Origin of the sequence: Saccharomonospora glauca K62 (genome assembly GCF_000243395.2) — a bacterium.
Classification (GTDB): Bacteria; Actinomycetota; Actinomycetes; order Mycobacteriales; family Pseudonocardiaceae; genus Saccharomonospora; species Saccharomonospora glauca.
Window position 1 is genome coordinate 167,797 of the sequence record NZ_CM001484.1, and the last position, 54,138, is coordinate 221,934.

56 protein-coding genes, 3 tRNA genes, 1 pseudogene and 1 riboswitch (2 of these 61 cut by a window edge) are annotated in these 54,138 nt (G+C 68.2%); of the genes and pseudogenes, 32 read left to right on the top strand and 28 right to left on the bottom strand.

What is annotated here, in order from left to right:
* On the bottom strand, positions 1-181 hold the start of the coding sequence (locus SACGLDRAFT_RS00815) for a WXG100 family type VII secretion target (RefSeq protein WP_005460951.1). The gene continues 1,298 nt to the left of window position 1, outside the view; only the first 181 of its 1,479 coding nucleotides appear in the window; the start codon lies at positions 179-181; the stop codon falls past the left edge of the window.
* A 51-nt stretch (positions 182-232) separates the two neighbouring features.
* On the bottom strand, positions 233-781 hold the full coding sequence (locus SACGLDRAFT_RS00820; protein WP_005460952.1) for a YbaB/EbfC family nucleoid-associated protein: 549 nt from the start codon (positions 779-781) through the stop codon (positions 233-235).
* A gap of 151 nt (positions 782-932) precedes the next feature.
* On the opposite strand from SACGLDRAFT_RS00820, the gene SACGLDRAFT_RS00825 reads away from it, so the two are divergent.
* Positions 933-3,110 (top strand): MATE family efflux transporter, encoded by a 2,178-nt coding sequence (locus SACGLDRAFT_RS00825; protein ID WP_005460954.1) that lies wholly within the window; start codon positions 933-935, stop codon positions 3,108-3,110.
* A 7-nt stretch (positions 3,111-3,117) separates the two neighbouring features.
* Here the strand turns inward: SACGLDRAFT_RS00825 and SACGLDRAFT_RS00830 are convergent, their stop codons facing one another.
* Both SACGLDRAFT_RS00830 and SACGLDRAFT_RS00835 read right to left on the bottom strand, forming a co-directional pair.
* Positions 3,118-3,873: a decaprenylphospho-beta-D-erythro-pentofuranosid-2-ulose 2-reductase gene (locus SACGLDRAFT_RS00830; RefSeq protein ID WP_005460956.1), complete on the bottom strand. Its 756-nt coding sequence runs from the start codon at positions 3,871-3,873 to the stop codon at positions 3,118-3,120.
* Positions 3,870-5,231, bottom strand: coding sequence for an FAD-binding oxidoreductase (locus SACGLDRAFT_RS00835; RefSeq protein ID WP_005460957.1), 1,362 nt, complete (start codon positions 5,229-5,231; stop codon positions 3,870-3,872). The genes SACGLDRAFT_RS00830 and SACGLDRAFT_RS00835 overlap by 4 nt, the downstream gene beginning before the upstream one ends.
* A gap of 69 nt (positions 5,232-5,300) precedes the next feature.
* Here SACGLDRAFT_RS00835 and SACGLDRAFT_RS00840 point away from each other — a divergent pair, with 69 nt between their 5' ends.
* Positions 5,301-5,753 (top strand): GtrA family protein, encoded by a 453-nt coding sequence (locus tag SACGLDRAFT_RS00840; RefSeq protein WP_005460958.1) that lies wholly within the window; start codon positions 5,301-5,303, stop codon positions 5,751-5,753.
* 87 nt (positions 5,754-5,840) lie between these two features.
* Complete coding sequence (locus tag SACGLDRAFT_RS00845; protein ID WP_005460959.1) at positions 5,841-7,787, top strand: glycosyltransferase; 1,947 nt, start codon at positions 5,841-5,843, stop codon at positions 7,785-7,787.
* A gap of 66 nt (positions 7,788-7,853) precedes the next feature.
* Here the strand turns inward: SACGLDRAFT_RS00845 and SACGLDRAFT_RS00850 are convergent, their stop codons facing one another.
* Positions 7,854-8,096 (bottom strand): hypothetical protein, encoded by a 243-nt coding sequence (locus tag SACGLDRAFT_RS00850; RefSeq protein ID WP_005460960.1) that lies wholly within the window; start codon positions 8,094-8,096, stop codon positions 7,854-7,856.
* A gap of 153 nt (positions 8,097-8,249) precedes the next feature.
* Between SACGLDRAFT_RS00850 and SACGLDRAFT_RS00855 the strand changes: the two genes are divergently transcribed.
* The 5 genes from SACGLDRAFT_RS00855 (at position 8,250) to SACGLDRAFT_RS00865 (ending at position 12,281) form a co-directional block, all read left to right on the top strand.
* The gene (locus tag SACGLDRAFT_RS00855) at positions 8,250-9,026 is read left to right on the top strand and encodes an ESX secretion-associated protein EspG (RefSeq protein ID WP_005460962.1); all 777 of its coding nucleotides are present in this window, start codon (positions 8,250-8,252) and stop codon (positions 9,024-9,026) included.
* A gap of 164 nt (positions 9,027-9,190) precedes the next feature.
* Positions 9,191-9,592 carry a hypothetical protein gene (locus SACGLDRAFT_RS21660; RefSeq protein WP_232284032.1) on the top strand — a complete coding sequence of 134 codons (402 nt, stop codon included), beginning with the start codon at positions 9,191-9,193 and terminating at the stop codon, positions 9,590-9,592.
* A 2-nt stretch (positions 9,593-9,594) separates the two neighbouring features.
* On the top strand, positions 9,595-10,176 hold the full coding sequence (locus SACGLDRAFT_RS21665) for a DUF3558 family protein (protein WP_083852918.1): 582 nt from the start codon (positions 9,595-9,597) through the stop codon (positions 10,174-10,176).
* Between the two features lie 23 nt (positions 10,177-10,199).
* Positions 10,200-11,705 carry a hypothetical protein gene (locus SACGLDRAFT_RS22895; RefSeq protein ID WP_005460966.1) on the top strand — a complete coding sequence of 502 codons (1,506 nt, stop codon included), beginning with the start codon at positions 10,200-10,202 and terminating at the stop codon, positions 11,703-11,705.
* A gap of 144 nt (positions 11,706-11,849) precedes the next feature.
* Positions 11,850-12,281 carry a DUF3558 family protein gene (locus tag SACGLDRAFT_RS00865; RefSeq protein ID WP_051036159.1) on the top strand — a complete coding sequence of 144 codons (432 nt, stop codon included), beginning with the start codon at positions 11,850-11,852 and terminating at the stop codon, positions 12,279-12,281.
* 48 nt (positions 12,282-12,329) lie between these two features.
* Here the strand turns inward: SACGLDRAFT_RS00865 and glfT1 are convergent, their stop codons facing one another.
* From glfT1 to wzm, 3 genes are read right to left on the bottom strand one after another with little or no spacing between them, the layout of a single operon-like run.
* Positions 12,330-13,232: a galactofuranosyltransferase GlfT1 gene (gene glfT1 / locus SACGLDRAFT_RS00870; RefSeq protein WP_005460971.1), complete on the bottom strand. Its 903-nt coding sequence runs from the start codon at positions 13,230-13,232 to the stop codon at positions 12,330-12,332.
* A gap of 1 nt (position 13,233) precedes the next feature.
* Positions 13,234-14,040 carry a galactan export ABC transporter ATP-binding subunit Wzt/RfbE gene (gene wzt, locus SACGLDRAFT_RS00875; RefSeq protein WP_005460973.1) on the bottom strand — a complete coding sequence of 269 codons (807 nt, stop codon included), beginning with the start codon at positions 14,038-14,040 and terminating at the stop codon, positions 13,234-13,236.
* 6 nt (positions 14,041-14,046) lie between these two features.
* Positions 14,047-14,937, bottom strand: coding sequence for a galactan export ABC transporter permease subunit Wzm/RfbD (gene wzm / locus SACGLDRAFT_RS00880; protein ID WP_005460975.1), 891 nt, complete (start codon positions 14,935-14,937; stop codon positions 14,047-14,049).
* Positions 14,938-15,236: 299 nt separating this feature from the next.
* On the opposite strand from wzm, the gene SACGLDRAFT_RS00885 reads away from it, so the two are divergent.
* Genes SACGLDRAFT_RS00885 through pseI form a run of 4 tightly spaced genes read left to right on the top strand, consistent with a single transcriptional unit; the run spans position 15,237 to position 17,934 of the window.
* Entirely contained in the window at positions 15,237-15,866 is a 630-nt protein-coding gene (locus SACGLDRAFT_RS00885) for a glycosyltransferase family 29 protein (RefSeq protein WP_005460977.1), read from the top strand.
* Positions 15,867-15,907: 41 nt separating this feature from the next.
* Complete coding sequence (locus tag SACGLDRAFT_RS00890) at positions 15,908-16,378, top strand: hypothetical protein (protein WP_005460979.1); 471 nt, start codon at positions 15,908-15,910, stop codon at positions 16,376-16,378.
* 1 nt (position 16,379) lies between these two features.
* Positions 16,380-16,892, top strand: a complete 513-nt coding sequence (locus tag SACGLDRAFT_RS00895; RefSeq protein ID WP_005460981.1) for a GNAT family N-acetyltransferase — start codon at positions 16,380-16,382, stop codon at positions 16,890-16,892.
* Positions 16,885-17,934: a pseudaminic acid synthase gene (pseI, locus tag SACGLDRAFT_RS00900; protein ID WP_005460983.1), complete on the top strand. Its 1,050-nt coding sequence runs from the start codon at positions 16,885-16,887 to the stop codon at positions 17,932-17,934. The genes SACGLDRAFT_RS00895 and pseI overlap by 8 nt, the downstream gene beginning before the upstream one ends.
* Before the next feature lie 6 nt (positions 17,935-17,940).
* On the opposite strand, the gene SACGLDRAFT_RS00905 is transcribed toward pseI, so the two are convergent.
* Together SACGLDRAFT_RS00905 and pseB are read right to left on the bottom strand one after the other, a co-directional pair.
* Positions 17,941-19,077 (bottom strand): DegT/DnrJ/EryC1/StrS family aminotransferase, encoded by a 1,137-nt coding sequence (locus SACGLDRAFT_RS00905; RefSeq protein ID WP_005460985.1) that lies wholly within the window; start codon positions 19,075-19,077, stop codon positions 17,941-17,943.
* Positions 19,070-20,053: a UDP-N-acetylglucosamine 4,6-dehydratase (inverting) gene (pseB, locus tag SACGLDRAFT_RS00910; RefSeq protein WP_005460987.1), complete on the bottom strand. Its 984-nt coding sequence runs from the start codon at positions 20,051-20,053 to the stop codon at positions 19,070-19,072. Before pseB ends, SACGLDRAFT_RS00905 begins: the two co-directional genes overlap by 8 nt.
* A gap of 39 nt (positions 20,054-20,092) precedes the next feature.
* Here pseB and SACGLDRAFT_RS00915 point away from each other — a divergent pair, with 39 nt between their 5' ends.
* Genes SACGLDRAFT_RS00915 through SACGLDRAFT_RS00925 form a run of 3 tightly spaced genes read left to right on the top strand, consistent with a single transcriptional unit; the run spans position 20,093 to position 23,444 of the window.
* Positions 20,093-20,851, top strand: coding sequence for a cytidylyltransferase domain-containing protein (locus SACGLDRAFT_RS00915; RefSeq protein ID WP_005460989.1), 759 nt, complete (start codon positions 20,093-20,095; stop codon positions 20,849-20,851).
* Positions 20,848-21,861 (top strand): hypothetical protein, encoded by a 1,014-nt coding sequence (locus SACGLDRAFT_RS00920; protein WP_005460990.1) that lies wholly within the window; start codon positions 20,848-20,850, stop codon positions 21,859-21,861. Before SACGLDRAFT_RS00915 ends, SACGLDRAFT_RS00920 begins: the two co-directional genes overlap by 4 nt.
* A complete protein-coding gene (locus SACGLDRAFT_RS00925) occupies positions 21,858-23,444 on the top strand; it encodes a hypothetical protein (protein ID WP_005460992.1) in 1,587 nt (528 codons plus the stop codon). Before SACGLDRAFT_RS00920 ends, SACGLDRAFT_RS00925 begins: the two co-directional genes overlap by 4 nt.
* A gap of 38 nt (positions 23,445-23,482) precedes the next feature.
* On the opposite strand, the gene SACGLDRAFT_RS00930 is transcribed toward SACGLDRAFT_RS00925, so the two are convergent.
* Positions 23,483-24,031, bottom strand: coding sequence for a bacterial proteasome activator family protein (locus SACGLDRAFT_RS00930; RefSeq protein WP_005460994.1), 549 nt, complete (start codon positions 24,029-24,031; stop codon positions 23,483-23,485).
* Positions 24,032-24,160: 129 nt separating this feature from the next.
* Between SACGLDRAFT_RS00930 and SACGLDRAFT_RS00935 the strand changes: the two genes are divergently transcribed.
* Positions 24,161-25,360 carry a cysteine desulfurase-like protein gene (locus tag SACGLDRAFT_RS00935; RefSeq protein WP_005460997.1) on the top strand — a complete coding sequence of 400 codons (1,200 nt, stop codon included), beginning with the start codon at positions 24,161-24,163 and terminating at the stop codon, positions 25,358-25,360.
* Here the strand turns inward: SACGLDRAFT_RS00935 and SACGLDRAFT_RS00940 are convergent.
* A complete protein-coding gene (locus tag SACGLDRAFT_RS00940; RefSeq protein ID WP_005461000.1) occupies positions 25,357-26,331 on the bottom strand; it encodes an NAD(P)H-quinone oxidoreductase in 975 nt (324 codons plus the stop codon). The two genes, SACGLDRAFT_RS00935 and SACGLDRAFT_RS00940, sit on opposite strands and share 4 nt — an antisense overlap.
* Before the next feature lie 118 nt (positions 26,332-26,449).
* Here SACGLDRAFT_RS00940 and SACGLDRAFT_RS00945 point away from each other — a divergent pair, with 118 nt between their 5' ends.
* The 3 genes from SACGLDRAFT_RS00945 (at position 26,450) to SACGLDRAFT_RS00955 (ending at position 29,060) form a co-directional block, all read left to right on the top strand.
* Positions 26,450-27,979, top strand: a complete 1,530-nt coding sequence (locus SACGLDRAFT_RS00945) for a M28 family metallopeptidase (protein ID WP_005461002.1) — start codon at positions 26,450-26,452, stop codon at positions 27,977-27,979.
* Positions 27,980-28,476: 497 nt separating this feature from the next.
* Positions 28,477-28,953 (top strand): MarR family winged helix-turn-helix transcriptional regulator, encoded by a 477-nt coding sequence (locus SACGLDRAFT_RS00950; RefSeq protein WP_005461004.1) that lies wholly within the window; start codon positions 28,477-28,479, stop codon positions 28,951-28,953.
* A gap of 22 nt (positions 28,954-28,975) precedes the next feature.
* Positions 28,976-29,060, top strand: a tRNA-Ser gene (locus tag SACGLDRAFT_RS00955).
* Positions 29,061-29,325: 265 nt separating this feature from the next.
* On the opposite strand, the pseudogene SACGLDRAFT_RS22985 reads toward SACGLDRAFT_RS00955, so the two are convergent.
* Both SACGLDRAFT_RS22985 and SACGLDRAFT_RS00965 read right to left on the bottom strand, forming a co-directional pair.
* A pseudogene (locus SACGLDRAFT_RS22985) lies at positions 29,326-29,436 on the bottom strand (SMR family transporter); the annotation flags it as partial.
* A 6-nt stretch (positions 29,437-29,442) separates the two neighbouring features.
* Positions 29,443-29,509: riboswitch (guanidine-III (ykkC-III) riboswitch) on the bottom strand.
* Between the two features lie 68 nt (positions 29,510-29,577).
* On the bottom strand, positions 29,578-32,124 hold the full coding sequence (locus tag SACGLDRAFT_RS00965) for a LuxR C-terminal-related transcriptional regulator (RefSeq protein WP_232284036.1): 2,547 nt from the start codon (positions 32,122-32,124) through the stop codon (positions 29,578-29,580).
* A gap of 226 nt (positions 32,125-32,350) precedes the next feature.
* On the opposite strand from SACGLDRAFT_RS00965, the gene SACGLDRAFT_RS00970 reads away from it, so the two are divergent.
* Positions 32,351-32,878: a DUF7144 family membrane protein gene (locus SACGLDRAFT_RS00970; protein WP_005461008.1), complete on the top strand. Its 528-nt coding sequence runs from the start codon at positions 32,351-32,353 to the stop codon at positions 32,876-32,878.
* Between the two features lie 74 nt (positions 32,879-32,952).
* On the opposite strand, the gene SACGLDRAFT_RS00975 is transcribed toward SACGLDRAFT_RS00970, so the two are convergent.
* Together SACGLDRAFT_RS00975 and SACGLDRAFT_RS00980 are read right to left on the bottom strand one after the other, a co-directional pair.
* On the bottom strand, positions 32,953-33,552 hold the full coding sequence (locus tag SACGLDRAFT_RS00975) for an ImmA/IrrE family metallo-endopeptidase (protein WP_005461010.1): 600 nt from the start codon (positions 33,550-33,552) through the stop codon (positions 32,953-32,955).
* 1 nt (position 33,553) lies between these two features.
* Positions 33,554-33,925 carry a helix-turn-helix domain-containing protein gene (locus SACGLDRAFT_RS00980; protein WP_005461012.1) on the bottom strand — a complete coding sequence of 124 codons (372 nt, stop codon included), beginning with the start codon at positions 33,923-33,925 and terminating at the stop codon, positions 33,554-33,556.
* Between the two features lie 128 nt (positions 33,926-34,053).
* On the opposite strand from SACGLDRAFT_RS00980, the gene SACGLDRAFT_RS00985 reads away from it, so the two are divergent.
* Both SACGLDRAFT_RS00985 and SACGLDRAFT_RS00990 read left to right on the top strand, forming a co-directional pair.
* A complete protein-coding gene (locus tag SACGLDRAFT_RS00985) occupies positions 34,054-34,320 on the top strand; it encodes a DUF2188 domain-containing protein (protein WP_005461014.1) in 267 nt (88 codons plus the stop codon).
* Entirely contained in the window at positions 34,320-35,474 is a 1,155-nt protein-coding gene (locus tag SACGLDRAFT_RS00990) for a glycoside hydrolase family 3 N-terminal domain-containing protein (RefSeq protein WP_005461016.1), read from the top strand. The genes SACGLDRAFT_RS00985 and SACGLDRAFT_RS00990 overlap by 1 nt, the downstream gene beginning before the upstream one ends.
* Before the next feature lie 12 nt (positions 35,475-35,486).
* On the opposite strand, the gene SACGLDRAFT_RS00995 is transcribed toward SACGLDRAFT_RS00990, so the two are convergent.
* The gene (locus SACGLDRAFT_RS00995) at positions 35,487-35,900 is read right to left on the bottom strand and encodes an SsgA family sporulation/cell division regulator (RefSeq protein WP_005461018.1); all 414 of its coding nucleotides are present in this window, start codon (positions 35,898-35,900) and stop codon (positions 35,487-35,489) included.
* 384 nt (positions 35,901-36,284) lie between these two features.
* Between SACGLDRAFT_RS00995 and SACGLDRAFT_RS01000 the strand changes: the two genes are divergently transcribed.
* Both SACGLDRAFT_RS01000 and SACGLDRAFT_RS01005 read left to right on the top strand, forming a co-directional pair.
* Entirely contained in the window at positions 36,285-36,896 is a 612-nt protein-coding gene (locus tag SACGLDRAFT_RS01000) for a hypothetical protein (RefSeq protein ID WP_051036161.1), read from the top strand.
* 255 nt (positions 36,897-37,151) lie between these two features.
* Complete coding sequence (locus tag SACGLDRAFT_RS01005; protein ID WP_005461022.1) at positions 37,152-38,174, top strand: beta-ketoacyl-ACP synthase III; 1,023 nt, start codon at positions 37,152-37,154, stop codon at positions 38,172-38,174.
* A gap of 3 nt (positions 38,175-38,177) precedes the next feature.
* On the opposite strand, the gene SACGLDRAFT_RS01010 is transcribed toward SACGLDRAFT_RS01005, so the two are convergent.
* The 6 genes from SACGLDRAFT_RS01010 to SACGLDRAFT_RS01035 all read right to left on the bottom strand — a co-directional run bounded on the left by SACGLDRAFT_RS01010 (position 38,178) and on the right by SACGLDRAFT_RS01035 (position 43,983).
* Positions 38,178-39,623 (bottom strand): adenylate/guanylate cyclase domain-containing protein, encoded by a 1,446-nt coding sequence (locus SACGLDRAFT_RS01010; protein WP_005461024.1) that lies wholly within the window; start codon positions 39,621-39,623, stop codon positions 38,178-38,180.
* A 106-nt stretch (positions 39,624-39,729) separates the two neighbouring features.
* Positions 39,730-40,740 carry a non-homologous end joining protein Ku gene (gene ku, locus SACGLDRAFT_RS01015; protein ID WP_005461025.1) on the bottom strand — a complete coding sequence of 337 codons (1,011 nt, stop codon included), beginning with the start codon at positions 40,738-40,740 and terminating at the stop codon, positions 39,730-39,732.
* 79 nt (positions 40,741-40,819) lie between these two features.
* Positions 40,820-41,308, bottom strand: coding sequence for a DNA polymerase ligase N-terminal domain-containing protein (locus SACGLDRAFT_RS01020; protein ID WP_005461027.1), 489 nt, complete (start codon positions 41,306-41,308; stop codon positions 40,820-40,822).
* A gap of 263 nt (positions 41,309-41,571) precedes the next feature.
* The gene (locus SACGLDRAFT_RS01025) at positions 41,572-42,375 is read right to left on the bottom strand and encodes a SigB/SigF/SigG family RNA polymerase sigma factor (RefSeq protein WP_005461030.1); all 804 of its coding nucleotides are present in this window, start codon (positions 42,373-42,375) and stop codon (positions 41,572-41,574) included.
* Entirely contained in the window at positions 42,372-42,803 is a 432-nt protein-coding gene (locus SACGLDRAFT_RS01030; RefSeq protein WP_005461032.1) for an ATP-binding protein, read from the bottom strand. Before SACGLDRAFT_RS01030 ends, SACGLDRAFT_RS01025 begins: the two co-directional genes overlap by 4 nt.
* Before the next feature lie 79 nt (positions 42,804-42,882).
* Complete coding sequence (locus tag SACGLDRAFT_RS01035) at positions 42,883-43,983, bottom strand: Rv2629 family ribosome hibernation factor (RefSeq protein ID WP_005461035.1); 1,101 nt, start codon at positions 43,981-43,983, stop codon at positions 42,883-42,885.
* 171 nt (positions 43,984-44,154) lie between these two features.
* On the opposite strand from SACGLDRAFT_RS01035, the gene SACGLDRAFT_RS01040 reads away from it, so the two are divergent.
* Positions 44,155-44,940 carry a sulfite exporter TauE/SafE family protein gene (locus tag SACGLDRAFT_RS01040; RefSeq protein WP_005461038.1) on the top strand — a complete coding sequence of 262 codons (786 nt, stop codon included), beginning with the start codon at positions 44,155-44,157 and terminating at the stop codon, positions 44,938-44,940.
* Positions 44,941-44,986: 46 nt separating this feature from the next.
* On the opposite strand, the gene hisC is transcribed toward SACGLDRAFT_RS01040, so the two are convergent.
* Positions 44,987-46,042 carry a histidinol-phosphate transaminase gene (hisC, locus tag SACGLDRAFT_RS01045; RefSeq protein ID WP_005461039.1) on the bottom strand — a complete coding sequence of 352 codons (1,056 nt, stop codon included), beginning with the start codon at positions 46,040-46,042 and terminating at the stop codon, positions 44,987-44,989.
* Between the two features lie 114 nt (positions 46,043-46,156).
* Between hisC and SACGLDRAFT_RS01050 the strand changes: the two genes are divergently transcribed.
* From SACGLDRAFT_RS01050 to SACGLDRAFT_RS01065, 4 genes are all read left to right on the top strand, one after another.
* A complete protein-coding gene (locus SACGLDRAFT_RS01050; RefSeq protein WP_005461041.1) occupies positions 46,157-46,816 on the top strand; it encodes a dienelactone hydrolase family protein in 660 nt (219 codons plus the stop codon).
* A 95-nt stretch (positions 46,817-46,911) separates the two neighbouring features.
* Positions 46,912-48,915, top strand: coding sequence for an acetoacetate--CoA ligase (locus SACGLDRAFT_RS01055; protein WP_005461043.1), 2,004 nt, complete (start codon positions 46,912-46,914; stop codon positions 48,913-48,915).
* Positions 48,916-48,996: 81 nt separating this feature from the next.
* Positions 48,997-49,085 (top strand) — tRNA-Ser (locus tag SACGLDRAFT_RS01060).
* A gap of 60 nt (positions 49,086-49,145) precedes the next feature.
* Positions 49,146-49,221 (top strand) — tRNA-Arg (locus tag SACGLDRAFT_RS01065).
* A gap of 105 nt (positions 49,222-49,326) precedes the next feature.
* Here the strand turns inward: SACGLDRAFT_RS01065 and SACGLDRAFT_RS01070 are convergent.
* The 4 genes from SACGLDRAFT_RS01070 to SACGLDRAFT_RS01080 form a co-directional block, all read right to left on the bottom strand.
* Positions 49,327-50,238: a site-specific integrase gene (locus SACGLDRAFT_RS01070; protein WP_232284182.1), complete on the bottom strand. Its 912-nt coding sequence runs from the start codon at positions 50,236-50,238 to the stop codon at positions 49,327-49,329.
* Complete coding sequence (locus SACGLDRAFT_RS22600) at positions 50,124-50,549, bottom strand: Arm DNA-binding domain-containing protein (RefSeq protein WP_232284039.1); 426 nt, start codon at positions 50,547-50,549, stop codon at positions 50,124-50,126. Before SACGLDRAFT_RS22600 ends, SACGLDRAFT_RS01070 begins: the two co-directional genes overlap by 115 nt.
* Before the next feature lie 217 nt (positions 50,550-50,766).
* Entirely contained in the window at positions 50,767-51,492 is a 726-nt protein-coding gene (locus SACGLDRAFT_RS01075) for a 5-formyltetrahydrofolate cyclo-ligase (protein ID WP_005461045.1), read from the bottom strand.
* 12 nt (positions 51,493-51,504) lie between these two features.
* On the bottom strand, positions 51,505-52,668 hold the full coding sequence (locus SACGLDRAFT_RS01080; RefSeq protein WP_005461047.1) for a helix-turn-helix domain-containing protein: 1,164 nt from the start codon (positions 52,666-52,668) through the stop codon (positions 51,505-51,507).
* 170 nt (positions 52,669-52,838) lie between these two features.
* Here SACGLDRAFT_RS01080 and SACGLDRAFT_RS01085 point away from each other — a divergent pair, with 170 nt between their 5' ends.
* From SACGLDRAFT_RS01085 to SACGLDRAFT_RS01095, 3 genes are all read left to right on the top strand, one after another.
* Positions 52,839-53,036: a hypothetical protein gene (locus SACGLDRAFT_RS01085; protein WP_005461048.1), complete on the top strand. Its 198-nt coding sequence runs from the start codon at positions 52,839-52,841 to the stop codon at positions 53,034-53,036.
* Between the two features lie 278 nt (positions 53,037-53,314).
* The gene (locus SACGLDRAFT_RS22605) at positions 53,315-53,776 is read left to right on the top strand and encodes a hypothetical protein (RefSeq protein WP_232284041.1); all 462 of its coding nucleotides are present in this window, start codon (positions 53,315-53,317) and stop codon (positions 53,774-53,776) included.
* A gap of 83 nt (positions 53,777-53,859) precedes the next feature.
* A protein-coding gene (locus SACGLDRAFT_RS01095) for a Gfo/Idh/MocA family protein (RefSeq protein WP_005461051.1) crosses the window boundary here: on the top strand, positions 53,860-54,138 show its beginning. 768 nt of this gene lie beyond the right edge of the window; the window shows 279 of its 1,047 coding nt (coding positions 1-279); its start codon is at positions 53,860-53,862; its stop codon lies off the right edge, out of view.

Below are 54,138 nucleotides of genomic sequence, written 5' to 3' on the forward strand. Positions count from 1 at the left end.
GGCACTCCTCCAGGTTGTTGAAGTAGGTGCGCACCAGGAACTCACCGAGTGGGCCGAAGCAGTCGTCGCTGACCCGTGCCTGTTCGAGCAGTCTCTCCAGACTCGCGAAGTTCTCGGAGGCGGCCTGCGAGCCCTTGCTGTGTTCGAGGAGAGCCTCGGCATGTACTTCGTAGCCGGTCACGATGTCCTCACTTTTCGTTGCGGAGCGGGGCGTTGACGAGAGCCGACGGACTCAGCGCAGGATCGGGCCGTTGAAGTCGTCGTCGTCCAGCTCCTCCACGGGGCGCCGAGTACGAGGAGTCGACCTGATGGGGCGCTGGACCGGCTGCTGGGTGGGCGGCGGGCCCGCCTGCTGGCCCGGCTGTTGGGTGGAGGGCTGGCCCGGCTGCTGACCCGGCAGGGGCAACGAGGACGCGGGCGGCGGTGTGCTCGGGCCGAGCGGAGTCACGCTCTGCGCCCGGAACGCCTCCTTGAACTGTTGCATCTTGTCGCCGAGGATCGGTTCCACCGTGGCCTGCATCGCCGCCGCGGCCTGCTGAGTGGCCTGTCGGATGGTGGCCAGGATCTCCTGTTGCAGCTGGGTGTGGCTGCGGCGCATGGCCATGGGCGAGAGCTGAAGTCCCAGCACCGCGCCCGACGGCGCCACCGTCACCGTCACCGAGCCGTCGGAGTTTCGGGCGTGTCCTTTCAGCTCGGCGAGCTTCTCCTTGAGCTCGGCCGCTTTCTTGGCCTGCTCCTGGAAGGAGCGCAGAGCCTGCTCCAGCCGTTCCTCGCTACCCACGACACTCCTTATGGATTTTTGGGGTTTCAGCCTGTTCGGACGCGTGGGGAGGGACATCGGTTCCGGTCACGCCGGCTGATCTCGCCCCAGGTACCTCCCGGCCCGCGGCGATGGGTAGCTTACGGAAAAGAGCCCGACGAGACAGGCGGTCATGACATCGGAGACTGACAGAGAGACCACCGAGCGCCCAGCGGGCGGTGACGCGACGGCGGACGGTGTGAGGGCCGAGCCGTCGCCCGGTAGTGCCTCACCGGCATCGAGGCCGTCCTCTTCGAAGCGGAGTGATCGCGGCACGTGGCTCGTCGGGGCGTTGGCGCTGCTGGTCGGCTGTGTCTTCGTCGCCGTGGACCTGGCCTTCAACCAGGGCAAGCTCATCGCGCCGATCGACGACGCCTACATCCACCTCCAGTACGCCAGTCAGCTGGGCTCGGGGCATCCGTTCGAGTACAACACCGGCGATCCCGTCTCGACGGGCGCGAGCAGTCTGCTGTACGCCTTCGTGCTCGCCGCCGCCCACGCCGTCGGGTTCACGGGCACCGCGTTGTTGGCGTTCGCCGTGGCATTCGGGGTCGTGTGCTTCGCCCTCACCACGGTGCTCGTGGCCAAGCTGGGCACGGCCCTCGTCGGCCGGGCGGTGGGGCTTTGGGCCGGTGTGCTCACGGCCGTGAGCGGCCCGCTGCTGTGGGGCGCGGCCAGCGGCATGGAGGTCGGACTGACGTCGGTGCTGGCCACCGGCGCCGTGTTGGCCTTCGTCCGTGAGCGGGACGCGGCGCGATTCCGCCTGACGCCCGCGCTCGCCGCGTTGCTGGCCCTCGTGCGGCCGGAGGGCCTGTTCTTCGCCGTCGCGCTGTGCGCCGCGATGGTGTGGACTTCCCTGCGTGCTCACGGCCCGCGGCTCGGCCGCCTCGTGGCGTGCTGCGCGCCCCTGCTCGTGGGGGCGGCACAGTACGCGTTCTACCGGATCGCCACGGGCACCTTCAGCGCCAACGGGGTGCAGTCGAAGTCCCACCTCTACGACCGGCCGATCTTCTACTTCGGCGAGTTCGTCGACCGCACGTTCGCCAACGTCCGCGTGGTGGTCGACCACTTCAACGGTCTCAACAACACCGACTTCGCCTTTCCGTTCGCGCTGGTGTTCTTCCTCGTGGGCATCGGCTACCTGCTGGTGACGCGCCCCGAGTGGCGGCCGCTCGGGACCGCCATGGTCGCCGGATTCGCGCTGGTCGTGCTGTCGGCGTCGACGCTGAGCACCGCGCTCGTGCACGAGCTGCGGTACTTCCAGCCGTTCCTGCCGCTGTTTTTCGTGTTCGCCGCGATCGGCGGTTACGCGCTCACCCGGCTCGTCCCGCGCGAACGCGAGCGCAGGTTCACGCTGTACGCCGTGCTGCTCGTAATGGTGCTGTTCACGGTGGTGGCCACCCCCACGTGGGCGGTCCGCCTCGGGCGGCAGGCGGCCACCATCCGCGACACCGACGTGTCGGTGGGCGCGTGGATCAGCGGCAACCTGCCGCCCGACGCCGTCGTGGGGGTCAAGGACGTCGGGGCCATCGCCTACTTCGGTGAGCGTCGGGTGGTCGACACCATCGGCCTCGCCACCAACGGCTTCGCCGAGGCCAGCAACAACGGCCCCGGAAGCCTGTACGAGAAGTTGCGGTCCCTGCCGCCCGAGCAGCGGCCCACCCACTTCGCCGTGTACGAGCCGTGGCCGGGCGCCTCGATGCAGTCGTTCGTGGACACGGGGGTGTTCGCCTCACCGCCGTTGATCACTTTTCCGGTGCGTACCCCGCCGGATCTGAACAACCGCCGCATCGTGCCGTTCACCGAGACGAGCGTGTACCGCGCGGACTGGACGTTGGCCGGTAGCGGGGACCGGGCCCCCGTCAGCGGCCGGGTCAGGGACTACCTCAACGTCGGTTCCCTGGAAAGCGAGCAACGGCACGACTACGAGGTGCGTGCCCAGCAGCCCGGTTGGCAGCCCTACACGGTGCTGCGCAGGCAGGGCGACGTCATTGACAGCGGACGAACCGTCGTGGGCGGGGAGAGCTTCACGGTGACCGGCCTCACTCCCGGCCAGCCGTTGCGGATCGCCACGCGCGTGCTGTCGGCCGCGGCGAACCCGGAGAACCGCGAGGTGAAGGTGCGGGTCGACGGTCGTGACGCGGGAGTGTGGCGGTTGCCCGACTCCCCCGAGGCGTGGATGACCACCGAGTTCACGGTGGCCGGTGATTTGATCACCTCACCGGAGGTCACCGTCGAACTGGGGCCCGTCCGTCCGCTGCTGTCGCCCTACCCCGAGTACACGTCCTTCGGGTACTGGTTCGTGCAGTGACGGACCTTTAGATCGGCAGCTTGCGGAAGATCGGGCGCGGCACGTGCCGCAGCACCGACATGACGAAGCGGAACGCCCCCGGCGCCCACACCAGGTCCTTGCCCTCGCGGGCGGCCTTCACGGCGATCTCGGCCACCTGCGGAGCGGTCTGCTCCAGCGGGGCCTTGGCCATGCCCTCGGTCATCTTCGTCCGCACCTGGCCGGGCCGGACCACGGTCACCGACACGCCGTAGGGGCGCAGCGCCTCGCCGAGTCCGAGGTAGAAGCCGTCGAAACCGGCCTTCGTGGAGCCGTACACGAAGTTCGAGCGGCGCACTCGCTCGCCGGCCACCGAGGACAGCGCGATGATCTTGCCGTGCCCCTGCTTCCGCAGCTGCTGTGCCAGCGGCACGCCGACCGACACGGCGGCGGTGTAGTTCACGGTGGCGAGCCGCACCGCCGTGGCGTGGTCCTGCCACGCCTGCTCCGCGTCACCGAGCAGGCCGAACGCCACCACGGTGATGTCGATGTCGCCGTCGGCGAACGCCCGGTCGAGCACGGCGGGGTGGGAGTCGGTGTCGAGCGCGTCGAAGTCGATGCTCGTCACCTCGGCGCCCGCGGCCTTCAACCGCGAGACCGCCTCGTCGCGACGCGGCGACGGGCGGGCGGCGAGCACGATCCGCAGCGGCCGCGCGGCGAGGTACTTCTCCGCGATCGCGAGCGCGATGTCCGAGGTGCCACCGAGCAGCAGCAACGACTGAGGGTTGCCCACGGCGTCGATCACAGTCCGAGCCTCCTGGCCATGTCGGAGATGAAGATGCGGTCGGGGTCGACGGACTGCCGGATCTTGCGCCACTCGTCCAGCCTCGGATACATGCGCTGGAACGTCTCGGCCGAGGTCCGCGAGTCCTTCGCCGTGTAGAGGCGTCCGCCCGCGGCCAGTACCTCGGCGTCGAGCTCGTCGCAGAACTCGGCGAGACCGCGCTTCACCGGAAAGTCCACACTGAGCATCCAGCCCGGCGACGGCCACGACAACGGCGCGGGGTTCGCCTCACCCATCCGCTTGATGACGTTGAGGAAGGAGTAGTGCCCCGAGTTCGCGATCCGGCGGCAGAGCTCCTTGAGCGCGTCCTCGCGCCCGAACGGCACCGAGAACTGGTACTGGAGGAAGCCTCGCGGGCCGTACCCGCGGTTCCATTCCCGCAGCATGTCGAGCGGGTGGTAGAACTGCGTCAGGTTCTGGATCTTGCCGCGGGTGCCCTTCTTCGGCACCGTGCGATGCCACAGCTCGCCGAGCGCCGTCGCGGTCAGGCGGTTCACCATTCCGTTGGGGAAGATGTCCGGAACGGTCATCAGCACGGGCGCGTCGAACTTGAGCGGATCGGCCTTCAGCTTGTCGGGAAGCTGGTCCACCGTGGCCAGCGAGCCGCGCGAGAACGTCGCCCTGCCGAGTCGACCGTCGCGCGAGATCAGGTCCGGCACGGCCATCGAGTAGTCGTAGTTGAGGTCGGAGCCGTTGGTGAACAGCTCCAGCGTCTCGTCGAGGTCGGCCGTGCGGTCGGCGTCCACCACGAAGTACGCCGTCTCGGTGCGCTTCATCCGGATGGTGGCGCGGACGATGATGCCGGTGAGTCCGATCCCGCCGACGGTGGCCCAGAACAGGTCCTGCTCCGGACCTTCCGGGGTCAGGGTGCGGATCGAGCCGTCGGCGGTGAGCAGGTCCATCGAGACGACGTGGTTGCCGAAACTGCCCGCGCTGTGGTGGTTCTTGCCGTGGATGTCGTTGGCGATCGCGCCACCGATCGTCACCTGGCGGGTGCCCGGTAGCACCGGGACCCACAGCCCGTACGGCAACGCGGCGCGCATCAACGCGTCGAGGCTCACGCCCGCGTCGAGGTCGACCAGCGCCGTGTCCGGGTCGATCGAGTGAATGCGGTCGAGCGCCGTCATGTCGACGACCAGCCCGCCGGCGTTCTGCGCCGGGTCACCGTAGGACCGACCCAGCCCTCTGGCGATCACGCCGCGCTCACCGGCCTCGGTGACGGCACGGGCGATGACGTCCACGTCTGGCGTGCTCAGGACATCGGCCGTGGTCGGCGCCGTACGGCCCCATCCGGTCAGTGTCCGCCGTTCGGTGCTCACCCGAACCAGAGTAGCGACGCTGTGATGCCTAGACTCGGACGGGACGACCGACTGCCGACGAGGTAACGCATGGTGGCTACGGATTCGCGGGCGAGTGGCACCAAAAGCGAGGTGCCCACGGCATCGCCCGGTCTGCTGACGCAGCTCTTGCGGTTCGTCCTCATCGGCGGCTTCTGCGCGCTCGTGGACTCCGGCCTGTACTGGCTGCTTCTTCAGGCGGGCGCCTGGGTGCATCTCGCCAAGGGCCTGAGTTTCATCGCCGGCACTACCACGGCCTATTTTCTTAACAGGCGTTTTACGTTTACGGCGGCACAAAAGGGCGGAGCCGGGCAGCTCGGCGGTTTTGTGCTGCTCTACACGGTGACGTTCTTCGTCAATGTGGGTACAAATGCGTTGGCCCTGCACCTGCTGCCCGACCTGCGGTGGCGGGTGGCGATCGCCTGGATCGTCGCGCAGGGCACGGCCACCAGCATTAATTTCATCATGTTGAAGTGGGTTGTGTTCAGGGAACCGCGCTCTTGACGGGCAGGCGTCGGGATCAATCGATCGGCCTGTACCTTACTGGGCGACTCCCGCGTGATTGCAATTCATTTGGAGGACTGAGGTCTCATGCCCGGTAAAGCGGCACCGGCCACCGCACCAGAGCAGGCCAAAACCGGCAAGTCGGCCGCAAGCAAGGCCGCCAGCTCAGAGAAGGCCCTGTTCTCCGAACATGCCGGCACCGGCAGGTTGCTCGCGCAGCGCGGCTTGTTCGCGGGCCCGGCCGAAGTGGTGAGCAAGGATCTCTACGCGGAGGTCGTCGGAGGGGTGGCCACCCGCGAGCGGGAGACGGTCTCGTTGGAACCGTCCGCGCGGGTCACCGGCAACACGTACTTCGGTCGTTTCCCGGCCAGCTACTGGCAGCGCTGGACCACCGCGAAGTCCGTCTCCGTCGAGGCCGACGTCACCGGGACGGGGCAGCTCGCGGTCCGTGCCTCCGACATGGAGGGCGAGCCGAGGACCGTCGTCGTCCGCACCGTGACCGACGCGAAGAACGAGCACGTGGTGCTCGAAGCTCCGTTGGACAAGTTCCTCGACGGCGGCGCGCTGTGGCTGGATTTGGAGACCGAGGCGGGGCGGCTCACGGTCACGAATGTCCGGTGGACCGTCGAGTCCCCGGAGAAGATCCGTCCCACCGCGGTCACGATCTGCACGATGAACCGCGCGGACGACTGCCTGAAGAACCTGTACGCGCTCGCCGACTCGCTGCCCGCGCTCGACACGCTCGACGCCATCTACGTCGCCGACCAGGGCACCGACACGGTCGACTCGCGCGAGGGCTTCGCGGAGGTCGCCAAGCGCCTCGGTGACAAGCTGCACTACATCAAGCAGCCGAACCTCGGCGGGGCGGGCGGCTTCACCCGAGGGCTGTACGAGGTCGCGGGCAACACCGAGACCGAGCACGCGAACGTGCTGTTCATGGACGACGACGTGCTCCTCGAACCGGACCTGATCATCCGCCTGACGGCGTTCTCCAACCGGGCCGCCAGCCCGATGATCGTCGGTGGGCAGATGCTCAACCTGCTGCACCCGAACCAGCTCCACGTCGGCGCGGAGTACGCCCGCCTCAACACGTTGGAGCCGGGGCAGCCCGTCCCGCACAGCCTCTCCACCGCGGACCTGCTCGGCGTCGACCCGGAGACCGGCAAGCCGAACCGGCAGGAGCGCAGGCTCGACGCGGGCTACAACGGTTGGTGGTCGTGCCTGATCCCCTACGAGGTGGTCAAGGCGATCGGCTACCCGATGCCGTTCTTCTTCCAGTGGGACGACGCCGAGTACAGCTACCGGGCTCGCGCGCACGGCTTCCCGACCGTGACCCTGCCCGGCGCGGGTGTGTGGCACGCCGACTTCCACTGGAAGGACTGGGACGAGTGGCACCGCTACTTCAACCTGCGTAACTCGATCATCACCGCGGCGCTGCACAGCCCGTTCGATTTGAACCTGCTCTCGCGGGTGTTGCTGGCGCAGCTCGTGCGCTACCTGCTGAGCATGCAGTACGGCCTGTCGGCGACGCTGATCACCGCGGTGGAGGACTTCCTCAAGGGCCCGGAGGTCCTGCACGACGGCGGTGTCGCCGCGATGAAGCGCATCCGGGAGATCCGTGCGCAGTACCCGGAGACCAAGCGGTACAAGCCCACCGAGGTTCCGGGCATCGCGTCCAACGACATCGGCATCATCAACACCGCGCCGAGGCCGAGCCTGCAGCGCCTCGTGCTGCTCAAGCGGATCATCTACCGGCTCCTCGGCAAGCACCGCTTCGAGCTGGGCGCCATCCCGAGCGATGAGGCCCACTGGTGGCACGTGTCGCAGTTCGAGACGGCGATCGTCACCGACGCATCCCAGGAGGGCGTGCGGGTGCGCCGCTACGACCGGCAGCGCATGTTCGAGCTCGCCAAGCGGGGTGTGCAGGTGATCAGCAGGCTGCGCAAGGAAGGCAAGCTCGTGCAGGAGGAGTACAAGCGAGCCCTGCCGCAGCTCACCAGCCGTGAGAACTGGAAGCGCCTCTACCAGCTCTGACGTGTTCGGCCGACGGGGTCGTGAGCGACGTGCTCGCGGCCCCGTCGTCGTGTTCGGGGCACGGGGTCAGCGCACCCCGAACACCTTGCCCTGGCGGTGGAGGTCGTCGATGTAGGCGGCGATCACATGGGCGAAGTTGACGTTCACCTCCCGGTCCTCGGCGGTGCGGATGGTCTCCACGGAGCCGTGTTCGAGGTGCAGGTGCAGTTGTTTGCGCAGCTCGGCCACGTCGTCGGGACGGATCGTGAAGACGAGGGGATCACCGCCGCTGACGAGGTGGAGCACGAGCGCGGGTCGCTGTTCGGCCATGTACTCAGACCAGCAGGCGAGGCCGGTGGCCGCAACGGAGTTCGCTGAGAGCGTGTCCGGTTCCTCCCCAGGAGGAGGTGAACACCTGAGTGGGTGTCATCCGACTGCTACCGTTCCTGTGCGGTAAGTGAAATTTCAATGGGGGAGTTGGGAATGGTGCAGTCGTTCTCGTTGTCGATGGCCGCGGTGGACATCCTGTTCGAGCAGCTCAAGCTCGGGCACGCGCCGTTCCCGTTCGAGGTGCCGCACCTGGGCACCACGCACACCGAGCGCGCGCAGATCAGGGAGGCGGTCTTCCGGGACCTGGAGAGTCGGGACCTGATGCGGCGCGGCAGGCTCGACGCCGACGTGGAGGCGGCGCTGGTGACGTTCGTGCGGGGCCGGATCGCGGTGTCGGCGGCGGCGAAGCTGGAAAGCGGCGAGAAGCTGTTCGCGCGCTCGGCCAGTGAGCAGCAGTTCGCGGTGTTGGGCAAGCGGGACGGCAACTTCATCGTCTTCGACCTGATCCGTCCCGAGGGGCTGGTGCCCGAGATCGTCAACCTCATCCCACCGGCTCGCCCGGCGCCCGGTCAGTCGGTGACCTTGGCGAAACCGGAACCGAAGCCGCAGACACCGCGTCACGCCGAACCCGACTCCTACGACCCGTTCGCGGGGGTGTCGGGACCGTCGTCGCGGGCGTCGGCGCAGGAGCGGGCGGTGCAGCGCATGTTCGAGAAACCGCCGAAGCAGTTGGGGCAGTTCATGGTGTTCATGCAAGGACGACGCGAGCAGCGGCGCCTCGATCCGCTGGTGTGGTTCGACACCGAGAACGGTCGCATGTTCAACACCAGCCGCAAGGCGGACGACGGTCAGACGTGGTTGACGTACGCGCCCGCCGACAACGCCCGCATCATCCAGCAACTGATGTCACAGATTCAACCGTATCTGTAGTGGCCACGGGCGCCGAGGGCTAGGTAGGAGTACCCAATCTGGCCGAAAGCGCCCGAGCGCGAAGTTTCCGGCCGGTAGACTGCGCACGGCCGTAGCCGTCGAGCGGGGGCGAGGATATGCCGATTTTTGGTGAGCCGGCGAAGACAGGTGCTCAGGGTGAGGGAGTGTTCGCTGCGCTGCTCAACACCAAGAACGTCAACGAGATGGCGTCCGAAGCCAGAGCAATGCTCGATTCGGCGAATTCCGGTGGTTTCCGAGTGAGCGGCGACGCAGCGGAGCCGATTCGAAAGGTGCCCCGTGAGATCGCCGAGGATGTCGAGAAGATGTCGGCGCGCTTACGTAGGCTGGCTCAGAAAGAGCCAGCTCTCGGTGATCACCCGTACGGTAAGCAGATAGCCGAATTTCAACGTCGTGCTACCGCGGTTGAGTCGGACTCGCCTGCTCAAGTCCTCGAGGAGTTGCGGGGAGTTCTACTTGGCGCTGATAAGGCTCTTGAAGTGGCGGTAAATAAGTATCGAGAAGCAGAAGAGTCGGCAGCGTCCTCCATCAAGGTTGAGCAGGTTTGAATATGATGAGCTTTTCCCGTAAAGGTCTTTCTTTTTTATTTCCTTTGACGCTTGCCGGGGTGGTAGCTGCGGGATGTGGCCAAGAGGAGTCGGGTTCAGCTTCGGTGGCGACGGAAGATTCGTTTCCCGTGTCTTCGCCCCAGGGATCGACATCGAACAAAGAAGTAAATTCCCCTGTCGATCCTTGCGCACTGCTGTCTGCGAGCGAGATCGCGCAATATGGTGATTTCAATAGTCCCGAAAAGAGTAAACTGGACGGAGATCCAGTTTGTTCTTGGTCTGTTTCGAAAAGTTCCGTAGAAGATGTCGAGGCTCCGATTGTGGACCTGACTTACATCGCGGATCTTGATGTAGATGACGTTGTCGATCTGGGCAATGGGGTCGAATCTGCAAGCATGGAAAACGGGCGAGAGGTTGTCCGGATGTACGGCTTTAATTCCGTCATAGGGACTCCGGACTGCCTTATCGCAATGGAGATTAGAAACGGTTCTCGGCTTGATGTGATGGTGAGTAGAACTGCCGATCCGTGCGGGCTTGCCGAGAAGGTCGTTGAATTAGTTGATCCCAAGCTTCCTCGGGGGTGACGACAGTGGCGGAAGAGCCGCAGATGAGCGCGGAAGAATTCATCAACCTTCCCGCGCAGGAGATCCGGGACTACCTCAGCTCGGGCAAAGTCCCTCCGGCACTCACTCCGGAGCAGATAGCACAACTTCCTCCGGGGACCGAGATGACCTACGCGATGCAGAGGTCCTTGGCGGAAGGGATGCTGATCGTTCCGACTGTGAACGCCAAGAACTTCGGGGCGGCCCAGATCGCGGAGAAGGAACGGCAGAGCGAACTTGCACGCTACGACGTCGAGTACCGCGACGGAGTGCCGGCCTCCGACTCGGACTACCGGGGCTACGACCATGCGGTTCTGAAGTCTTATGTCGAGTCCATCAGGGGCGAGGACATCACCGTCTACGCGGACACCTATCACGATCTCCACAACCTGTTCCAGCGGCTGTCCGACGAGCTGCGGCAGGCGGTCGGCAAGTCGAAGGCGGGTTGGGAAGGTGAGGCCGCCGACGGAGCCCACAACTACTTCACGAGTCTTTCGGACTGGTCCGAGGGGAACTCCCAGAACGCGCGCATGGCCTCCGAGATCATCGCTGCCGAGAGCGAGGCCGCCGTCCGGGCACGCAACGCTATGCCCGACCCCGTCCCGTTCGACCTGGAACGGGAGATGGACAACTTGGGCAGTAACGGGCTCAGCTTGATCGAGGACTTCCTGCGGATCCAGCAGAAGCAGGAGGAGAGTCGGAGCAAGCACGACGAGGCCGTGCAGGTCATGACTCAGTACGACTTCGATCTTCAGGAGGCCGGCAACAAGCAGCCCGTGTTCGCCGAGCCTCCGAAGTTCGAGGGAGCTTCCGGGTCCGGCGGCACCAACGCCAGCGGGGTCATCACGATCGGCGACCCGAGCACGAGTGCCTCCGGCTTCTCGGGTGGGGTGACGGGTTCTTCCGGTGGTTCCGTGAACGTCCCGTCCGGTGGGCCCGGCACCGGGCCTTCCGGTGGCAGCGGCGGTTCCTTCACGCCGGTCGCGCCGGGGGTGAGCACCGGCGCGGGTCCGCGTCCCGGAACGACGCGCCCGTCGGGGCTCCAGCCGAATGGCTTGCGGCCGTCGTTCCCCGGCGGACGTAACAACAACCGGAGCACGTTCGGGCCGGGCGGTGGCGGCGGTTTCGGGCCGATGCCGATGGGGCCGGGCGGTGGATTCGGTCCCGGAGGCGGTCCCGGCGGCGGTGGCTACGGCGGTGGCCGGATGTCCGCGGGCGGGTTCGGGCCGGGCGGTGGCGCGGCCGGTCCCGGTGCCGGGCCGGGTGCCGGGGCGGCCACCGGTGCGAAGCCGATGGGTGGCCCCGTGGCGGGTCCCGGAGGGGCCGCGCCCGGTGCGGCGGCAGCCGCTCGCGGTGCCGGTATGGCAGGTGGCCCGATGGGCGCGGGCGGTGCCAAGGGCAAAGGTGACGAGGACAGCGAGCACCAGCGCCCCACCTACCTCGTGGAAGCCGACCCCGACGAAGTCTTCGGCACCAGCCAACGCACGGCGCCGCCCGTGATCGGCGCCTGAGCGACAACCTCCACCGGCGGACACGCAGTGGAAGGCGTGTCCGCCGGTTCGTGTCTCCACGTTCCGTCAATCGCAGAAGAAAGGTCAGTTTTGACGAACCGCCGGCGCGGAGGCAGGACGATCGCTTTGGTCCTCGCTTCCGGCATGCTGATCACCGGATGCTCACTCTTCCAGTCCAGCCGCAGTATCGAGCCGTGTGACCTGCTGAGCTCCTCGGAACTTTCGTCCTTTGGCAACTACGGGAGCCCGGAGAGAACGAGCAGGAGCAACTACAAGGAGTGCACCTGGCGCAACTCCACCACGGAACCGTTTTTGAACACGGTGATGCCGCAGGTGGGTGTCCGGGTCTCTCCCGACACGAGATTCCAGTCCCAGGTGACGGGACAGACCGCCGACGGGCGGCCCCTCAAGGAACGGCAGACCGACGCCACCTGCACGGTGACGCTGTCCGTGTTCAAAAAGCCCACGCGGAAGAAGAAGGGCATCGTCGAGATTTCCGTGGCGATGCCCGACCCCAAGGACAACTGCGTGACGGCTCACAAGCTCGCCGACATCGTCTCCCCGAAGCTGTACTGAAAAAACGGCGGTGGCGTGGTCCGTCCCACGCCACCGCCGGATGTCGCCTCAGTATCGGAAGAAACGTTCTCTACGCCCCTGGCGCACCAGCTTCAGCCACTCGACGAACGACTTCGGGTCCCGTTTGACGCCCACGAAGTACAGGCCGAAGCGCAGCAGCTCCAACGCGCCGAGCTTGCGCATGCCCGGCTGCGACAGCAGGAAGCCGCGGTTGCGATAGGTGTAATACCGCTTGACCGCGTTCTCCGGGTCCTGCGCGTGGAAGCGGCCGCCGAGCATGGGCTTGAACTCGTCCGAGCCGTTCGGGTGCAGGTACGCGGTGCGCAGCGAGGTCCCGAACGGCAGCCCGGAACGCACCAGCCTGCGATGCATTTCCACTTCGTCGCCCCGGACGAACAGCCGCAGGTCCGGCACGCCGGTCACGTCGAGGGTCGAGGCACGGAAGAGCGCACCGTTCATGAGCGACGCGATGCCGGGCAGGAAGTCGGTGCCGAGTTCCGCTGTCGAACGCTTCCACGTGAGGCCGCGTCGCAGTGGGAACGCGAGTTTCTCCGGAGCGTCGATGCTGGTCACCATCGGGGAGACCTCGGCGAGGCTGCGCCGTTCCGCCTCCTCCAGCAGCACCTGCAGCACGTTCTCGTCGGCGGGCCTGCCGTCGTCGTCGGCGAGCCACACCCAGTCGGCTCCCATCGCGAGGGCGTGCAGCATTCCCAACGCGAATCCGCCCGCACCGCCCAGGTTGTGGTGCGAGGGCAGGTAGGTGAACGGCACCCCGCAGTTGGCCACGACGTCCCGTGCGGGCTGGTCGGGGCCGTTGTCCACCACCACGAGGTGGTCCACCGGCCGGGTCTGGGCGGCGAGGACCTTGAGTGACTCCGCGAGCAGGTCACGGCGATGCCGGGTGACCACCACGGCCACCACCGCACCCGCCGGCAAGGGCTTCGACTCCACGTCAGGCACCGCTCGTCGCCGAGGCTTGTTCGAGCCGGTCGAGAGTCTCCTGGCTGACGTTCTCGAACGGGTCCTTGCCCTTGTAAGCGGTGAGGACCTCCCGCAGCGAGCCCTGCATCTTCATCCGGCCCTCCTCCATCCAGATGGCCGACGTGCACAGCTCCAGCAGCAGGTCGTCCTGGTGGGACGCGAACACCAGCAGACCCGAACGCTTGACGAGGTCGACGAGCCGGTCGCGGGCCTTGTTGAGGAACGCCGCGTCAACCGCGCCGATGCCTTCGTCGAGCAGCAGGATCTCCGGATCGATGGAGGTCACGACGCCGAGCGCGAGACGCACCCGCATACCCGTGGAGTAGGTGCGCAGCGGCATCGACAGGTAGTCGCCGAGCTCGGTGAACTCGGCGATGTCGTCGATGCGCTTTTCCATCTCCTTGCGCGACATGCCCAGGTACAGGCCGCGGATCAGGATGTTCTCGTAACCCGAGATCTCCTGGTCCATGCCGACGCCCAGGTCGAACACGGGGGCCACGCGGCCCCGCACCCTGGCGGCACCACGGGTGGGTTCGTAGATACCGGAGAGCAGGCGCAGCAGCGTGGACTTGCCCGCGCCGTTGTGGCCGACGAGCGCCACGCGGTCACCGCTTTTGAGCGACAGGTTGATGTCGTGCAACGCCTCGATGATCGGCACTCGGCTCTCGGTGCCGATCTTGCCTCCGACCTTGCCGAGGACCCGCTTCTTCAGTGACCGCGTCTTGGCGTCGAAGATCGGGAAGTCGACGTAGGCGTTACGAACGTCAATGCTGATCATGAATTGTCACACCCAATACGAGACGCGGGCACGGTAGTTGCGCATGACCACGAGCGCGAGCAGCCAGCCGACGACGGTGATGCCGCCGACGATGGCGTAGTGGTGCCAGCTCACGCTGTTGCCGATGAGAGGCGCTCGGACCACCTGGATGAAGTGGTAGAGCGGGTTCAGCTCGGCAACCCAGTCGCGCCAGTCGGCGCTGCTTCCGAACTTGTCCTTCAGGATGTCGGTCGTCCAGACGATCGGCGTCATGAAGAACAGCAGGTTGATCAGGCTCGACACGACCTGCGGGATGTCGCGGAAGCGGGTGGAGGCGATGCCGAACAGCAGCACCACCCAGCCCGCGTTGAGGGCGAGCAGCGCGAAGCCCGGGATGGCGAGCAGGACGTCCCAGTTCAGGCCCGGGTGCGACATGCCGTCCTCGGTCATCGTGTAGTTCGGCGTCGTGATGTCGCTCCAGAAGATGGCGACCACGATGAAGTAGATGACCATGTTGTGGGCGAACATGATGCTCTGCCGCCACACGGTGCGCAGCGCGTACACCGACAACGGTGCGGGCAGGTGCTTGATCAGGCCCTCGTTGGCGATGAACGTGTCGGTGCCCTCGGTGAGGCAACCGAGGATGAAGTTCCAGACGATGAAGCCCGTGGTGATGTAGGGCAGGAAGGTGCCGACGGCGGCGCCGAAGAGCTGCGAGTACAGCAGACCGAGCCCCAGCGCGGTGACCCCCATGCTGATGGTGATCCACAGCGGACCGAGCACGGACCGGCGATAGCGCTGTTTGATGTCTTGCCAGGCCAGGTGGCCCCAGAGCTCGGGTTGCTTGAAGCCGTTTTTGATGTCCGACAGCGCGCGGCCGAAGGTCCGGCTGTCCGAGGTGGGAGGTGCCGACGTCATCGATGTCGTCTCTGTGGGGTCGACGGTGCTTGTGGCGTGCACGGCATATGAGGGTACTTGCGTCCGTGGACGGCGATCGCGCGGTCCGCCCGAACGTCGGTTCGGACCCTTTTCGTGGATGTTATCGCAGGTAGTGAGCTTGGAAAGATGAAGTGAGATCGGCGTGAAGAAAGCGAGAGCTTTTTGGGAAGCTTGCCGACGTTGACACTTTGTGTTGATCCAGGGTGTACGTGGAGCACACGGGTGGGAGCCCTGATAACTTCCGCCGCATGACTTCTGGTGTCCTCACGCCCAGCCTGATGGTGAGCCTGCTTCAGGCGTACGCGGAACGTCCGGACCCTCGGTCCGTTGCCGTGGTGGGGAACCAGCCGCTCGCTCCGGACCCCGAGCGCGCCAAGGCCATCGACTCGTGCGACTTGGTGATCCGGGTCAACGGGTTCGTGTGCGACGAGCCGGACGCGCCCCCGGCCGTGGGTTCGAAGACGCATGTCGTGGTCTTCAACCGTGCGTTGCGCGCGACGAAGTGGGTGTTCACGAACTACCGTTCCCGGCTGTATCTCATGGTGGAACCCGGCAGGCTGCACTGGGAGCCCGAGGACATTCCCGAGTGGTGGCCGGCGGACCTGGGCTTCGTGCCGGTGTCGAACACCGAGGTGACCCTGCCGTTGTCGGAGGCACTGGGCCTGTCCAGTCGTGAGGAGGCGGCCTGGGCCACCACGGGCACGATGGCGGCGTGGATCGCGCGGTCGTCGTTCCCGGACGCCGACCTCGTGTTGGCGGGTTTTTCGTTCGTGGACGACCCTCACCAGACGTCGTGGCAGCACGCCGCGGGCGATTCCTGCATCGTCGGGCCGGAACACCGCATCGCGCTGGAAGGCGCGCTCATGCAGTCGTGGATCGACGCGGGTTCGGCCCGGCTGCTTCGCTGACCTTTCCCCGGATTCCACTCCACGTACCGAAGGACGAACTGATGACCTCGACGAACGCGCTCGCCATGCTCCGTGCCCGCCTGGGCAACAGACTCGCCCGTTTCGTGGACTTCCGCATCGGGGAACTCACCCGCGGGCGGTTGGACAACCACGAGGAGCGGATCACCGAGCAGGAACACTGCACGGTCGACCACCGCCGCAGGCTCGACGCGCTGGAGGCCGGGCTCGACCGGGTCCGTGGTGATCTGTTGTGGACCACGGGTGAGGTGAAGCGGCTCATACCGCACGTCGCCGCACAGGAGGCACGGTTGGAGGATCTGCGGGAGCGGATCTCCCTGACCCCGGTGAGCGACGACAAGCAGGCGGCGGAGGCGCGCACGCTGATCGAGGAGATCCAGCGGCAGCACGCACAGATCCGGGTGCGGCTCTCGGGCATCGCCCGCTACGAGGACCGCCTCCGGGTGTTGGAGGAGAAGATGGCGAAGGACCGAGCCACGGAGACGGCGGACTGACATGTTGCGTCCCGCGACCGATGCCGACGTCGAGGTCATCCGGCGCTGGCGTAACCACCCGAAGGTCCGCCGCGCCAGTTTCACGACCCACGAGATCGGGCCGGAGGAGCACCGGGCCTGGTGGGAGCGTGTCAGCGCGGACCCGACCCGGCGGGTGCTGATCTTCGAGCGGGAGGGCAGGCCCGCCGGGGTGGTGTTGTTCACGGGCGTCGGTTCCGAGCTCGTCGAGTGGAGCAAGTACGTCGACGTGGACGGCCTCGGCTCGGATCGGTCGGCCGCGTGGGAGCAACTGGAGTACGAGGCGATCGACTACGCCTTCGACGTCCTCGGCGCTCGACGGATCGGCGCGGCGACGTTGGCGACGAACAAGCCCGTGCTGAGCCTGCACGCCAGGACGGGATTCACCGAGGTCCGCCGCTACACCCGCGAGGTCGACGGCGAGGCCAGGCAGGTGGTCTGGAACGAGCTGTCCGCGGAGTCGTGGCGGGCCCGGAGGGAGAACTCGGATGCGTGAGATACGGATCGGCGACCACGTGATCGGCGACGATCACCCGCCTTTCGTGATCGCCGAGATGTCCGGCAACCACAACGGGGACCTCGATCGTGCGCTGGCGATCGTCGACGCGGTCGCCGACAGCGGGGCGCACGCGCTCAAGCTGCAGACCTACCGCGCCGACACGATCACGATCGACGTCGACCGGCCGGAGTTCCGTATCGACAACGACAGGTCGCTGTGGAACGGCGAGAACCTGTACCGCCTCTACGAGCGTGCGCACACGCCGTGGGAATGGCACGAGAAGTTGTTCGCGCGGGCCGGGGAGCGGGGGTTGGAGGTGTTCTCCAGCCCCTTCGATCCGACGGCGGTGGAGTTGCTGGAATCCCTCGACGCGCCCGCGTACAAGATCGCGTCGTCGGAGATCGTGGACCTGCCGCTGATCGAGTTGTGTGCTCGCACGGGCAAGCCGTTGGTGATCTCCACCGGCAAGGCGACGATCGCCGAGATCGACGCCGCCGTGCGGACGGCGAGGGAAGCGGGCAACGACCAGATCCTGCTGCTGGGCTGCACCGCGTCCTACCCGGCTCCCGCGAGTGACAGCAACCTGCGGGCTCTGCCGGTGCTGCGGCAGGCGTTCGGGGTGCCGGTCGGGCTGTCCGACCACACGATGGGCATCGGTGTCCCCGTCGCCGCCGTCGCTCTCGGGGCTCGTGCGATCGAGAAGCACGTCACGCTGGCTCGCGACGACGGCGGCGTGGACTCCGCGTTCTCGCTGGAGCCCGCCGAGTTGGCGGCGCTGGTCACCGAGAGCCGGCGGGCCTGGGAGGCGTTGGGGACGTCCACGGTGGGGCCGAAGGAGAGCGAGCGGGGCGGCCTGCGTATCCGCCGCTCCCTCTACGTCGTGGAGGACGTGAAGGCGGGTGAGCCGGTGACCGAGCGCAACGTGCGGTCGATCCGGCCCGCCGGTGGCCTGCCGCCCGCGGAGCTTCCCACCGTGCTGGGGCGGACCTTCCGCGTCGACGCGGCCAAGGGCACCCCGCTGACGTGGGATCTGATCTAGCCCCGATCAGGCGCCGAAGAAGGAGCGCACGGCGTCGATCACGCGGTCGACGTCGGAGTCGGTGAGGTCGGCGAACAGCGGCAGCGAGATCTCCTGGGAGTAGTACGTCTCGGCGTTGGGGCACAGGCCCCGCCGGTAGCCGAGGTCCTCGAACACCGGATGCCAGTAGGCGGGAATGTAGTTGACCTGCACCCCGATGCCCTGCGCGCGGAGGTGGTCGAACAACTCCCTGCGCCTGCCCTCCAGCACCCGCAGCGGGTAGAGGTGCCACATCGGGTTGGCCTCGGCGCGGCACGCCGGGGTGAGCACGCCCGCCACGTCCTTCAGTCCCTCGTCGTACCGGGCGTGCAGCTCGGCTCTGCGATGCTTGAACGCCGCGAGACGACGAAGCTGGCTGGAGCCCAGCGCGCACAGCACGTCGGGGAGCCGGTAGTTCAGCCCGAAGGCGTGCACTTCCTGGTGCCAGGAGCCCTCGTCCGGATACCGCTGGCGGTCGCGGTCGCGCACGAGCCCGTGATTACGGAACACGCGGGCGCGATCGACCAGCTCGGGTACCGGGCTCACCACCGCGCCCCCCTCGGCGGTGGTGAGGTTCTTCGTGGCGAAGAAGGAGAACGTGGTGAGGTCGGCCAGCGACCCGACGGGCCTGCCCCGCCAGGTGCTGCCGATGGAGTGGGCCGCGTCCTCCAGCAGCAGGGCTCCCACCGAGTCGGCCACGTCGCGAAGGGCGTCGAGTTCGGCGGGATGCCCCGCGTAGTCGACGGCCGCGAGGACCTTCGTGCGTTCGGTGACCGCGGCGCGTGCGGCGGCCGGGTCGAGGTTGCCGGTGTCGGGTTCGACGTCGGCGAACACGATCTTGGCCCCGTGCAGGGCGGCCGTGGAGGCCGTGGCAACGAACGTGAGTGGGCTGGTCACCACCTCGTCGCCGGGACCGACGCCCGCAGCGGCGTAGGCCACGTGCAGGGCGGCGGTGCCCGAGGTGACGGCCACCGCGGGCGTGCCGCCGGTGTGGTCGGCGAGGTCGGACTCGAACCGGGTCACGGCGGGACCGGTGGTCAGCCAGTCGCCGCGCAGGACCTCGATGACGGCGGCGATGTCGGACTCGTCGACCGACTGACGGCCGTAGGGCAGGAAGTCACTCATTCTCGGCGATCAGCTTCCTGATCTCGTCGGTGGACAGCCACAGGTCGTTGGTGTCGGAGCGGTAGGAGAAGCCCTCCGGCACCGGCACGCCGTCCTCGGGAGGTTCGTAGCCCCAGCCCGCGATGTGGGGCTGCACGACGTAGCGGTCGCCGAGCCGCAGGGTGCGTCGCGAGTCGTCGGGCGCGATCATCTCCTCGTGCAGCTTCTCGCCGGGGCGGATGCCGACCTCGTGCATCGGGCTGCCCGGCGCGATGGCCTGGGCGAGGTCCACCAGACGCATGCTCGGGATGCGGGGGACGTAGAGCTCGCCACCGCGCATGAGGTCGAAGGAGTCGACCACGAACCGCACGGCCTGCGGCAACGTGATCCAGAACCGTGTCATCTCCTTGTGGGTGATCGGCAGTGACTCGCCCCGTTCGGCCAGCGACCGGAAGAGCGGGATCACGCTGCCGCGGGAGGCCATCACGTTGCCGTACCGCACGACGGAGAACCGGGTCGGGTGCGCGGCGGCGTAGTGGTTCGCGCTGATGAACATGCGGTCGGCACACAGCTTCGTGGCGCCGTAGAGGTTGATGGGGCTCGACGCCTTGTCGGTGGACAACGCGACGACTTTCTTCACACCGGTGTCGATGGCCGCCTCGATGACGTTCTGGGAACCCATCACATTGGTCTGGACGAATTCGAACGGGTTGTACTCGCCGGTGTCCACCTGCTTGAGAGCCGCGGCGTGCACGACGTAGTCGACGCCCTGCATGGCGCGCTCCAGCCTGCGTCGGTCGCGAATGTCCCCGAGGAACCACCGCAGTCGCGGGTCGTTGCCGAACTGCTGCCTGACCTCGTACTGCTTGAGCTCGTCGCGCGAGAGCACCACGAGCCTGCGCGGGTTCAGTTCGGCGAGCGCGTAGTCGATGAACGCCTTCCCGAACGAGCCCGTTCCTCCGGTGAGCAGAATGCTGGACCCGTCGAGCTCGGCCATCCCTACCTCCGCGATGTTGTGTTGTTGCCGCCCGACATCATGTCATTTATGCCGTCTTCACCGATCGTGAACGTCGTGATTCAGGCTCGGGCCTCCTCCACCCGGTTGCCGGGGAAGGTGCTGCGTCCGCTGGGGGAGCGGTCGGTGTTGGGCTGGGTGGTACGTGCGGCCCGGCAGGCGCGGGGCGTGGACTCGGTGGTCGTGGCCACCTCCGACGCGCCCGACGACGACGCCGTGGTCGAGGAGGCGCTCCGCCAGGGCGCGCGAGTGGTTCGCGGCCCCCTCGACGACGTGCTCGCGCGGTTCCTCGTGGCGTGTGAGCGGTATCCGGCCGACGCCGTGATGCGGTTGACCGCCGACTGCCCGCTGCACGACCCGGCGTTGCTGACCCAGGTGGTGGCGTTGTGGCGGGCCCGGCCCGAAGTGGACTACGTGAGCACCACGCTGGTGCGGACGCTGCCACGGGGGTTCGACGCCGAGCTCGTGCGGGTGCCCGTGCTGGAGGAGCAGGCGCGGCGGCCGGAGGGGCCGCACCGGGAACACGTGACGTACGGCGTGAAGAACAGCCCCGACACCTATCGCTGTCAGGGCGTCGTGGTCTCGCCCGCCGCCGACGACCTCCGGGTCACGCTGGACACGGAGGAGGACTGGGAGTTGCTCGACGCCGTGGTGCGGGAGTTGACGGCGCGGCACGGTGACGGCCCGTTCACGTGGCGGGAGGTGGTGGCGTTGCTGCGCTCCCGTCCGGACCTCGTGGCCCTGAACGCCCACGTCGAGCAGAAGAAGGTCGTCGGATGACACGGCTGTTGCTGCGGGCGGACGCGTCGCCGACGATCGGCGTCGGGCACGTCTCCCGGATGGTGGCCTTCGCCGAGGAGGCGAGGGAACGGGGTTGGACGGTGGCGTTCTCGGGAACGCTCACGGGTGCCGACTGGTTCGCCGAACAGCTCGCGGGGCTCGACGTGTCGGTGCTGCCCGCCACCGACACCGACGACGAGCGGGCATTGGCGGCCTTGACGTGCGAGTTCGGGGCCGATGTAGTGGTGGTCGACCACTACCGCATCGGTGAGCAGCGCGCGGAGGTCAACGCGGCGGGGGCCGTGCTCGTGTCGCTGGAGGGCGGCTCGTTCGGTCGCAGGGCGGCCGACGTCGTGGTCGACTCCGGGCTGGCCGAGCGGACTCGGCCGGACGACGGCTCGGCGGTCGTGCTCCGCGGGCCCGCCTACGCCCCGCTGCGGAGGCAGATCGTGCGGGCGCGCCGGGCGCGAGCGGAACGGCCGGCCGACCCGGCGGGACGACCGCCGAAGGTCGTGGTGGTGCTCGGCGGCGGCGCGGTGTGGCGGGAGGAGGTGACACGGGTGCTGTGGGCGTTGCGGGACACCGGTCTGGCGTTCGACGCGGAGGTCGTGGCCCACGGCGGCCCCGACGTGCCCGAACCCGCTCCCGGCCAGCGCTTCGCCGTGTCCACGCCGGACACTCGCCTGCCGGAACGGTTGGCTGCGGCGGACCTCGCGGTGAGCGCGGCGGGGGTGACGCTGCTCGAAGCCTGCTGCATCGGGGTGCCCACCGCGCTGGTGCTGTTGGTGGACAACCAGGAGGCGGGCTACCACGCTGCCGTGTCGAAGGGGCTCGCCGCCGGGCTGGGGGCCGCTCGTGGTGATCGGGCGCTCGCCGGTGCCTCGACGACGCTGGCCGACCTGCTCGCCGATCCCGACGGGAGGCGGCGGATGGCAGAGGCGGCCGCCGCGACCGTGGACGGTCTCGGCGTGGCACGGGTGCTCGACGTCGCGGTGAAGGCAACGACATGACCCCGGCCCGAACAGCACGTCCGGGAGGCCGGGCGGCCGCCGGGTTGGTGGCCCTGCTCCTCGGTCTCTTCGTGTTGTTCGGGGTGGGAACGTGGGCGGCGATCGAGTTCACCGTGGACGACGCCTACGTCACCTTCCGGTACAGCCGGAACCTCGCCGACGGGCACGGGCCGGTGTGGAACGTCGGTGCCGATCCGGTGGAGGGGTTCACCAACTTCGGTTGGATGGTGTTGTTGGCGCCGTTCGCCGCGCTCGAATGGCACCTCGACGCCGTGGCGAAGTTGGTGTCGATCCTGATCGGTGTGATCACGGTGGGCATGCTGGTGCGCCACGGGTACCGGCTCGGCTCCTGGGCCGCCGCGGTGGTCGCGGGTTCGGCCTTCGTGGTGTTCCTGCCGACGTATTTCCACATCGCCGCCGGGTTGGAGACCGTGGCGTTCGCGGCCGTGGTGTTGCGGGCGAGCGTGGTCGGTCTCGACGCGGTGGAGAACCGCCCGGTGCGGGCGTGGGAGCCACCGCTGCTCGCGGTGGCCGCCGGGTTGTTGCGGCCGGAGGGTGTGCTCGTGGCCGCGGTTCCGTTGGCGGTGTGGCTGTGGCGACGGCGCCGTGACGGCGTGGCGTGGTTCTGGACCGGCTCGGCCGTTGCCATGGGGGTGGGCTACTTCGCGTGGCGCTGGTCCTTCTACGGGCATCCCGTGCCGAACCCGTTCCACGGTGCGCTCGGCGGCCTCGACACGGGCCTGGGGTGGCTCGGTGACACGGCCGTGGTGATGGGCCCGTTGCTGGTGCTCACGGGAGTGCTGTTCGTGCCGCGAGAGACGCGGGGACGAGCCGCGGTGCTGCTCGGTGTCGTCGCGGTGACCTACCTGCCGTACGCGTTCGCGGGGCCCGGCACGGATTACCTGTACCGCTTCGCCTATCACGCGTTCCCGGTGGTCTGCCTGGGCGCGGGGCTCGGCGTGAGCGCGATCGCCGGAAGACTCGGTGACAACGCGGTGCTCCAGCAGAGCCTCGCGGCGGTGACGGGAGTGCTCGCGGTCGGGTGGGTCGGCCTGTGGGGTGTGGTCGCCGACCAGCTACCGCTGATCGCGAATTACGGGATCGATCTGCAACGCGCTCACGTGGCCGTCGGCAAGGCCCTCGCGGAGGCGGACGTCGCCCCGGAGCGACGCAGTGTCGCCGTCCCCGACGCGGGTGCCATCCCGTACCACAGCGGGTGGGAGACCGTCGACTACTCCGGACTCAACGACGAGGAGATCGCGCACGGCACCGACCCGACATCGGCCGTGCGGCGGGCCCGGCCCACGGTGATCGTCGTGCCGTCCTCGGGGCCTTACGTGCCCCCGGTGGCCCACGGGCTCCGGGTGGCGGAGGCGGTCGCGGGGTACGAGTACGTGGGCAAGGTGCAGATGCGCGAGGGGTACTGGCTGAACCTGTTCGTGTTGCCGGAGTGGGTCGATCCGGTGGCCACCGCCGTGGAACGCCGTGCCGTCTACGCACAGGCGAGGTACGACCCCGGTCGTTACGAGCTCACCCTTGACCGCTGGTTCGACCGGCTCGGCGAGCGTCTCGACGACCGATGAGAAAGGCCGCCCGGACCGGGCGGCCTTCTCGTCGTTCTTTACAGGTACTGGCCGGTGCTGCCGAGGCCGTGACCGTGCTGGTCGCTGCCGTGCGAGCCCTGCGGGAGGCCGCGGCGCATCTGTTCGAGCTGCACCCGCGCGGCCATCTGCTGGGCGAACAAGGCCGTCTGGATGCCGTGGAACAGTCCTTCGAGCCATCCCACGAGCTGGGCCTGGGCCACCCGCAACTCGGCGTCCGACGGAGTGCTGTCGGCGGTGAACGGCGCGACGAGGCGTTCCAACTCCTCCTGGAGTTCGGGCGCCAGTGCCTTCTCCAGCTCCTTGATCGAGGTCGCGTGGATCTCACGGAGCCGGTTACGGCTGGCCTCGTCCAGCGGCGCGGCCCTGACCTCCTCAAGCAGTTGCTTGATCATGGTGCCGATCCGCATGACCTTGGCCGGCTCTTCGACCATGTCACCGACCGACTCGCCCTTCTCCTGCTCGGGGTCGATACGGGCGGCTCCCACCGGCGACCCGTCGGGTCCGACCACCACGACGTGCTGCGACCCGTCCGGCTGGTTCGTGTCTGTTGGTTTCGGCTCCGTCATGGGCTCCATCCTGGTTCTCGTGCGCGACGCCTCGCTCACCTTCCAGGGTAGTGGGGTGCCGGGGCGGGACGGCCCCGTCGAGGCTAACCCCGAACGCGCTGCGAAATTACTGGTCCGTACGGTGTCGGCATGGCGTTCGACGTCGCTCGGATACGTGGGTTGTTCCCCGCCTTGGGTGACGGCTGGATTCATTTCGACGGTGCGGCCGGCATGTTGGTGCCCGAACAGGTCGCGTCGGCGGTGTCGACGGCGATGCGGGCGCCGGTGTCCGGTCCGGGTGGGGTCTTCCCGGCCTCCCAACGGGCCGAGAGCATCGTCGTCGCGGCGCGTCGCGCCATCGCCGACCTCGTCGGGGCGGAACCCGATGCCGTGGTGCTGGGGCCCAATTCGACCGTGTTGCTCGACCGGCTGGTGAACGCGCTGTCGGACACCTGGACGCTCGGCGACGAGGTGGTGGTCTCGCGGCTCGACGAGCAGGCCAACATCGCGCCGTGGGTGCGGGCGATGAAGCGCGTCGGTGGGAAGGTCCGCTGGGGGGAGATCGACATCGAGACCTGCGAACTGCCCGCCTGGCAGTACGAGGAGCTGGTGGGGCCTCGTACGAAAGCCGTGTCGGTGACCTCGGCCTCCGGGTCGGTGGGCACCCGCCCCGACGTCGCGACCGTGGTGGAGATCGCGAAGAAGGCGGGAGCCCTCGCGGTGGTTGACGCCACGTACGCGGCCCCGTTCGTGCCCCTGGACATCGAGGCACTCGGGGCCGACGTCGTCGTGCTGTCGGCGCAGGCATGGGGCGGGCCCGCCGTGGGCGCGCTCGTCTTCCGCGACCGGCAACTGCTCGACAGCATCCCGGCGGTGGCACTCGATCCGCCCGCCAGCGGGCCCGAACGGCTGGAACTCGGTCCGCACGCGTACCCGCTGCTGGCCGGTGTCGTGGCGTCGATCGACTATCTCGCCGGGCTCGACGACGCCGCGTCCGGTTCCCGACGGGAGCGCCTGCTCACGTCGCTGGGCTCGGCGAAGTCGTACCATGCGGGGCTGCTCGCGCAACTGTCGACGGAGCTGCGCGCCCTACGGCACGTGATGGTGATCGGCGACGCCACGCGGCGCATTCCCGTCGTGGCGTTCACGGTGGCCGACCGCAAGGCCGCCGACGTGGTGCGACACCTGGCGTCGAGGAACGTGTGCGCGTTCGCCGACGAAGGCACCACGGGGGTCTTCGCCGCCCTGGGGGCGGGCGAGGTCGGCGGAGCCGTGCGGATCGGCCTTGCCCACTACTCGAACGTGTTCGAGATCAACCAGCTCGTGCGCGTGCTGGAGGAGTTGGCCTAGCGCGCGGTCAACAGGATCTTCCCGAAGACCCCGCCCTCGTCCAGCGCCCGGTGCGCGTCGCCCGCGCGGGAAAGCGGGAACACCTGGTGGATCACCGGCTGGACGGTGCCCTGCGCGACCAACGGCCACAGGTGTTCGCGTACCTGCGCCACGATCGCGGCCTTCTCGTCGAGGGGCCGGGCGCGCAGCGTGGTGGCGGTGACGCTCGCGCGCTTCGCGATCAGTTTGCCGAGGTGCAACTCGCCTTTCGTCCCGCCCTGCATGCCGATGACCACGAGCCTGCCGCCGGTGGCCAGCGCGTCGACGTTCCGGCCGAGGTAGGCCGCCCCCATGTTGTCGAGGATGACGTCGGCGCCGCCGGTCTCGGCTTTCACGACCTCCACGAAGTCCTGCTCGCGGTAGTTGATCGCGATGTCGGCCCCGAGCTGCCTGCACCGCTCCGCGCGGTCATCGGAGCCCACGGTGACGACGACCGTGGCGCCCAACGCCTTGCCGACCTGGATCGCGTGGGTGCCGATGCCGCCCGCGCCGCCGTGGACCAACAGCGTCTCCCCCTCCGTCAGCCGCGCGGTCATGACGACGTTCGACCACACCGTGCAGGCCACTTCGGGCAGTGCCGCCGCCGTGACGAGTTCCACCTCGCCGGGCACGGGCAGGAGTTGTCCGGCGGGGACCGCGACTCGTTCCGCGTAACCGCCGCCCGCCAGCAGCGCGCACACCTGGTCGCCCACCTGCCAGCCCTCGACACCGTCGCCCACTTCGGCGATGGTGCCCGAGCACTCCAGGCCGATGATCTCGCTCGCGCCGGGAGGCGGCGGGTAGTTGCCCTGCCGTTGCAGGATGTCGGCCCTGTTCACGGCGCTCGCGGCGACCTCGACGACCACCTCGCCGGGGCCCGCGCTCGGGTCGGCCACCTCCGTCCACGTGAGATTGTCCGGTCCACCCGGTTCGCTGAGCATGATCGCGCGCATAAGCCGACTGTATGTCAACGTACGAACATCGGCCGAACACGTTCCTACCAACGATGCTTGATTTCTCGATCGAAACGAACAAAAGTGATCCGTCACTTGTGACGAAGGGGAATTTCACATGTCATCTCTGCGAACGAGGTTGAGACCGGCCATTGCCGTCGCGGCGTGCGCGAGCCTTGCGCTCGTCGGTGCGGGTACGGCCGTCGCCGCACCGCCGGCCGACCCGAAGCTGCCCGAGCGGCTGACCAAGCAGATCGACATCAACAAGCTGAACCGGCATCTCGTCGCGCTCCAGCGGATCGCCGACACCCACGACGGCACCCGTGCGTCCAGCACGGAGGGCTACGACGCCTCCGCCGAGTACGTGGCCACCAAACTGGAGCAGGCCGGGTTCGACGTCACTCGCCAGGAGTTCCCGTTCTACTACTCGGAAACCCTGGCTGAGAAGCTCGTCGCCAACGGCACCGAGATCCCCGTGACGATCATGAGCTACAGTCCGTCCACTGAGGAGGGTGGTATCACCGCTCCGCTGGCGGCGGTCGCTCCCGACGACACCCCCGGTTGCGAGGCCTCGGACTACGGCGACGTGACCGGCGCGATCGCGTTGGTGCAGCGTGGCTCGTGCACGTTCGCCGAGAAGAGCCTCGCGGCCTCCGAGGCGGGAGCCGTGGCTCTCCTCGTCTACAACAACGAGGAAGGCCCCGTGAACGGCACGCTCGGCGAGGTGAACGACAACTACGTGCCCTCGGGCGGCATCACGCAGGCCGACGGCGAGGCGCTCGCCGCGCTCGACGGTCAGGAGATCACCCTGGAGCTGCGCGCCCTGATGGAGGAGCGCACCACCTACAACGTGATCGCCGAGACGAAGACCGGCCGCAAGGACAACGTCGTGATGGCGGGGGCGCACCTCGACAGCGACCCGGCGGGCCCCGGCATCAACGACAACGGCACCGGCTCGGTGGCGTTGCTGGAGACCGCGTTGTCGCTGGGTTCGAAGCCGAAGGTCAACAACGCCGTGCGGTTCGCGTGGTGGGGCGCCGAGGAGTTCGGCCTCGTCGGCTCGACCTACTACGTCAACTCGTTGAGCTTCGAGGAGCAGCTCGACATCGCCCTGTACCTGAACTTCGACATGATCGGCTCGCCGAACGCGGGCTACTTCGTGTACGACGGTGACGACTCCGCGCAGGAGGGTTCGGGCCCCGGCCCGTACGGCTCGGCGCAGATCGAGCAGGCGTTCGTCGACTACCTTGAGAACGAGGTCGGTGTCGCGACCGGTGAGAAGGACTTCGACGGTCGCTCCGACTACGGTGAGTTCATCGCCGTGGGTATCCCGTCCGGTGGCCTGTTCACCGGTGCCGAGGGCATCAAGACCGAGGAGGAGGCCGAGCTGTGGGGTGGAACCGCCGGTGAGGCCTACGACTCCTGCTACCACCAGGCCTGCGACGACCTCGGCAACGTCGACCGGGTCGCGCTCGCCCGCAACGCCGACGCGATGGCGTACGTGATCGGCACGTACGCGCTGAGCACCGAGGATGTCAACGGGGTCGCGCCCGCGGGCCCCAAGAACAAGGCCAAGCTCGCCCAGCAGCGCTCGAACCGGGCCGTGCTGGCCACCACGGCGGCGCACGGCGACGCGGCCGTCGCCTGACCTGCAGGTAGGTAAGGCGGGTACACACGGGCCCGGGCGCGGGAGGCGCATGGCAGCCGTCCGCGCCCGGGCTGCTTACCGAGGTTTCGTGCGAATGCGGTTGCACCGTGCCACAGGACCGGTCATCCGGTACCGATGCCGTTGGGCATGGGCGGGATGATGCGCGAATACAAGCACTTTCCGGTCCGGGAACTGCCCTTCGTCACGACCGGCCGGCTCGGGCCACCTCAGCCGTGGGGATACAGTTCCCGCTCGTGGTGCAGCGGGACGGTCAACCGCGTGGAATCATTCGTCACCACATCACCTGACCTTTCCCGGTGGGCGCATCGAACCGGGCTCCGGGCGGGAACCCCGTCGTCCGGTGCGGCCCGCTCGTCAAGAGTCGACTGCCCGGTGCGGGGCGCTTCTACACCCGATTTCGTGTGGTTTGTCGAGGTTTTCGCGGCTGCGTGAACACCTGCTGACTGCCTGAACTCGGTTGTCTACTCTGCGTGCTCATGAGCGAGGAATCCGGCGAGGTGCGCTGGCTGACCGACACGGAGATGCTGGTGTGGCGCTCGTATATCGTGTCGACGCTGATGTTGCGGCACCGGCTGCACAGAGAACTCGCCGAGCGGGAAGACGTGTCGCTCATCGACTACGAGGTGCTGGTGTGCCTGTCGTCCGCCGAGGGCGGCGCCATGCGCATGAGCGAACTCGCGACGATGCTCGGATCGACGAAGAGCCGACTGTCCCATCAGATCACTCGCATGGAGGCCGAGGGGCTCGTGCGCAGGGTGCGGCAAACCTGCGACCGCAGAGCCGTCGCGGCGGAGTTGACCGAGCAAGGGGCCGAACTCCTGCGGCGCTCGGCGCCCACTCACGTGAACGGGGTGCGCACCCACTTCGTGGATCTGTTGACCGAACAGGAGCAGGAGGTCCTGGGACGCGCGTTCTCGCGGGTTCTCGCACACCTGTCGGAGCCGGAAGACTGAGACGTTAGGCTTAGACGCGCAGGGAAGCGTGGCAGAGCGGCCGAATGCACTCGCCTTGAAAGCGAGCGACGGGCAACCGTCCGGGGGTTCAAATCCCTCCGCTTCCGCGCTGCTGACCAGCGACGACGCCGGGTGGCCCACGCAAGGCCCCGGCGTCGTCGCGGTTTTCGGGGGCGAGTCAGTGGACCAATTTGAGTCCGACCACGCCCGAGACGATCATGATCGGGAACAGCACCTTGAGCGTCGAGACCGGTTCCTGCCCGGTCGCCATCGAGTACCCGACGGTGAGCACCGTGCCGATGCCGACCCAGACGGCATAGGAAGTTCCCGCATCGCGTAGGACAGGCCCGCCATGCTCGCGGCCAGGCCGACGAAGAACACCACCCACGGCCCGAGTCGGCTGAAACCCTCGGATTTGCCCAACGCGGTGGCCCACACGGCTTCCAACAACCCGGAGAGCACCAGGACGACCCAGGATGACACCCCTTTCGTGGGCCGTCTTGTCCCACTCCGGGTACGGCGCCCCTCGTCCGGGAGCCTCGTTGGGAAGCTCTGCCCGCACCCTCGCACGAACGGCGTCGGCGCGGCAATGTCGGTCGAGTCATCACCGACGTGCCGACCGGCTCAGTCGTCGAGAAGTCCGAGTTCCCTCGCGCGCCGCACGGCGGCGTAACGACGGTTGACGCCGAGTTTGCGGAGGATGCCGCGCACGTGGGTGCGGACGGTGTTGACCGACACCACCATGACCTCGGCGATCTCCTCGGTGGTGAGCAATTCGGTGAGGTAACCCAGCACCTCGCGTTCTCGCGCGGTGAGCGGCTGCGCGGGCGCGGTTGCGGAGGGCTCATGGGCGTGGCCGAGCCAGTGGTGCGCGCCTCGCACCTCGGTGGTCAGTAACCGTCGGACCTCGGGCGCCGCCTGCCGGAACGGCAGCCGGAGCCGTTCCGGCGCGGCGAGCCGAAGCGAGGTGTCCAAAACGGTCGCCGCGCGTGCCGGGGAACGATGCCGAAGCCGCCGTTCCGTCTCCACGAGCAGGGCCTCCACTCGCGGTCGCAACGGTGGGAACCCTTCCAGCACCGTCGCCAGCGCCCGCTGCGCGGGGCCGTCCTCGTTGCGTCGGGTGTGGGCGGCGGCTCTCACCACCGCCGCGTCGGGGTGGGGCTCGTGGTGGCGGCCGACGTGGGAGTTGCCGAGAGGCCCCAGCTCGTGGAGGGCGAGTGCGGGATGTCCCTCCAGCAGGGCGAGTCGGGCGGACTCGACGCGCAGGTGGTCGGCCGCCCACGGGTCCGTGGCGGTGGCCTCGGCGAGCGCGGCGTGCAGACGACTCGCCGCCGCGGTGGGGTGGCCTTCGAGCGCCTCGACGCCGGCGACGACGTGGCGGGCGAGGTGGCGGGTGAGGGGGTCCGGCGTGGGTTCGGCGGTGGTGGCGTGGTGCCAGGCCGTTCCCGGATCGTCGCGGTCGAGCGCCACGAGCGCGAGCGCCACCTGTGCGGTGGCATGCCCGCTGAACGGGGTGACCGGAGCGGTCAGGGTGAGTGCCTCGGCGGCCGTGTGTTCCGCCCTCGCCAGGTAACCCTCCAGGGCGTCGGTGAGAGCCAGGTGCGCGAGGCAGTCGGCATAGGGCGCGAAGAGGGCGCGCCCGTCCTGCCGGGTCGCGGTCTCCTCGAACACCGCGCGGGCGAGGTCGAACGCTCCGTGTCGAAGCAGCGCGACCCCCCGTGCGATACGGACGAGTGTGGGCAGCGGCCCCGACGGGTGAAAGGTTCCGGTGTCACCGAGTGCGCGTTGGGCCGCCTCGGCCGTGGTCAAGGCGCCGTCCGCGTCGGACGCCAGACGGGCTCTCAGGGCGTCGAGCGCGCTCACGCAGCCCCACAACGCGGTGTCGGTGCGGGGGTCCGGCACGCGTGCCAGCGCGTCGGCGCAGTCCACCGTGTCTCCGTCCGCGAGCTTGGTGGCCGCGAGAACCAACGGCCCCGCCCGGCTCGTGGTGTCGAGCAGGGGAGCGCAGTAGGAGCGCAGTGCGCCGTCCGGCCCTTCCGTGAGCAACTGCCCGACGAGCTGGTCGGCGATCAACAGCTCGGCCGCCTCGTCGTACGCGCCCGCCGCGACGAACTCCCGAAGCGCTCGGTCTTTCGCGCCGCCGCGGCGCAGCCGCTGCCCGACGATCGCGTGTATTTCCGCCCGGTCGGGCGCGTCCTCGCGCGCAAGCTGCCCGCGGAGCACGTCGCGGAACACGGGCGGGTAGGCGTGGCGTCCGTCGGCCGTGGTGGTGGCGAACGCGCAACATCGTGCCAGCCGCGTCAACCGTTCGGCGTCCGGTCCGACGAGGTCGTGGGCGAGTTCGTCGTCGAACGTCTCCTCCGTGCACGTGCCCAGCAGCAACCGGCGGGCCCGTGGGGGAAGGGGATCGAGCACCTCACGGCACACGTAGTCGGTGACGTCCACGTCAGCGGTGTCGTCGACCCCGGTGCCCTCGCGGCGGTGTCGTCCCTCCAGGACGAGTCCGGCGGCCCAGCCTCCGTGGTAGGCGTTCACCGCGGCGACCTCGGAGGGCTTCGCCTCCGCTCCCGACGCAGCCAGCAGCGCGGCTGCCTCGGCGTCGTCGAAGGCCAGCTCCGCGAACCCGAGTTCGACCACCGTGTCGGCCATCCGGTACCGGTACAGGGGGAGGACCGGAGGTCGGCGGCCCGAGAACACCAGCCGGAGACAGCCGTTCGTGAGCCGCAGCAGCAGGTCCACGTCGTCGGCGACGTCGGCCGTGACGAGGTGGTGGTCGTCGAGCACCAGTGTCAACCGCTGGCCCGTGGCGACGACCGCCGAGACCAGCGACGGCAACCACTCCGACGGGAGCCGGGCCCGACGGTAAGGGGGGACGTCCACCCCGAGCTCGGCCAGGCAGCGCACGACGCAGGCCCAGAACACGTCCGGCTCGCCGAGGTTCTTCCTCGGGCCGTCGAACGTGACCCACGCCGTGTCGCCCGAACCGCCCTCGGCCTTCACCCACTCCGCGACAAGCGTGCTCTTGCCCGTGCCCGCGGGAGCCGTCACCACCACGAGGGGGGCCGCGTCCGTGCGCGAGAGGGCCTCCAACGCCCGTTCACGGGGCACGTGGTGCCGGGGCGGGGCGGGGATACCGAAACGGCATGCCGACACCGCCTCCGCCGTGATCACGGTCGTGGGGTGGGGAACTCGCGTGGTGGCCTTCACCGTGAAGTGCCTTCGTAAGGGGGCTGGGAGCTTCGACACGACGCTAACGAGCACCCGAGGGCGGCCACCATGGACGAAAGACCCGGTTGGGCGAGTCCGTCGGCCCGAACTTCATCCGCTGTGCATGATGTGCGCCCGTCCGTTGCGGCTCAGGGTGGAAAGACATCCGTGGTCGTAGGCGGGAGGAAGCATGAGCGAGACGTCACGGGCCCGTTCCGGGACCGAAGAGGCGACCGGCGCGCAACGAGTGCCGCCGCAGACACGTGGTCGCATGGAAGAGAGCGTGGACAAAGGCTACGAGCAGCGCATGCCCGACGAGTCCATGCGGTCGTCCGACAGGGGCATGGGTGGCATCGCGTTCGCCTCCACGTTGCTGCTCCTGGCGGGCGTCTACCAGGTCATCGTGGGACTCACCGCGATCTTCAACAGCGACTTCTACGTCGTCACCGAGAGCGGCCTGGCCGTCAATGTCGACTACACGGCATGGGGTTGGGTGCACTTCGCGCTCGGGATCGCGGCGGTGGCCGCGGGACTCGGTCTGCTGACCGGGCAGACGTGGGCCCGCGTCACCGGCATCACCCTGGCCGCCATCAGCGCGATCGTGAACCTCGCGTTCATCCCCGCGTACCCGCTGTGGGCACTTGTGGTGATCGCGCTCGACATCGTGGTGATCTATGCGATCGCCGTGCACGGTGGCAGGGCTCGTACCGCTAGCTGACCTTTCGGCAAGACACGCAGGACCGTCCGGGACCTCCCGCGGCGGTCCTGACCACGAGAGGCGGCCGGGGCTCGTCATGTGCGGGCCGTCAACGGCCGGGACGGGCGTTCCCAGGTGCGCCGGGCGATCCGGCGGGCCCCGGTGACGTTCATGCGCCACCGGGCCATTCGCTCGCTCACCCGGAAGTAACGCGCGACGCTCGCGTCGGTCCAGCCCCGGAACGCGGCGATCCTCGCGGCGTCGCTCGGCAGCAGCAGTTCGGCCGACAGCTCCGCGGCCTCCTGCTCCACCGTCGAACGTGCTCCCTCGGCCCCGGACCGGCACGACCGGCCGTCGGCGAGGAGGACGTCGAACTCGTGCTCCAGCAGCACGTGGGCCATCTCGTGCGCCACGGTCGAACGTCGGCGGTTCCGGTCGTGCGTGTGGTTTTCGACGATCACGCAGCCCGTTCCGATTCGGATCAACATGCCCGAGAACGAGTCGAGGGCGGGACCGGTGAAGTGGGAGACGGCCCGAGCGGGCAACCACGGCTCGGCGAGGGTGAACACCTCGACGCCGTACAGCCGGGCCAGTGCGTAGGGGTCGAGCGGTTGGAAGGTTCGGACACCCAGTTCCTCGCGTACCTCGGCCGCGAGCCGTCTGGCCGTCGCCTTGAAGCCCCGCCGCAGCGCCACGTCAGCTCTCCCGCCGGTCCGCCTTGATGCGCCGCATGGTGGCGTTCACGATGTCGAGCAGGTACTGCCGGTCGGCCTCGCTCAGGTCGTTCCTCGCGCGCAGGAGCAGGGCCAACTGGGTCTCCAGGTCGGGCTGCTCCTCCGAGCGAGCGGCGGAGTCGGGCCACACCATGAATTCCTCGGCCGGCGCGCCGAGCCACTGCACCAGTGCGATGAAACCGTCCAGATCGGGCCGTTGTCCGTTGCCCATCCTGCTGAGCAGGGAAGGGCTCACCCCGGCCTGTTCGGCGAGCTGCCTCCACGACAGTCCGCGAGCTCGCCGCTGGGCGTCGAGCGCGTCGTAGAGGCGCCGCGCGTCCATTCGGCCCTGCATGTCGCCGTTCCTCCACGCCGCTGCCGTCCGTGCGTCTCTTTCACTATCACAGGGGCGTGTCACACCCGCCGTACTGTTGCTTAACCAATACACTGTTGCTCAACTGCGACACATAAGGGGGTTCGCTGGTGTGCACGTCCTACTCCGTGGTCTTCCGGTTCTCTCCCGACTCGCTGACCTGGCTGGTGAGCCGGGGGCCCACCGCGTTGTCCCGGCACTGCCGTAAACGGGACGCCGTCCGGGAGGCCGCGCGTCTCGCCCGCGCCTCCGGCAGGGCGAAGCTGACCGTCGAACGCGTCGACGGAAGCGTCCAGTGTGTGCGCCATTACGGGCGGACGATCCCACGGGACGGTGATGGGCGAGCTCCCGCTGACGGCGATAGCGTGACGGTGTGATGAAGCGAACGATGCTCGCGGCGGCGTGTGTCGCCGCCCTGGCGACGGCGGCATGTGGTGGTGACGATCAGGCGGACGACGGCAACGACGTCGCCTCCCCACCGCAGGGGCCGACGGGGACCCAGCAGACCACTCCCTCGGCCTCGCGACCCTCGGGTGGCGAATGCGCGAGCGTGATCGAGGGCCTGTCACCTCGGGAACGCGCGGCGCAGCTGCTCGTGGTGGGCGTCAATCCCAGTGATCCCGCCTCCGCCGTCGCGCTCGTCAGGAACAACCAGGTGGGCGGAATCTTCATCGGTGGCAACGACACCGCCCTGTTCACCGGCGACGCGCTGGAGCAGATCCAACAGGCCGCCGACCTGCCCGTCTCGGTGGCGGTGGACGACGAGGGCGGCCGGGTGCAGCGCATCGACGAGCTCGTCGGGTCCATCCCCAGTGCCAGGGAGATGGCGGCCACGATGACGCCCGAGGAGGTGCGGGAGCTGGCGGTCGAACGTGGCCGGCAGTTGCGGGAGTACGGGATCACGGTGGACTACGCGCCCGTCGTTGACCTCACCGACGGCCCCGCGGGCGGCGTGATCGGCGATCGGTCGTTCAGCGCCGATCCGGAGAAGGCCACCGAGTACGCCGCTGCGTTCGCCGACGGATTGGCCGAGTCCGGAGTGACCCCGGTCCTCAAGCACTTCCCCGGACACGGTCGGGCCAGCGGTGACTCCCACCAGGGGCTGGTGCAGACACCGCCGCTGGAGGACCTCCGCCAGTCCGACCTGGTGCCGTACGACGACTTCGGGAACTACCCCGACGACGTCCAGGTCATGGTGGGCCATCTCGACGTTCCCGGCCTCACCGACGGGCAGCCCGCGTCGCTGTCCCCGGAGGCGTACCGGATCCTGCGTGAGGACTACGGCTACGACGGCGTGGTCCTCACCGACGACCTCGGAGCGATGAAGGCCATTTCGGACAACTACACGCTCGACGAGGCCGTGCTGCTCGCGCTCCAGGCGGGCGCCGACCAGCCGTTGTGGTCGGACGGCGGGGACGTGGGCCCGGTGCTCGACCGGCTGGAAGCCGCCATCGCCAGTGGCGAGTTGCCGCAGGATCGGGTCACCGACGCGCTCACCCGCGTGTTGTCGGCCAAGGGTGCCTGCGGCTGAGCCGCGAGTCGCTCAGGGCCGCGCGGTGGTCAGATTCGCGATCACCGCGTCGATGTCGAGCCAATCCGACTCGTAGCCCAAGGGCACTAGCGCCAGCGTGGCGTCGAGGAACGTCTTGACGTCGCCCTTGTCGATCTCCACGACCGCGTAGCCGTCCGGCGACTCCAGCTCGATGACGAGCACACCGTCGTCGGGCGGCGCGAGGTCGGGCCGGATGCGGATGTCGCCGATTCCCGCGGGCGCGTGCATCCCGGCGATGAGCAGATCGCGGGAGAATTCCCACTCCACCCACTCGCCCGGCTCGACCCGGAAGGCGAGCGCGACGGTGAAAGGCGCGCTCGGCGCGTAGGTCAGCCTGGACAACACGGGCGTCTCGCACCCGCTGAGGTGCACGAACTGGTTCTGATGTACGGCGTTGTTGTCCACGGCACGCTCCCGTCCATCCGTGGCGCCCGCCTGGCGCGTGCGGTCCTTCCCTTTGGAAAGACGTCCATCTGGCACCAAAGTGATGCGCCATTCGGGCGAATCTTGGTGATCGAGACGGACAGTAGAGCAAGCGCGGTCGGGCGTTGTGAGGGTGGGGGTCCCTTGTGGGCCGACCGGACGGTCGGAGGGTAGGCCGTACGCACTCCGCGTGTCACACGATCGAGTCGTCTTGGGTTGGGAACGGTCCGTATCGGGTGACAGGGTTAGTTTGATCGGTGAACCATAGGGCGAGCTTGCTTTATGACCGCGCTGGGGGACCGTTGGTTATGGAGGACAACGCTCATGGCCCCCGACGTCCTGCGCCCTACGCCGCACGATGCCGGAGTGCTCGATCGAACGGGGATCATCAGCGCGAGTGCGGCCCCCCTGCCTGACGAATTCGACGTTCCACCCGACGCCTATCGGCCGCGGGCTCACCGGTCCCGCATCGCCTCCTGTCTTGTCGTGCTGTCGATGTTGGCCGTGGTGGTGACCGGGGGAACCGAGGTCCGGCACAACCACGTCGAGGTCACTCCCGTTCCCACGGACGGATTCCGGGCGGTTGACGGCGTTCCGGTGGCCTCGACCCGGCGTTCGTCCCCTCCCCCGGCCGCGGAGTTCGACGAGTCCGAGCGCACGACGTCGCCGACCGCGAGGCCGCTGTCGAGCCGGGAGAATCCCGTGCCGAGCGTTTCGGCACGCCCCAGCTTCCGGCAGGTTCCCAGGGCTGTGCTTCCCACCCATACCGAGCGGCCCGATCCGATCGACGTGCTCCACGACGAGTCGCGGGAGTCGGCCGGAAGACCGAGTGCGGAACCGGTCGAGCCCTCCACCGTCGGGTTGCCGGTCACGGTGACGCAGGCCGGGTCGCTGTCCGACGAGGAGCGGCTGCGTGCTCGCGGCGACGAGGAACCGGGGGACGGTCCTCGGGAGGCCCCCGCCTCCGAGGGCGAGTGACTCGGCGCCGCTTTCGGCTCGGCGGACGTTCCTATATCGGGCTAATGGGACAAAAGAGTGCGCTTTTTGGGGAGATGTCCTGTTGAGATGCCCGATGGCTAGGTGCGGTCGTTCCTTTCCGCAATCACCCAGTCGGAGTTAAGTTATGAGACAAGGATCACATGTAAATCTCTTACCGTCTGGTAGCCCATAGAAGTTGGAACGGGCCGTTTTCGTCACTTGGTGTTCCCGTCGCCGGCCCGTGGAGGAATACAGGTGTCCACGCAGGACGCGCGTGGTGCGGCGGTGTTGGCCGGTCTCGGTGGTTGGCTGCCGCCCCGTGTGGTCGACAACGACGAACTCAGCCAACGACTCGACACGTCGGACGAGTGGATCCGCACCAGGACGGGGATAGCGAAACGCCATGTTGTCCACACTGGGCTGTCCACTGTTGATATGGCGGTGGAGGCGGGGCGAAAGGCGCTGGAGTCGGCGGGACCGCACGGTGAGAGCGTGGATGCCGTCGTCCTCGCCACCAGTACCCCCGACCACGTGTGCCCCGCGAGCGCGCCCCAGGTGGCGGCCCGGATCGGGTTGTCCGGTGTCGCGGCGTTCGACGTCAACGCGGTCTGCAGTGGTTTCGTCTACGCGCTCGCGACGGCTTCCGGGCTCATCAGCGGCGGGGTGGCGAAGCGGGTGCTGCTGATCGGGGCCGACGCCTTCACCACGCTGCTCGACCCGGACGACCGCACCACCGTCCCGATCTTCGGTGACGGCGCGGGAGCCGTGGTGCTCCGGGAGGGCGCCCCCGACGAACTGGGGGCTATCGGGCCGTTCGACTTGCACAGCGACGGCGAGCTGGCCGATCTGCTGATCGTGCCCGCGGGGGGCTCGCGCCAGAAGAAGTCCGAGGACCCCAGCGACCACTTCCTGAAGATGCAGGGGCCCACCGTCTTCCGCCACGCGACCACGCAGATGGCGGCTTCGTCGCGAGCGGTGCTGGAGAAGGCCGGGTGGACCACCTCGGACGTCGACCGGTTCGTCGGACACCAGGCCAACATCCGCATTCTCACGGCCACGGCCAAGAACCTCGGTCTGCCCGCCGACAGCCTCGTGGTGAACATCGGGCACACCGGCAACACGAGCGCGGCCTCCATCCCGCTGGCCATGGTCGACGCGGTCGTCGACGGCACGTTGCAGGCGGGCGACCGGGTGCTCGTCACCGCGTTCGGCGCGGGCCTCACGTGGGGGTCGACGGTGCTGCGCTGGCCGGAACTGGCGTGCGCACCGCTGTCGTGACCTTCAGGACTCGGGAGTCCAGGTTTCCGTGGGCGTGGGCCTGCCACGCAAGTGGAGCGCCTCGTGCTCGGTCCAGTGGTCGCGTTCGGAGCGCGCCGCCGCCTCGATGGTCGGGCCGCTCGCGAGGACCCGGCCGGGCACCTGCTTGGCATGCTCGGTGAGCCGGGCCGCCTCGTTCACGGCGTCCCCGATCACGGTGTACTCGAGCCTGCTCGGCGAGCCGAGCTGACCGGCGAAGACCTGTCCCGTGGCCACCCCGATACCGAGGTCCAGCTCGCCGCGTTCCCGAACGGCGTCCCGGATGGCCCTGGCGGTACGCAGGGCCGACGTCGCCGGGTCGGCGTGTCGCGCGGGCGCGCCGAACACGCACAGCGCGGCGTCGCCCTGGAACTTGTTGACCAGCCCGCCGTTGGTGTTCGTCGCCGAGACGACCACGTCGAACAACCGGTTCAGCCGGCGGGCGACCTCGTCGGGAGGTAGTTCGGAGGCCAGGGCGGTCGAGTCGGCGACGTCCACGAAGAGCGCACACACCTCGCGCACGTCACCGGACAGGGAGATTCCGTGCTCCAGCACGTGCTGGACGACGTCCTTGCCGACGTGGCGGCCGAACAGGTCACGCAGCCGTTCCTGTTCCTTCAGGCCGCGGGCGAGATCGTTGACGGAGGCCTGGAGCATGCCGATCTCGCCCGGCTCGTCGATGGCCACCGCGACGTCACGGCGTCCCGCTCGGATCTCGTCGAGTACCCGCCGTAGCCGGTGCAACGGGGCGGCCACGGCCCTGGCGAACAACGCCGTCGCCAGGGCGCCGAGAACCAGTCCGATCAGCGCCAGGGACAGCAGACTCGGAGTCGAGTCGCCGTCGTCGATGTTGGGGGGCAGGAGCAGGAACAGCACCCCGACGAGTGGGACCCCACTGGACAGGCCCCACATCACGACGAGCCGGGTGAGCACGGTGGTCGCCCCGCGTGGGCCCGCCACCTTCAGCGACATCGACAGCAACGGTCGCGCGACCCGTTCGGCCGCAAGGTAGGTCAGGCCGACGGTGGCCAGGCCGCCGAGGACGATCGTCAGGATGACGCTCAGCCCCGCGAACCACGTGCTGAAGATGGCACTGAGCACACCGAACAGCACGGCCCCCGTGGCCCACAGCGTGCCGCTGACCACGGCGAGGTCCACGGGAATGCGCAGGGCTCTCGCCGCCTCCTGTCGGGTGGGGGAACGTCCCGCGAGGAACCACACCACCGTTCGTCGTTGCAGGTAGCCCGCCCACACCGCGCCGACGACCAGCGCGAGCACCACGTACCCGATCGCGCAGATGAGGATGGCCCAGCGGCCGGGGCCGAGACTGTCGGGGAGTCCCTGCAACGACAGCAGCAACCACACCAGCGCCGCGCCGCAGATGCTGGTGCCCAGCCCGATCGTGGCGAAACCGACGCTGGTACGCAGCACGGTACCGACCCGCGCGGAGACTCGCCCTGTTGCCACCCCAGGATCGTAGGGTTCCCGTGGCGGGGATGGTACGTCCGGACGGTGTTCGGTAGTGAGTCCGGTCACATCAGGAGGCGCGACGTCGTTTCTGACGCCGACTCGCGTCCTTGATGGCCTTCTCCAACTCGGCGCGGTTCATCTTGGAGCGGCCCTTGATACCGAGGTCACGTGCCATCCGGTCGAGGTCACCCTTGGTGAGTTCGGACAGGGTGGGTTCGGTCCGCTTGCTTCGGGACGGCTTGGCGCGGCGAGGCTCCTCGGTTGTCGAGGTCTTGTCGCGTTCCGTGGGTTTTCCGCTCTGCTGCCTGCGGCCCTCCACGCTGCGGGACAGCGCCTCGAACAGATCCACGATCCTCGTGGGCTCCCGCGGTTCCTCGGCCGGGGTGATGGTCCGGCCCGCCCGCTTGTCCTCGATGAGCCGCATGACCCGCTCGGTGTAGGTGTCGTGGTAGTCCTCGGGGTTCCACTCCTCCGCCATCGACTCGATCAGGTTCACGGCCATGTCGACCTCCCGTTCCCCGGCCCGGCCCAGCTCGGGAAGGTCGACGACCTCGTTGGGCTGTTTGATGTCCTCGGGGAAGAGCAGCGTGTTGAGCATGAGCACGCCGTCGCCCGCCCGCACGGCGGCGATGTACTCCTTGCCGCGCATCACGAGCCTCGCCAGCCCCACCCGGTTGGTCTTGCTCAGGGCGTCGAGGAGCAGCGAGTAGGCCCGCCCGAACTCCTCCTTGGCGGGCGCGAGCCAGTAGGTCTTCTGGAAGTAGATCGGGTCGATCTCCTCCAGGCCGACGAAGGCGTCGATGTCGATGGTCTTCGAGCGGCCGGGCGCGATCTCGTCCAACTCCCGCGGTTCGATGATCACGTATTCCTCGCCGCCGAGGTCGTAGCCCTTGACGATCTCGTCGTACGGGACCTCCTCACCCGTTCGCTCGTTCACCCTGCGATAGCGGATGCGGTCGGACGTACCGCGTTGGAACTGCCGGAAATGGATGGTGTGGTCCTGGGTGGCGCCGTAGAGCTCGACGGGTACCGTCACCAGGCCGAAGTTGAGAGCTCCGCTCCAGATCGCGCGTGCCACGGCTCCTCCTGGGCTGACGTCCGCCTGTTATCCGAGCATGACTCAGGCACCCGGAGCCGGCCACTCGGACGGAGTACGCTCACCGGCGTTCCTCGACGGAGGCGGTCACGGCGCCCGCGTCGGAGGAGGGTTCGGTCTCCTTCGTGATGAGCAACCACTGCTCCTGGTCGGGGCTGCGGTGGGCCCGCACCATGACGAAGACGCCGTGGAGCCGCTCGCCGTTCAGGCGTAGTGCCAACCGCCCCTCGGCGAGGGCGTGGTGCCACGTCAGGTCGTTGAGGAGCTCGACGGTGCCCGTGTCCCACAGGATCCCGTGACAGGTCTCGGGTTCCGGGGTGCGGATGGCGAGTCGCTTGTCGCCGGGGATCGGCGACGGGTGCTCGGGGATCGCCCAGCACGCGGTCATGTCGTCGAATTGCAACCGGAAGTCGTAGTGAAGCCCGCGCTCGTGCTCTTCAACTACGTAGAGTGACTGGATTGGGCGTGCTTTGTCCCACCCGCCGTCTTTCCCCGCCCGCAGCGGGCGCAGCGGCAGGGGCGTGGTGTCGGGCACGTCCCAGTTCGCCATGTGCGCGAAGATACCCGCTCGGAACTGCGAAAACGGGGAGGCGCGCCGGGGTGTCGCGAACCGGTTCCCAGGAGACCCGACGGGGGGACGAGCCTGTGCGGTAGCGACACGGGCGAATCTCGGGAAACCGCCGTTCAGTGCATGGAGACCGACGGAATATCACGTTGAGTGATCAATCTGACGGGTGGCCGAGCGTCGAGGGTCGTGTTCCGCCGACGAGGTGAGGCCGTGCGGGACGCTTCGGGCCGGCGGGCCCGAAGCGGTCAACCGATGTTGTCCTCCTCGGCGAGGCCCTCGCGCAGCTTCTTCAGCGTGCGGGCGAGGAGGCGCGAGACGTGCATCTGCGAGATCCCGACACGTTCGGCGATCTGGGTCTGCGTCATGTTGTGGACGAACCGCAGCGCGAGAATGGTGCGTTCCCGTTCGGGGAGTTTTCTGACCAGCGGTTGGAGCGTCTCGTGGTTCTCCACGCCCGCCAGCGCCGCGTCCTCCTCCCCCAAGGTGTCGCCGAGAGCGAGGTTCTCGGTGTCCGCCGAGAGCACCTCGTCCAGTGACATGGAGTGGTAGGCGTTGCCCGCCTCCAAACCCTCGTAGACCTCTTCGGGGGTGAGGCCGAGGTGCTCGGCGATCTCGCTGGGCGTCGGCGCCCTGCCGAGGCGCTGGGACAGCTGGGTGCCGGCGTTGTTGATCGAAAGGTGCAGTTCCTTCAACCGGCGGGGCACTCGGATGACCCACCCGGTGTCCCGGAAATGCCTGCGCACCTCGCCCATCACCGTGGGCACGGCAAACGACAGGAAGTCGGACCCGCGGGAGGGGTCGAAGCGGTCCACCGCGTTGATCAACCCAACGCGAGCCACCTGCACCAGGTCCTCCTTGGCGACTCCCCGGCCGGAGAACCGCTGCGCGATGTGTTCGGCCAGCGGGAGATGGCCGGTGACGAGCTTGTCCCGCAGTTCGCTTCGGCGCGGGTCGTCCTCGGCGAGCGAAACGAACTCGTGGAATAGCGGCGCCAGGTGCTGGTAGTCGTCCGACGCGGTCCGCGATCCGTGTGTGGTCGATTCGGTCACGTAAAAGCCGGCTTCCGTTTCGCGAGCTCGATGTGAATCCAGGTACCTTGCCCGTTCTGGCTGTTCTCCTCCGCCCAGGCCGACGCCGAGTCCGCGAGCGTGGTCAACACCTTCCAGCCGAACGACGTGGTGCTGGGGGCCTCCGCCTCGCCCGAGGCCACGGCACCCCGGAACAGCAGTTGATCCTCGTCGACCGTGAAGCGGCAGATCATCGTGCTGCCCGGAATGGCGCGGGTGATGAGCGTCGAACATGCCTCGTCCACCGCGAGCCGGAGATCGGCGATGGAGTCGAGGTCGAAGTCCACCCGCATCGCGATGCTCGCCGCGACCGACCGGATGATGGGTAGGTGCACCAGGCTCGCACCGAGCCGGAGTTCGATGTCGTCCTGCGCGCCGATGCTGCTCGTCGGCGGCTTTGTCTCGGTCACTGTCACCTCGGTGTTCTGCCGACCGTTCAAAGTTCCCCGCCCACAGTAGCGACGATTGTGGCCATATTTGCTCTGCTTTCTAGTCGTGGCGCAAAATTGCGCCGAATCCGTCGATGATTTCCCTTTCCCCGGTTACGCCGACCACGTCGGCGCCCACGGTCGCCGCCGCCATCGGCAGTGCCTCGTCGGCTCGCGCGTGCTCGACCTCGTCGACCCCGTAGGCCGTGGTGAGTTCCTCCTCCTGCACGGCGAGCAGCGAAGGATCGGGGCCCACGAGCACCTCGGAGTCGTCGGGGTCGCTCACGAGGAGCGTCTCGACGTTGTGTTCCCGCAGCGCGGTGGTGACGGCTTCGAGGCCCTGCACGGCGAGGCCGGTCGGTTTGGCCAGCGCCGTCTCGAACCGCTCCGTCACCTCGGCCCTGCGTTTGCGTGTGGCCTCGGCGAGGAGCTCGTCGATGAGCGTGTCGAGTTCGGCGTTGCCCGAGCCCTCCTTGCGGCCGCCGGGTTCGACCTCGCGGGCGTGGTCGCGCACCGCCTGTGGCAGGGTGTCGAGCAGGACCTTGCGGGACTGGGGGTCGCCCGCGACGACGACGAGGGTGGCGCCGATCCGGCGAGCGACGACTCCGACGTGTACGGCGGCCTTCTCGATGTTGTTCTTGACGACTTCCTCGGTGTGGGCCTGGATGTTGCGGTGCGACCAGCCCCCACCGGGCACCTTGTGGACCTGCGAGTCGGCGCCCTCGACGGTGCGTGAGTCGATCACCGTGCCGTGTTCGTCGACCGCCGTGACGTCCGCTCCCACCCGATCCACCACCACGACGACGTGTGGGGGAGGGAGTTCGCCGTGTTCGGCGAGCGGTACCAGGTACGGCATCCGGGAGACACGGGCCACCGGCCGGGCGGGCGGCTCTTTGAGTCGCTGGTCGAGCAACACCCTCTCAGCGGTGGCCACCACCGCGCGCCCGGAGGAACCCACGGGTGGTTCACCGCCGAGCACCGCCCTCTCCACGGTGGCGAGCGTCCGTTCGCTCGCGCCCTGCTCGGCGAGTTCCTCGCGCAACTCACGCCACGTCAGTTCGCGGTGCTTGGCCGCGTCCTCGGTGTTGTGGGTGTCGTCGAAGTAGATCGAGGCGAACGGGCCGTCGGCCGTGGTCAGCTCGCGCAACCTCGTGGTGTCCACTCCTGCCTCCTCGTGCGCCGACCTGTTGGCATTGACTACCCGATACGGGTGAGGTGAAACGCGATTGAAGATCCACAACGGCGACGTGGGTGGTGACCCTGCCCACCCTTTTCGGGGCTACGAGGACCGCGGCCTTCTCGACTGCCTATTGTCAGCCCGCGTGAGTGCAGCATGATCTGGTGGCATGCCGTCCTGATCACCGTTGCGGGCGTCTGGGCGGGAATGATCAATACGGTTGTCGGTTCGGGGACGCTCGTGACCTTCCCCGTGCTCGTGGCACTCGGTTACCCGCCGGTGACGGCGACGACGTCGAACGCGATCGGACTCGCGCCGGGCAGTATCAGCGGTGCCATCGGCTACCGGCACGAGCTGCGAGGGCAGCGCAAACGCTTGCTGAGTTTCGCCCCCGCGTCCCTGATCGGCGCCATCTGCGGTGCCGTCCTGCTGCTGTCGCTGCCCCCCGACGCCTTTGAGACCGTGGTGCCCGCGCTCGTCGGTCTGGCGGTGGTGCTGGTCATCGTGCAGCCGAAGGTGTCGAGCTGGGTCATGCGGCGCCGCGAGGAGCGGAGCGCGGCGAACGACTCCGGGTCCGGCCTCGGCGGCTCGCTGCTGGTGCTCACGCTGATCTTCCTGATCGGCGTGTACGGCGGGTACTTCACCGCCGCGCAGGGCGTGATGTTGATGGCCGTGATGGGCATGCTGATCAACGAGACGATGCAGCGTCTCAACGCGGTGAAGAACGTGCTGTCGGCCATCGTCAACGTCGTCGCCGGCACCGTCTACGCGTTCGTGGCACCGGTGAACTGGCTCGTCGTCCTGCTGCTGGCCGTGGGCTCCGTCGCGGGCGGCCTGCTCGGGGCGAAGATCGGGCGCAAGCTCTCGCCCACGGCGCTGCGAACGGTGATCGTGATCGTCGGCCTTGCCGCGATGGTGCAGCTGGTCGTCAGGCAGCTGTGACGCGGCCGGGGCGGTCGTGCCGCCCCGGCGGGCCGGTGGGGACGACTCACGCCGAGAAGGCGCGTGCCGCCTCCAGGAAGGTGTCGTTCTCCTCCCGCGTGCCGATGGTGACGCGTGCCCCCTCGCCCGTGAACGGGCGCACGACCACCTTGTGGGCCAACGCGTGTTCGGCGAACGCGGTCGTGCGCTCGCCCAGGGGGAGCCACACGAAGTTGGCCAGCGTCTCGGGGACCTCGTAGCCCAGGTCGAGGAGGGCGTCGCGGACGCGGGTGCGCTCGGCCACGATGTCGGCGCACCGGGCCAGCAGCTCGTCTTTCGCGTCGAGGGAGGCCAGCGCGGCCGTCTGCGCGAGGGCGTTGACGCTGAACGCCACGTACACCTTGCGGACGGCTTCGATCACCTCGTCGGCCGCGACCGCGTATCCCACGCGGAGACCGGCCAGCCCGTACGCCTTCGAGAAGGTCCGCAGCACCGCCACGTTGGGGCGGGTGCGCGCAAACTCCAGGCCGTCGGGCACCTCCGGGTCGGTGACGAACTCCCGGTACGCCTCGTCCAGCACCACGACCACGTCGGAGGGCACCGCGTCGAGGAATCGCGTGAGCTCGGCCCTACGCACGGCCGTGCCGGTGGGGTTGTTCGGGTTGCACACGAACACCAGCCGGGTCCTCGGCGTGATGGCCGCCAGCATCGCGTCGAGGTCGTGGGTGTGGGAGGAGGTCAGCGGCACCCGCACCGGCGTCGCGTTGCCGACCTGCGTGACGATCGGGTACGCCTCGAACGAACGCCAGGCGAACAGCACCTCGTCGCCGGGGGCACACAGGGCCTGCACGAACTGCTGGCACAGCGACACGGAACCACAGCCGACGGCTATCCGGGACGTCGGGACGTCGAACTCGCCCGCCAGGCGTTCGACGAGGGCCCAGGCACCCATATCCGGGTAACGGTTGATCTCCCCGCTGGCCTTCGCGATGGCGTCCGCCACGCTCGGCAGCGGACCTCCGGGCACCTCGTTGCTGGCGAGTTTGATGGCCCCCGGAACGGTCCGTCCCGGTACGTAGGCGGGCAGGGCGGCGAGGTCGGCACGTGTCGGGATCGCTGACATGACGACTCCTCGGCATCGAGAACGGGTCGCGACCAACCTACCGTGCTCCTTTCGCCCCGAGTATCTGCGAACTCACGTTGACCATGGGAGTACCGACGGTGGTTGAGTAGGCACATGACGCAGACGCACACGCAGGACTACGAGCGAACAGACGGGCGCCGGCTGAGGTTGACCTACGCCGAACCGGACGGCGCCGTGCGTGGCGGTCTCGTGGTCCTCCACGAGGTGGGAGGCGTGACCGACGCCGCGCGGCTGCTCGTCGCCTCGCTCGCGGCGGAGGGTTGGCTCGCGGCGGCGCCGCACATCGACGAGGTCGACACCGAAGCCGAGCGCGGCGCGGGGTCGTCGCTGCTCGCCGCCACCGACACCACCCTCGCGTGGCTCGTCGACCACGGCGTCCGAGGCGACCAGGTGGGCGTCGTCGGATTCGACCTGGGGGGAACGGCGGCGCTGGTGGTGGCCGCCAACCGGAAACTGGGCGCGGCCGTGAGCGTAGGCGGCCGTGGCATCGGTGAGCCCGCCGCCCCCGGTTTCCCCACGCTCCTGGACATCGCGGGCACGCTCACGAGCCCGTGGCTGGGGCTCTATGGTGACGACGGCGACGCGGTCGAGCAGGCCGAGATCGACAAGCTGCGGGAGGAGGCGGGCCGGGCGAAGGTCGCCACCAACGTGGTGCGCTACGCCGGCGCGAGCCACCGCTTCGACGCCGATCCCGAGGCCGCCGCGGAGGCGTGGCAACGCACGCTGGCCTGGTTCGACGCTCACCTGCGCTGATGCCGTGACACGCCGTGCCGAGCACACTGTCGGACGGCCAAATATGTGCTCGAAGGACGACGCGATCGAGTGCATTTTTGCCCTAGGCTGCGGCCATGAGTGCTGACGGTACTGGCAACGACGCAGTAGACAGCGCGGACGCTCCCGAGGTGCTGTGGCAGCCCACCTCGGAGCAGATCGAGCACTCCCGCATCGCCGACTTCCGGCGTTGGCTACGGGAGAACCGTGGCGTGAACGTCGCCGACTACGGCGAGCTGTGGTCGTACTCGGTGGACTCGCTGCCGGAGTTCTGGTCGGCGGTGACGGAGTATCTCGGCGTGCGGTGGCACGACACGCCGCACGAGGTGCTGTCGGACGAGCGTATGCCGGGTGCGCGGTGGTTCACCGGTGGCACGCTCAACTACGCCGAGCACGCTCTGCGTGGCGTCGCGGGCGCCGAGAAGGCGGACGACGACCTCGCGGTGATCTTCTGCCGGGAGGACGGCGTCGAGCGGCAGCTCACCTACGGCGCGCTGCGTGGCGAGGTCGCCGCGGCGCGGGCGGCGCTGCGCGAGCTCGGCGTCGGTAAGGGCGACCGGGTGGTGGCGCTCGCGCCGAACTGCCCGCAGACCCTGGTGGCGTTCCTCGCCGCCGCGAGCCTGGGCGCGACGTGGTCGTCGTGCTCGCCCGACTTCGGTGTGCGGGCCGTGGTCGACCGCTTCGCGCAGATCGAGCCGAAGGTCCTGATCGCCGTCAACGGCTACGTCTACAACGGGCGGGCGTTCGACGTGCGGCCGACCGTCGAGCGGCTGCGTTCGCAGCTTCCCGGCCTGGCGGCCACCGTGCTGGTGGACTACGAGGGCGGCGGCCGGGTCCAGGGCACGCTCGACTGGGACTCGCTGCTGGCCCGGCACGCCGGTGCCGAACTCGACTTCGAGCCGGTGGAGTCCGACCACCCGCTGTGGGTGCTGTACTCGTCGGGCACCACGGGACTGCCGAAGGGCATCGTGCAGGGGCACGGCGGAATCACCGTCGAGCACCTGAAGGCGCTGGCCCTGCACTGCGGTCTCGGACCGGGGGAGCGGTTCTTCTGGTTCACCACCACGGGCTGGATGATGTGGAACTTCCTCGTCTCGGGTCTGCTCGTGGGGGCCACCCTCGTGCTGTACGACGGCAGTCCGGGACATCCGGACCTGCGGACGCTCTGGCGGTTGGCGGAGCGGCACCGCATCACCTACTTCGGCACCTCCGCGCCGTTCGTGCAGAGCTGCCTCAAGGCGCGACTGCGGCCGGCGGAGGAGTTCGACCTGTCGTCCCTGCGGGCGTTGGGGTCGACGGGCGCGCCGCTGTCGGTCGAGGGCTTCCGGTGGATCGCCGACGAGGTGGGGCGCCACGTGCAGATCTGCTCGGTGTCCGGTGGGACGGACCTGTGCACGGCGTTTGTGGGCGCCGCGCCCGACGTACCCGTGTGGCTGGGCGAGCTGTCGTGTCGCTCGCTCGGTGCGGCGGTGGAGGCGTACGACGAGGCGGGCAGGCCGGTGATCGACCAGGTGGGCGAGCTGGTGATCACCAAGCCGATGCCGTCGATGCCGGTGTTCTTCTGGAACGACCCGGACGGCAAGCGTTTGCGGGAGGCGTACTTCGAGGACTTCCCCGGCGTGTGGCGGCACGGTGACTGGGTCAAGCTCACCGCTCGCGGTTCGGCGATCATCTACGGCCGCAGCGACTCGACCCTCAACCGCGGCGGCGTGCGCATGGGCACGGCCGAGTTCTACCGCGTCGTCGAGAGCTTCGACGAGGTACGCGACTCGCTCGTGATCGACACGTCGGCGGGCGAGGAAGGGGAGCTGCTGTGCTTCCTCGTGCTGGCCGAGGGGGCGTCGCTGGAGGAACTCGAACAGCGGCTGCGCAAGGAGCTGCGCAAGGCGCTGTCGCCGCGTCACGTGCCCGACCGGTTCGTGCCCGTGGAGGCGGTGCCGAGGACCTTGAACGGCAAGAAGTGCGAGGTTCCGGTGAAGAAGATCCTCATGGGGGTCGACCCCGACCGTGCCGTGAGCCGCGACGCGTTGGCCAACCCGGAGTCGCTGCAGTCCTTTGTGGCGCTGGCGAGCGGGAAATGACCTGGTCATCCCCATAATGGGGGGTGGGTGAAACGGCCTCGGCGGGGGCGTGTAACCTATGGACGCAGTGGTCGCGACCTGGGAGGCTTCGCCTAGTCTGGTCTATGGCGCCGCACTGCTAATGCGGTTGGGGGTGACCCCCCTCCCGGGTTCAAATCCCGGAGCCTCCGCCGGGGCTCGGCACCCCGCCGAGCACCAGCCCGACACGATCGGGTATAACTGAAGACGATGCGCCCGTAGCTCAACGGATAGAGCATCTGACTACGGATCAGAAGGTTTGGGGTTCGAATCCCTACGGGCGCGCCAGGAAAGTCCAGGTCAAGGCCTTGTTCTCAGTAATGAGACGAGGCCTTGACTGCTTTTCGGCGGCCGATCGTCTCACAGCTTCTCACGTACGTTCGTACTGCTTGTTCAGGTGCTCTTGTAGATCCTGCCGAGGGCGTCGGTTCCGGTCTGGAGATCCTCCTCGGTGGCGTGTACGTAGGTCGAGTATGTGAACGCGGTGTCGTAGTGCCCGGCCCACTTGCTGACGATGGAGATCGGGACTCCGGCCTTCTCCATCAGGCTCAGCGCCGTGTGGCGGCCCTCGTGCAGCACGATCCGCTTGACTCCCGCTCGTTTGGCGAGGCGACCGAATTCGTCGGAGTACCACTCGGGGTGAACTGGCTCACCGAGTTCGTCGACCACGACGTAGCCGCTGTTGGTGTACGCCTTTCCCGCCGCGAGTCTTTCGGCTTTCTGAGCGACCTTGAGCTGGTGCAGCGCCGATGCGGCTGTGGCATCGAGAGGCAGGGTCCGGAAGCCGTTGCGCGACTTGGGCGGCACGACCTGGGGCGTGCCCTCGACAAGCACGCGAGCCTGCTGCACGCGGATCGTCGCGGGTTTGTACGTCGACCCCGTGCCGTAGCAGTCACCGCACCATGGTTTCTTGTGGGTTTGGCATGGTTCTGCGAAGGAACCGAAGTCGATGTCTTCCCGCCAGCGGAGTCCGAGGGCTTCGCCTCTCCGCAGCCCGTAGAGGGACAGCCGCCCTCCGGCGTGGAGCCGGTCGCTTGTGGCCCTGTCGAGGGACTTCCGGACTTCCTCGGCCGACCGCGTGCTTCGAGGAGCCGGGGCGTACTTCGGCGACTTGACGAGCTTGGCCACGTTGCGGGGGAGCAGCCCTTCCAGGGCCGCCATCTCGAAGGCCGCTGTGAGCCGCCCGAGGGTCAGCCGCACGCTCCGGGGGCCGAGTCCGGTACCGGGCTTGCCTCCACGATGGCGGCCGGAGGTCTCCATCCACGTGACCGTTCGCTCGATGTCGGCTTTGCCGACCTTCTGGATCGGCATGGAGCCGAGCCGTTCGTGGACTGGCCGTAGTGCGTCCTGGTAGCTCCGCTTGCTGGAGTCCCGCCGCACCTTCCAGCCAGCCCGTCCAGGTACTCGGACACCGTGATGTTCGTGGGCCGGATGTAGGTGCCCTCGTTCAGCCGGTGCCGGATTTTGTCGTACTCGGCGCGTGCCTCGCGTTTGGTGTCGAAGGTGAACGTCTTCTGCTGGCGGCGTCCGGTTTCCGGGTCGCGACCGATGTCGACGACGAACCGATAGCGGACCGTCCCGTCCTTGAGTGTGATCTTCTTGATCGGATCTGCCATTCGTTGCTGCTCCTCGCCGATCAGTACCGACGTCAACCTGCCCCTACGGCCGCCAGACCGGAGAGCGCCTCTCGGGCGGCTGCGCTGGCACGGCCATCACATCTCCGTCGCATGACACCCGGCAGCTACTCAGCCAAGCCCCAACCCGACCATCGGGCCTCTCGCCGGAGATGACCACATGTCACAGGCTCGGTGCTGGGGCAACGCGGTATCGCGCTCAGACGTTGCTCTGTTGACGCAGGCGTGCCGCGAGTGCGGGAATCGCGGCGATCTTCTCCGCCGGGAGGTCGTCCCAGAGCAGGCCGCTCGGTCGTCGTGGTTCGTCGCACCTGATCACGGTGGTGGGGGTCACGATGATGTCCACGCTGAAGTCGTGCGGGGTCTCGGGTAGGTCGTCGTCGATGACCTGCAGGTCGTGCACGGTGGTCACGATCGTCGTCTCGGGTCCGATCAGCCCGGCTTCCCGAAGGAGTGCGACCTCGATGTCGGAGTATCCGGCGCCTTTGCCGAGGCGCACGCCGTGGCGGTTCACGGCGACGCTTCCGCACACGATGAGGTCAGGCGGCCGCATGCTGTCCACGTCGACGGCCTGACCGACCTTGGCCGCGGCTCCCTTGTCGGCGGCCTCGGCGGGCGAGACGGGCAAGGTGTCCGGATCGAGCAGGTAGAAGGGCCTCGGCTCGGCGAGCTTCGGCACCGCCATGTAGACCAGCTTGCCTTCGTCGAGAGCGCGAGCGCGCACCGGCTGTTGCGCTGTGTCAGGCACCGCTTTGACGATCTTGGCGGACTGCCATTCCGGCAGCTCCGCGAGCCTGTCGGCGGCTTTCTCCGCGCCGAAGAAGGCGGGAATCCGGCCGTGCACACCAGCTGGCGCGGCACGGTGTTCCTCCAGCAGTGCCCACACGTGCTCGCGGACAGCTCGTTTCTTCTCATCCACGGTCATCGCCGCTGCTCCTCACGCCGTCATCAGGGTCATCACCCGGTCGTACACGTCCTGCACCAGGTCCACGTTCCGCCATGGTCGGAGTTCCCGGCAAGCACTGAAGACGATGTTCAACCCGCCCCCGCCCCGCGTTGCCTCGACGACATCCACGGCCCGATGCAACGCACCCACCGCCTCATCGAGGCGGCGTTGCCGGAGGTACGCGAGAGCAAGGTTGCCGAGGACGATGGCCTGGGACTTCGAGCGGTCGCGGAGCTGGTGAGCGGTCGTTTCCAGGATCGGCTGAGCGAGTTTCGGCTTGCCGAGGAAGAGGTAGCAAGATCCGGCGAGTCTCCCCGGCTGTGTTGGGGAGAACAGGTTGAGCGCCGCGTCGGCCTCGCCGATCCGCTCAATCCGGGAGTCAGCGTCCCTGAGCGCCCGTTCGCAGTCGCGTTGACGGCCGAGCATCGCGTAGGCCTCCGCTGTGTGCAGCAGCGCGAGTCCCGCAAGCACGTGGCTGCTCCCCGCTACCACCTCGGTTGTGCGCATGGTGAGCTGGAGCCCGGTCTCAGGAGCTCTTTCGCCGTAGAGCGCCACGAAGCTCTTCCGTAGGAGCGCGCGGCCTTCCGCTGTCGGGTCCCGAAGCCGCTGCGCGGCCGAGATCGCCTGGTCGAAGTAGCCATGTGCGGTCGCGTGGTCCCGGCGCTGGGACGCGTCCCAGACGAGTTGTCCCATGAGCGTGGCGGCCTCGGCCTCGACGGCGAGGAGCTCGTGTCGAACCCGATGGTTCGACGCGTTGGCGCGCAGAAACGCGACCTGGCCGAGACAGTGTCCTGTGCGTGCGAGCAACGATGTTGACGGCGCGCTGTCGTAACGCTCGTCGAGGTCGTGTACCTCGTCTCTGAGGCCGGTTACGGTCCGAAGATCCGCGGCTGCTGGGTTCCGCAGCGAGTAGCCGACGCGGTCATTAGTCGCCGGCTCGTCGTCACCTGCCAGCAGCTCTTCGAGCTGTTCCGGTGACACCTGCAGGCACTGCGCCAGTTTCGGCCGTAACCAAGGTTGTGGCCCCTCTTCGGTCTCGCCGCTTTCCCACCGCCGAATCGTCTTGGGGCCCACTCCCAACCGTTCGGCGAGAGACTCTTGGCTGAACCCTTGCGATTTGCGTCGCTTCGCGAGTCGACGCCGTCTGGTCGCCACCGTCCACCTCCCCCTGCCGATGTTGGTGTGTCGTCCCCGGTCAGCGCACCCAATGTCCGGTTCTTGCCCGGAAATTGTCCGGAGCACGCCCTGTGCTGGCCTGATTACGGAAGGTTGTATCAGAGCCTACGGCCGTCCACGGTCGCTCGACAACGGTGACAGGAGGCCCCGTGACCAGCCAGAACTCTCACCGCTCCGAGGTGGTTCATGATTCCCTCCGCGTGTTCCTCGACGATCTCGCCGCACGTGCGGCCGTCGTTCTCAGCGAGCACATCAACGCCGGAAACCACTGCGCGGCATGTGGGCTGACGTGGCCGTGCTCCCGTGCCGTGTTGGCCGATCACAACCTCGAGATGGCTCACCCGTGACTCCAGCAAGCCGGCAGGACCGGCGACGCCAGAACCCCGACGCTCGTCGCCGGTCCTGCCTCCCAATCGAATTGGACTTCCAGCCCAAAGCCGGGTCCCTCAGAGGTTTGCTCGGCCCGCCCAGAAGCGGAACGCCAAGCGCAGAGGCGTCGATATCGGAGGACGGGCTCCTCCTCGTTGCTGGTCCGAGTGCGATCTCGTGCGCACAGCTTCTCGTGCAGGCACACGCGCGGGACTGGCGGCTCGACCAGCGTTGCGCGAACACCGCCAGCGGTGTCGTGGGCGAGTTCGTTGCGCACTCTATCGCGACGGTGGGTGCCGCCGACTCAGGTTCGGCCCACGTCGGCGAGCCCGCGCGGTCCGGACTGATAGCCGTTCGGTTGCTTCTCATGGCACGGTCGCTGGTCATCCAGGTCTGGGACAACCACGAATCGGCGCCGACGTCGCTCTCCGAAAGTCCCTTCCAGGCTGACATCGAGGACTGGGGCTACGACTTACCCCGTCCCGGTCGACGCGTTGTCTGGTGCGTCATCCCCAGGCAGAACAGGGGCATCGACGACACGGTGCGATTGTCTCCGGTGCTACCGCGCCGTGAACGGAAAAGGTATCCGGAACCGCGCGTTCTGATCAATCCACTGCGTGACATCAGGTTGCTGCAACGTGTTCTCGACGGACTTCGCTTGCTCGACCGAAGTGCCGAGAAGGAAACGAATACCGACCACCTCAGAAGGGCGGGATAAGTCTGGAAAGGCAACCGTTGTTCGGCCGTCGATCATGGTTCGCGTTCTCTGAGAGAAAGTGTTCGCGAGAGGAAAAACCATACATGAGTGACTTGTTCCGACTTCCGCTCGCCACCAAGGGAGACCGGTCGAGAAGCGCTACGAAACTTCGAGCAGCTGTGGTCGGGCTCGGTAAGCAAGCACTTGAGGACCATGTACCGGGCCTGCTGGGCTCGGACGCGGCAGAGCTGGTCGCGATCTGCGACGAGAACGACGCGGTCCTGCGCGAGCAGCAGTACAGGCTCCAGGTCAACGGCTACGCCAACGTGGAGGCGATGTTCGACGCTGAACAGCTCGACTTCGTCGTCGTGTGTGTCCCGCAC

Coding starts and splice junctions, on each gene's coding strand:
- SACGLDRAFT_RS00825 (WP_005460954.1), top strand. CDS start 933: ATGACATCGGAGACTGACAGAGAGACCACCGAGCGCCCAGCGGGCGGT.
- SACGLDRAFT_RS00840 (WP_005460958.1), top strand. CDS start 5,301: ATGGTGGCTACGGATTCGCGGGCGAGTGGCACCAAAAGCGAGGTGCCC.
- SACGLDRAFT_RS00845 (WP_005460959.1), top strand. CDS start 5,841: ATGCCCGGTAAAGCGGCACCGGCCACCGCACCAGAGCAGGCCAAAACC.
- SACGLDRAFT_RS00850 (WP_005460960.1), bottom strand. CDS start 8,096: ATGGCCGAACAGCGACCCGCGCTCGTGCTCCACCTCGTCAGCGGCGGT.
- SACGLDRAFT_RS00855 (WP_005460962.1), top strand. CDS start 8,250: ATGGTGCAGTCGTTCTCGTTGTCGATGGCCGCGGTGGACATCCTGTTC.
- SACGLDRAFT_RS21665 (WP_083852918.1), top strand. CDS start 9,595: ATGATGAGCTTTTCCCGTAAAGGTCTTTCTTTTTTATTTCCTTTGACG.
- SACGLDRAFT_RS22895 (WP_005460966.1), top strand. CDS start 10,200: ATGAGCGCGGAAGAATTCATCAACCTTCCCGCGCAGGAGATCCGGGAC.
- SACGLDRAFT_RS00865 (WP_051036159.1), top strand. CDS start 11,850: ATGCTGATCACCGGATGCTCACTCTTCCAGTCCAGCCGCAGTATCGAG.
- wzt (WP_005460973.1), bottom strand. CDS start 14,040: ATGATCAGCATTGACGTTCGTAACGCCTACGTCGACTTCCCGATCTTC.
- wzm (WP_005460975.1), bottom strand. CDS start 14,937: ATGACGTCGGCACCTCCCACCTCGGACAGCCGGACCTTCGGCCGCGCG.
- SACGLDRAFT_RS00885 (WP_005460977.1), top strand. CDS start 15,237: ATGGTGAGCCTGCTTCAGGCGTACGCGGAACGTCCGGACCCTCGGTCC.
- SACGLDRAFT_RS00890 (WP_005460979.1), top strand. CDS start 15,908: ATGACCTCGACGAACGCGCTCGCCATGCTCCGTGCCCGCCTGGGCAAC.
- SACGLDRAFT_RS00895 (WP_005460981.1), top strand. CDS start 16,380: ATGTTGCGTCCCGCGACCGATGCCGACGTCGAGGTCATCCGGCGCTGG.
- pseI (WP_005460983.1), top strand. CDS start 16,885: ATGCGTGAGATACGGATCGGCGACCACGTGATCGGCGACGATCACCCG.
- SACGLDRAFT_RS00905 (WP_005460985.1), bottom strand. CDS start 19,077: ATGAGTGACTTCCTGCCCTACGGCCGTCAGTCGGTCGACGAGTCCGAC.
- pseB (WP_005460987.1), bottom strand. CDS start 20,053: ATGGCCGAGCTCGACGGGTCCAGCATTCTGCTCACCGGAGGAACGGGC.
- SACGLDRAFT_RS00915 (WP_005460989.1), top strand. CDS start 20,093: ATGTCATTTATGCCGTCTTCACCGATCGTGAACGTCGTGATTCAGGCT.
- SACGLDRAFT_RS00920 (WP_005460990.1), top strand. CDS start 20,848: ATGACACGGCTGTTGCTGCGGGCGGACGCGTCGCCGACGATCGGCGTC.
- SACGLDRAFT_RS00925 (WP_005460992.1), top strand. CDS start 21,858: ATGACCCCGGCCCGAACAGCACGTCCGGGAGGCCGGGCGGCCGCCGGG.
- SACGLDRAFT_RS00930 (WP_005460994.1), bottom strand. CDS start 24,031: ATGACGGAGCCGAAACCAACAGACACGAACCAGCCGGACGGGTCGCAG.
- SACGLDRAFT_RS00935 (WP_005460997.1), top strand. CDS start 24,161: ATGGCGTTCGACGTCGCTCGGATACGTGGGTTGTTCCCCGCCTTGGGT.
- SACGLDRAFT_RS00940 (WP_005461000.1), bottom strand. CDS start 26,331: ATGCGCGCGATCATGCTCAGCGAACCGGGTGGACCGGACAATCTCACG.
- SACGLDRAFT_RS00945 (WP_005461002.1), top strand. CDS start 26,450: ATGTCATCTCTGCGAACGAGGTTGAGACCGGCCATTGCCGTCGCGGCG.
- SACGLDRAFT_RS00950 (WP_005461004.1), top strand. CDS start 28,477: ATGAGCGAGGAATCCGGCGAGGTGCGCTGGCTGACCGACACGGAGATG.
- SACGLDRAFT_RS00970 (WP_005461008.1), top strand. CDS start 32,351: ATGAGCGAGACGTCACGGGCCCGTTCCGGGACCGAAGAGGCGACCGGC.
- SACGLDRAFT_RS00980 (WP_005461012.1), bottom strand. CDS start 33,925: ATGCAGGGCCGAATGGACGCGCGGCGCCTCTACGACGCGCTCGACGCC.
- SACGLDRAFT_RS00990 (WP_005461016.1), top strand. CDS start 34,320: ATGAAGCGAACGATGCTCGCGGCGGCGTGTGTCGCCGCCCTGGCGACG.
- SACGLDRAFT_RS01020 (WP_005461027.1), bottom strand. CDS start 41,308: ATGGCGAACTGGGACGTGCCCGACACCACGCCCCTGCCGCTGCGCCCG.
- SACGLDRAFT_RS01040 (WP_005461038.1), top strand. CDS start 44,155: ATGATCTGGTGGCATGCCGTCCTGATCACCGTTGCGGGCGTCTGGGCG.
- hisC (WP_005461039.1), bottom strand. CDS start 46,042: ATGTCAGCGATCCCGACACGTGCCGACCTCGCCGCCCTGCCCGCCTAC.
- SACGLDRAFT_RS01050 (WP_005461041.1), top strand. CDS start 46,157: ATGACGCAGACGCACACGCAGGACTACGAGCGAACAGACGGGCGCCGG.
- SACGLDRAFT_RS01055 (WP_005461043.1), top strand. CDS start 46,912: ATGAGTGCTGACGGTACTGGCAACGACGCAGTAGACAGCGCGGACGCT.
- SACGLDRAFT_RS22600 (WP_232284039.1), bottom strand. CDS start 50,549: ATGGCAGATCCGATCAAGAAGATCACACTCAAGGACGGGACGGTCCGC.
- SACGLDRAFT_RS01075 (WP_005461045.1), bottom strand. CDS start 51,492: ATGACCGTGGATGAGAAGAAACGAGCTGTCCGCGAGCACGTGTGGGCA.